The sequence below is a fragment of the Pseudomonas sp. NPDC088429 genome (assembly GCF_044753305.1).
GTDB classification, from domain to species: Bacteria; Pseudomonadota; Gammaproteobacteria; order Pseudomonadales; family Pseudomonadaceae; genus Aquipseudomonas; species Aquipseudomonas rustica.
The window spans coordinates 10878-67371 of sequence record NZ_JBIVMX010000029.1 but is presented as its reverse complement, the minus strand read 5'-3'; the positions used below and the strand labels follow the sequence as shown (position 1 = coordinate 67371).

Annotated in this window: 60 protein-coding genes and 1 tRNA gene (1 of these 61 running past the window's edge); 19 read left to right on the top strand and 42 right to left on the bottom strand. The window is 58.3% G+C overall.

From position 1 onward, the window contains the following. Positions 1-376, bottom strand: the start of a protein-coding gene (locus ACIP66_RS16265; RefSeq protein ID WP_400649145.1) for a DUF481 domain-containing protein. Its footprint begins 632 nt before the window's first position; the window shows 376 of its 1008 coding nt (coding positions 1-376); the start codon lies at positions 374-376; its stop codon lies off the left edge, out of view. 164 nt (positions 377-540) lie between these two features. Here ACIP66_RS16265 and ACIP66_RS16260 point away from each other — a divergent pair, with 164 nt between their 5' ends. From ACIP66_RS16260 to ACIP66_RS16245, 4 genes are all read left to right on the top strand, one after another. Further along, positions 541-894 carry an MGMT family protein gene (locus ACIP66_RS16260; protein ID WP_053117764.1) on the top strand — a complete coding sequence of 118 codons (354 nt, stop codon included), beginning with the start codon at positions 541-543 and terminating at the stop codon, positions 892-894. Between the two features lie 43 nt (positions 895-937). Continuing rightward, positions 938-2497 (top strand): AmpG family muropeptide MFS transporter, encoded by a 1560-nt coding sequence (locus ACIP66_RS16255; RefSeq protein ID WP_053117762.1) that lies wholly within the window; start codon positions 938-940, stop codon positions 2495-2497. 129 nt (positions 2498-2626) lie between these two features. Then, positions 2627-4342 carry a proline--tRNA ligase gene (locus ACIP66_RS16250; protein WP_053117760.1) on the top strand — a complete coding sequence of 572 codons (1716 nt, stop codon included), beginning with the start codon at positions 2627-2629 and terminating at the stop codon, positions 4340-4342. Positions 4343-4359: 17 nt separating this feature from the next. Further along, positions 4360-5313: a hypothetical protein gene (locus tag ACIP66_RS16245; protein ID WP_008083883.1), complete on the top strand. Its 954-nt coding sequence runs from the start codon at positions 4360-4362 to the stop codon at positions 5311-5313. Between the two features lie 89 nt (positions 5314-5402). On the opposite strand, the gene dinB is transcribed toward ACIP66_RS16245, so the two are convergent. Continuing rightward, positions 5403-6464: a DNA polymerase IV gene (dinB, locus tag ACIP66_RS16240; protein ID WP_053117758.1), complete on the bottom strand. Its 1062-nt coding sequence runs from the start codon at positions 6462-6464 to the stop codon at positions 5403-5405. Positions 6465-6744: 280 nt separating this feature from the next. Here dinB and ACIP66_RS16235 point away from each other — a divergent pair. The 4 genes from ACIP66_RS16235 (at position 6745) to ACIP66_RS16220 (ending at position 12064) form a co-directional block, all read left to right on the top strand. After that, a tRNA-Met gene (locus ACIP66_RS16235) sits at positions 6745-6821 on the top strand. A 278-nt stretch (positions 6822-7099) separates the two neighbouring features. Beyond that, a complete protein-coding gene (mprF, locus tag ACIP66_RS16230; RefSeq protein ID WP_053117756.1) occupies positions 7100-9739 on the top strand; it encodes a bifunctional lysylphosphatidylglycerol flippase/synthetase MprF in 2640 nt (879 codons plus the stop codon). After that, complete coding sequence (locus ACIP66_RS16225) at positions 9739-11034, top strand: virulence factor family protein (RefSeq protein ID WP_053117754.1); 1296 nt, start codon at positions 9739-9741, stop codon at positions 11032-11034. Before mprF ends, ACIP66_RS16225 begins: the two co-directional genes overlap by 1 nt. A 718-nt stretch (positions 11035-11752) precedes the next feature. Further along, a complete protein-coding gene (locus tag ACIP66_RS16220; RefSeq protein ID WP_400649142.1) occupies positions 11753-12064 on the top strand; it encodes a DUF3077 domain-containing protein in 312 nt (103 codons plus the stop codon). Between the two features lie 162 nt (positions 12065-12226). Here ACIP66_RS16220 and ACIP66_RS16215 read toward each other — a convergent pair whose 3' ends face one another. Then, the gene (locus tag ACIP66_RS16215) at positions 12227-14068 is read right to left on the bottom strand and encodes a potassium transporter Kup (RefSeq protein ID WP_400649148.1); all 1842 of its coding nucleotides are present in this window, start codon (positions 14066-14068) and stop codon (positions 12227-12229) included. A 355-nt stretch (positions 14069-14423) separates the two neighbouring features. On the opposite strand from ACIP66_RS16215, the gene rimO reads away from it, so the two are divergent. The 6 genes from rimO to tsaA all read left to right on the top strand — a co-directional run bounded on the left by rimO (position 14424) and on the right by tsaA (position 19626). Further along, positions 14424-15761 carry a 30S ribosomal protein S12 methylthiotransferase RimO gene (gene rimO, locus ACIP66_RS16210; RefSeq protein WP_008088939.1) on the top strand — a complete coding sequence of 446 codons (1338 nt, stop codon included), beginning with the start codon at positions 14424-14426 and terminating at the stop codon, positions 15759-15761. Positions 15762-15984: 223 nt separating this feature from the next. Continuing rightward, on the top strand, positions 15985-16458 hold the full coding sequence (locus ACIP66_RS16205) for a GNAT family N-acetyltransferase (RefSeq protein WP_212549566.1): 474 nt from the start codon (positions 15985-15987) through the stop codon (positions 16456-16458). Between the two features lie 156 nt (positions 16459-16614). Beyond that, complete coding sequence (locus ACIP66_RS16200; protein WP_159813160.1) at positions 16615-17325, top strand: rRNA pseudouridine synthase; 711 nt, start codon at positions 16615-16617, stop codon at positions 17323-17325. Between the two features lie 72 nt (positions 17326-17397). After that, positions 17398-17865: a DUF1456 family protein gene (locus ACIP66_RS16195; RefSeq protein ID WP_158830785.1), complete on the top strand. Its 468-nt coding sequence runs from the start codon at positions 17398-17400 to the stop codon at positions 17863-17865. A gap of 169 nt (positions 17866-18034) precedes the next feature. Beyond that, complete coding sequence (locus ACIP66_RS16190) at positions 18035-18805, top strand: SDR family oxidoreductase (protein WP_400649139.1); 771 nt, start codon at positions 18035-18037, stop codon at positions 18803-18805. A gap of 122 nt (positions 18806-18927) precedes the next feature. Next, on the top strand, positions 18928-19626 hold the full coding sequence (tsaA, locus tag ACIP66_RS16185; protein WP_178124181.1) for a tRNA (N6-threonylcarbamoyladenosine(37)-N6)-methyltransferase TrmO: 699 nt from the start codon (positions 18928-18930) through the stop codon (positions 19624-19626). A gap of 213 nt (positions 19627-19839) precedes the next feature. Here the strand turns inward: tsaA and fpr are convergent, their stop codons facing one another. Beyond that, on the bottom strand, positions 19840-20619 hold the full coding sequence (gene fpr / locus ACIP66_RS16180; protein WP_007908723.1) for a ferredoxin-NADP reductase: 780 nt from the start codon (positions 20617-20619) through the stop codon (positions 19840-19842). A 133-nt stretch (positions 20620-20752) separates the two neighbouring features. Between fpr and ACIP66_RS16175 the strand changes: the two genes are divergently transcribed. After that, positions 20753-21679 (top strand): LysR family transcriptional regulator, encoded by a 927-nt coding sequence (locus ACIP66_RS16175; RefSeq protein ID WP_053117737.1) that lies wholly within the window; start codon positions 20753-20755, stop codon positions 21677-21679. Here ACIP66_RS16175 and ACIP66_RS16170 read toward each other — a convergent pair. The 3 genes from ACIP66_RS16170 to ACIP66_RS16160 all read right to left on the bottom strand — a co-directional run bounded on the left by ACIP66_RS16170 (position 21676) and on the right by ACIP66_RS16160 (position 23733). Next, positions 21676-22038 carry a diacylglycerol kinase gene (locus ACIP66_RS16170; protein WP_400649136.1) on the bottom strand — a complete coding sequence of 121 codons (363 nt, stop codon included), beginning with the start codon at positions 22036-22038 and terminating at the stop codon, positions 21676-21678. The two genes, ACIP66_RS16175 and ACIP66_RS16170, sit on opposite strands and share 4 nt — an antisense overlap. Before the next feature lie 74 nt (positions 22039-22112). Next, entirely contained in the window at positions 22113-22763 is a 651-nt protein-coding gene (erdR, locus tag ACIP66_RS16165; protein WP_053117733.1) for a response regulator transcription factor ErdR, read from the bottom strand. 223 nt (positions 22764-22986) lie between these two features. Next, positions 22987-23733 (bottom strand): tRNA-uridine aminocarboxypropyltransferase, encoded by a 747-nt coding sequence (locus ACIP66_RS16160; RefSeq protein WP_400649134.1) that lies wholly within the window; start codon positions 23731-23733, stop codon positions 22987-22989. Positions 23734-23922: 189 nt separating this feature from the next. Here ACIP66_RS16160 and ACIP66_RS16155 point away from each other — a divergent pair, with 189 nt between their 5' ends. Next, positions 23923-24348, top strand: coding sequence for a PA3611 family quorum-sensing-regulated virulence factor (locus tag ACIP66_RS16155; protein ID WP_053117728.1), 426 nt, complete (start codon positions 23923-23925; stop codon positions 24346-24348). Here the strand turns inward: ACIP66_RS16155 and ACIP66_RS16150 are convergent, their stop codons facing one another. Beyond that, a complete protein-coding gene (locus tag ACIP66_RS16150) occupies positions 24349-24543 on the bottom strand; it encodes a hypothetical protein (protein WP_053117727.1) in 195 nt (64 codons plus the stop codon). Between the two features lie 349 nt (positions 24544-24892). On the opposite strand from ACIP66_RS16150, the gene ACIP66_RS16145 reads away from it, so the two are divergent. After that, positions 24893-26011, top strand: a complete 1119-nt coding sequence (locus ACIP66_RS16145; protein WP_400649132.1) for a TIGR00730 family Rossman fold protein — start codon at positions 24893-24895, stop codon at positions 26009-26011. A gap of 54 nt (positions 26012-26065) precedes the next feature. Here the strand turns inward: ACIP66_RS16145 and recX are convergent, their stop codons facing one another. The 34 genes from recX to ACIP66_RS15975 form a co-directional block, all read right to left on the bottom strand. Further along, the gene (gene recX / locus ACIP66_RS16140) at positions 26066-26536 is read right to left on the bottom strand and encodes a recombination regulator RecX (protein WP_282357805.1); all 471 of its coding nucleotides are present in this window, start codon (positions 26534-26536) and stop codon (positions 26066-26068) included. Positions 26537-26544: 8 nt separating this feature from the next. After that, complete coding sequence (gene recA / locus ACIP66_RS16135; protein ID WP_053117721.1) at positions 26545-27600, bottom strand: recombinase RecA; 1056 nt, start codon at positions 27598-27600, stop codon at positions 26545-26547. Between the two features lie 83 nt (positions 27601-27683). Further along, on the bottom strand, positions 27684-28184 hold the full coding sequence (locus ACIP66_RS16130) for a CinA family protein (protein ID WP_053117718.1): 501 nt from the start codon (positions 28182-28184) through the stop codon (positions 27684-27686). A 67-nt stretch (positions 28185-28251) separates the two neighbouring features. Next, a complete protein-coding gene (locus ACIP66_RS16125) occupies positions 28252-28770 on the bottom strand; it encodes a lysis system i-spanin subunit Rz (RefSeq protein WP_400649129.1) in 519 nt (172 codons plus the stop codon). Then, the gene (locus tag ACIP66_RS16120; protein ID WP_400649127.1) at positions 28749-29315 is read right to left on the bottom strand and encodes a glycoside hydrolase family 19 protein; all 567 of its coding nucleotides are present in this window, start codon (positions 29313-29315) and stop codon (positions 28749-28751) included. The genes ACIP66_RS16125 and ACIP66_RS16120 overlap by 22 nt, the downstream gene beginning before the upstream one ends. Positions 29316-29351: 36 nt before the next feature. Beyond that, positions 29352-29570 carry a hypothetical protein gene (locus tag ACIP66_RS16115; protein ID WP_400649125.1) on the bottom strand — a complete coding sequence of 73 codons (219 nt, stop codon included), beginning with the start codon at positions 29568-29570 and terminating at the stop codon, positions 29352-29354. A 12-nt stretch (positions 29571-29582) separates the two neighbouring features. Next, on the bottom strand, positions 29583-30785 hold the full coding sequence (locus ACIP66_RS16110; protein ID WP_400649124.1) for a carbohydrate-binding protein CenC: 1203 nt from the start codon (positions 30783-30785) through the stop codon (positions 29583-29585). Positions 30786-30803: 18 nt separating this feature from the next. Further along, the gene (locus ACIP66_RS16105) at positions 30804-31250 is read right to left on the bottom strand and encodes a phage tail assembly chaperone (RefSeq protein WP_400649122.1); all 447 of its coding nucleotides are present in this window, start codon (positions 31248-31250) and stop codon (positions 30804-30806) included. Continuing rightward, a complete protein-coding gene (locus tag ACIP66_RS16100) occupies positions 31251-32144 on the bottom strand; it encodes a gp53-like domain-containing protein (RefSeq protein ID WP_400649120.1) in 894 nt (297 codons plus the stop codon). 22 nt (positions 32145-32166) lie between these two features. Continuing rightward, a complete protein-coding gene (locus ACIP66_RS16095) occupies positions 32167-32733 on the bottom strand; it encodes a tail fiber assembly protein (protein WP_400649119.1) in 567 nt (188 codons plus the stop codon). A 9-nt stretch (positions 32734-32742) separates the two neighbouring features. Continuing rightward, positions 32743-33837, bottom strand: a complete 1095-nt coding sequence (locus tag ACIP66_RS16090) for a phage tail protein (RefSeq protein ID WP_400649117.1) — start codon at positions 33835-33837, stop codon at positions 32743-32745. Positions 33838-33973: 136 nt separating this feature from the next. Then, complete coding sequence (locus ACIP66_RS16085) at positions 33974-34489, bottom strand: phage tail protein (RefSeq protein ID WP_400649115.1); 516 nt, start codon at positions 34487-34489, stop codon at positions 33974-33976. Then, entirely contained in the window at positions 34486-35637 is a 1152-nt protein-coding gene (locus tag ACIP66_RS16080) for a phage tail protein (RefSeq protein WP_400649113.1), read from the bottom strand. Before ACIP66_RS16080 ends, ACIP66_RS16085 begins: the two co-directional genes overlap by 4 nt. Before the next feature lie 14 nt (positions 35638-35651). After that, the gene (locus ACIP66_RS16075; RefSeq protein ID WP_400649111.1) at positions 35652-36251 is read right to left on the bottom strand and encodes a YmfQ family protein; all 600 of its coding nucleotides are present in this window, start codon (positions 36249-36251) and stop codon (positions 35652-35654) included. Next, positions 36239-37285 carry a baseplate J/gp47 family protein gene (locus ACIP66_RS16070; RefSeq protein WP_400649109.1) on the bottom strand — a complete coding sequence of 349 codons (1047 nt, stop codon included), beginning with the start codon at positions 37283-37285 and terminating at the stop codon, positions 36239-36241. The genes ACIP66_RS16075 and ACIP66_RS16070 overlap by 13 nt, the downstream gene beginning before the upstream one ends. Beyond that, complete coding sequence (locus tag ACIP66_RS16065) at positions 37275-37673, bottom strand: phage GP46 family protein (protein WP_212545318.1); 399 nt, start codon at positions 37671-37673, stop codon at positions 37275-37277. Before ACIP66_RS16065 ends, ACIP66_RS16070 begins: the two co-directional genes overlap by 11 nt. Beyond that, the gene (locus ACIP66_RS16060) at positions 37673-38182 is read right to left on the bottom strand and encodes a phage baseplate assembly protein V (RefSeq protein ID WP_400649107.1); all 510 of its coding nucleotides are present in this window, start codon (positions 38180-38182) and stop codon (positions 37673-37675) included. The genes ACIP66_RS16065 and ACIP66_RS16060 overlap by 1 nt, the downstream gene beginning before the upstream one ends. A 107-nt stretch (positions 38183-38289) precedes the next feature. Beyond that, positions 38290-39330 (bottom strand): phage baseplate assembly protein, encoded by a 1041-nt coding sequence (locus tag ACIP66_RS16055; RefSeq protein WP_400649106.1) that lies wholly within the window; start codon positions 39328-39330, stop codon positions 38290-38292. Positions 39331-39333: 3 nt separating this feature from the next. Continuing rightward, positions 39334-40572, bottom strand: coding sequence for a DNA circularization protein (locus ACIP66_RS16050; RefSeq protein WP_400649104.1), 1239 nt, complete (start codon positions 40570-40572; stop codon positions 39334-39336). Continuing rightward, complete coding sequence (locus ACIP66_RS16045; protein ID WP_400649102.1) at positions 40559-42457, bottom strand: phage tail protein; 1899 nt, start codon at positions 42455-42457, stop codon at positions 40559-40561. The genes ACIP66_RS16050 and ACIP66_RS16045 overlap by 14 nt, the downstream gene beginning before the upstream one ends. Before the next feature lie 130 nt (positions 42458-42587). Then, the gene (locus ACIP66_RS16040) at positions 42588-42884 is read right to left on the bottom strand and encodes a phage tail assembly protein (protein WP_007908778.1); all 297 of its coding nucleotides are present in this window, start codon (positions 42882-42884) and stop codon (positions 42588-42590) included. Next, positions 42881-43228 carry a phage tail tube protein gene (locus tag ACIP66_RS16035; protein WP_053117683.1) on the bottom strand — a complete coding sequence of 116 codons (348 nt, stop codon included), beginning with the start codon at positions 43226-43228 and terminating at the stop codon, positions 42881-42883. Before ACIP66_RS16035 ends, ACIP66_RS16040 begins: the two co-directional genes overlap by 4 nt. Positions 43229-43295: 67 nt before the next feature. Beyond that, positions 43296-44792 carry a phage tail sheath subtilisin-like domain-containing protein gene (locus ACIP66_RS16030; RefSeq protein WP_400649100.1) on the bottom strand — a complete coding sequence of 499 codons (1497 nt, stop codon included), beginning with the start codon at positions 44790-44792 and terminating at the stop codon, positions 43296-43298. Beyond that, on the bottom strand, positions 44792-44971 hold the full coding sequence (locus tag ACIP66_RS16025; RefSeq protein ID WP_053117680.1) for a DUF2635 domain-containing protein: 180 nt from the start codon (positions 44969-44971) through the stop codon (positions 44792-44794). Before ACIP66_RS16025 ends, ACIP66_RS16030 begins: the two co-directional genes overlap by 1 nt. Beyond that, on the bottom strand, positions 44968-45552 hold the full coding sequence (locus ACIP66_RS16020; protein WP_400649098.1) for a hypothetical protein: 585 nt from the start codon (positions 45550-45552) through the stop codon (positions 44968-44970). Before ACIP66_RS16020 ends, ACIP66_RS16025 begins: the two co-directional genes overlap by 4 nt. A 198-nt stretch (positions 45553-45750) precedes the next feature. Continuing rightward, positions 45751-46089: a phage holin family protein gene (locus ACIP66_RS16015; RefSeq protein ID WP_053117676.1), complete on the bottom strand. Its 339-nt coding sequence runs from the start codon at positions 46087-46089 to the stop codon at positions 45751-45753. A 147-nt stretch (positions 46090-46236) separates the two neighbouring features. Beyond that, the gene (locus tag ACIP66_RS16010) at positions 46237-46785 is read right to left on the bottom strand and encodes a hypothetical protein (protein ID WP_282359061.1); all 549 of its coding nucleotides are present in this window, start codon (positions 46783-46785) and stop codon (positions 46237-46239) included. 119 nt (positions 46786-46904) lie between these two features. Next, positions 46905-48578, bottom strand: a complete 1674-nt coding sequence (locus ACIP66_RS16005) for a colicin-like pore-forming protein (protein WP_400649096.1) — start codon at positions 48576-48578, stop codon at positions 46905-46907. A 57-nt stretch (positions 48579-48635) separates the two neighbouring features. Then, positions 48636-48791: a Com family DNA-binding transcriptional regulator gene (locus ACIP66_RS16000; protein ID WP_371925983.1), complete on the bottom strand. Its 156-nt coding sequence runs from the start codon at positions 48789-48791 to the stop codon at positions 48636-48638. 579 nt (positions 48792-49370) lie between these two features. Further along, complete coding sequence (locus ACIP66_RS15995; RefSeq protein ID WP_053117672.1) at positions 49371-50108, bottom strand: XRE family transcriptional regulator; 738 nt, start codon at positions 50106-50108, stop codon at positions 49371-49373. Positions 50109-50183: 75 nt separating this feature from the next. Next, positions 50184-50366 (bottom strand): hypothetical protein, encoded by a 183-nt coding sequence (locus ACIP66_RS15990; protein WP_159813127.1) that lies wholly within the window; start codon positions 50364-50366, stop codon positions 50184-50186. A 51-nt stretch (positions 50367-50417) separates the two neighbouring features. After that, complete coding sequence (locus ACIP66_RS15985; protein WP_400649094.1) at positions 50418-50873, bottom strand: DUF1090 domain-containing protein; 456 nt, start codon at positions 50871-50873, stop codon at positions 50418-50420. Positions 50874-51437: 564 nt separating this feature from the next. Next, positions 51438-51929: a hypothetical protein gene (locus ACIP66_RS15980; protein WP_400649092.1), complete on the bottom strand. Its 492-nt coding sequence runs from the start codon at positions 51927-51929 to the stop codon at positions 51438-51440. Next, complete coding sequence (locus tag ACIP66_RS15975; RefSeq protein WP_159813119.1) at positions 51896-52624, bottom strand: DNA-binding protein; 729 nt, start codon at positions 52622-52624, stop codon at positions 51896-51898. Before ACIP66_RS15975 ends, ACIP66_RS15980 begins: the two co-directional genes overlap by 34 nt. Before the next feature lie 209 nt (positions 52625-52833). Here ACIP66_RS15975 and mutS point away from each other — a divergent pair, with 209 nt between their 5' ends. Together mutS and fdxA are read left to right on the top strand one after the other, a co-directional pair. After that, a complete protein-coding gene (gene mutS / locus ACIP66_RS15970) occupies positions 52834-55404 on the top strand; it encodes a DNA mismatch repair protein MutS (RefSeq protein WP_212549791.1) in 2571 nt (856 codons plus the stop codon). 163 nt (positions 55405-55567) lie between these two features. After that, positions 55568-55891 (top strand): ferredoxin FdxA, encoded by a 324-nt coding sequence (gene fdxA, locus ACIP66_RS15965; protein ID WP_008077096.1) that lies wholly within the window; start codon positions 55568-55570, stop codon positions 55889-55891. Positions 55892-56494 lie beyond the last annotated feature (603 nt).

The following is a 56494-nucleotide window of genomic DNA, read 5'->3' as shown; positions in this document are numbered from 1 at the left end:
TGCCCTTCCACACCAGATCCTCGACCACCGGTTTCGGCTTGAGAATCTGCTGAATGCTCGCCAGCTCGACAGTTTTTGGCGCCTCGCCGTTGGCCAGGGTGACCTTGCCGTCTTCCGCTGCCGTCAGCGACTTGGAGACCTCGCCGGTGTAGGCATCCTGTTTGACCAACAGGTGCTGATCGCTCTCAAGGGTCTTGACCTCTTTCCAATCGATCGTGACTGCTCCGGCGTACTTGGTCTGAATCAACAGTTTGCCGCCGTCGAACAGGGAAATGGTGCCGCTCAACTTGTCACCGTTCTTCAACCAGACGGTGTCGGCAAGCAGGGGCGTGGACGCACTGAAAACAGCAAGGCACAGCAAGGTTCTGGACAACATAAGCGAATCGAGGGCTCAAGTTTGCGAAAAAAGGTGGGCATTATCCGTAGGAATAAGACCCTGACAAGGACTGACCGGACTATTTCTATTGAGTTCATTTCTCAACTGCACGACGAGGGATTACGCTTAGGGCCTCGATACGATCAAGTTCAGGAACTCCGTACGTGACAGACCCGAACCCCGAAGGGGACAGCGAAGCGCAAATCCGACGCACGGCGCTCTACTCGACACTCGCCCAAGTGCCCGAAGGCAAAGTCGTCAGCTATGGTCAGTTAGCCGAACTGGCCGGGTTGGGGCGCGCCGCCCGCTGGGTCGGCCGCGTATTGAGTCAGTTGCCTGGTGATACCAAACTGCCCTGGCACCGTGTCTTGGGCGCCGGCGGTCGTATCAGTTTGCCGGTGGGCAGCCCGTCGGGCGATGAACAACGGGCGCGTTTGCGCGTGGAAGGCATCACCGTCCAGAATAATCGTGTGGATATTCAGCGCCATGGCTGGCGTCCGGTAGAGCACAGCGGTTAGAGTGCGCGCTTTGTTTTCGCAATCTTGAGGCAGACTTCAGCCCATGCCCCGTAAAACCTGGCGCGCCGCGCTAGCTGCTTATGCCAGTCCTTCGACGCTCGTGCTGTTGTTGCTCGGTTTCGCCGCCGGCCTGCCGTACATGCTGGTGTTTTCAACGCTTTCCGTCTGGCTACGCGAAGCGGGCGTAGCCCGTGAAACGATTGGCTACGCAAGCCTCATCGGCCTGGCCTATGCGTTCAAATGGGTCTGGTCACCGCTGCTCGACCAATGGCGCCTGCCGTTGCTCGGCAAGCTTGGCCGACGCCGCTCGTGGCTGGTGCTATCACAAGTCCTGGTGATCCTTGGCCTGATCGGCATGGGTTTCTGTGATCCGCAGAAGCACCTGTCCTGGTTGATCGCGATTGCCGTGGTCGTCGCCTTCGCTTCCGCTACCCAAGACATTGCGGTCGACGCCTATCGACTGGAAATCGCCGACGACAATCGTCAGGCTGCACTCGCCGCCAGCTACATGTCCGGCTACCGCGTCGCCGCCCTGCTCGCCACCGCCGGCGCATTGTTTTTCGCCGAAGGCTTCGGCTCTACCGGTTTCAACTACAAGCACTCGGCGTGGACCGGCACTTATGTGTTGTTCGGCGCGCTGATGATCCCTGCCCTGCTCACTACGCTGTTCATGCGCGAACCGCCCGTGCCACTGCGTACGCAATTGCAGGCCGGGCGCTATACATTCATGCATCAACTGATGTCGGTGTTCGTACTGATCGTCTTGCTCGTGTCGGTGCCGGCGATGTTTACCCAGCTGTACAACACCGATTTCGCCAGCGTGCTGTTCGGCAGCATGAGCCCGCTCGATCTGCTGCTCGAAGACCGCGCCTTCCTGCGCGCCATCCTCTATACGCTGCTGACCGGTCTGTGCCTGTCGACCATGGGTCGCCGTGGCCTGGCGCCGGTGCTGACGCCGGTCAACGACTTCATCCTGCGTTATCGCTGGCAGGCACTGCTGTTGCTCGGTTTGATCGCGACCTACCGGATGTCCGACACGGTCATGGGCGTAATGGCCAACGTGTTCTACATCGATCAGGGCTTCACCAAGGATCAGATCGCCAGCGTCAGCAAGATTTTCGGCCTGATCATGACCCTCGTCGGCGCCGGCATGGGCGGCTTGTTGATCGTGCGTTTCGGCATTCTGCCGATTCTGCTGATCGGCGGCGCAGCTTCGGCAGGCACCAACCTGCTGTTCCTGATGCTCGCCGACATGGGCCCGAACCTGAAGATGCTGGTGGTGACCATTTCCCTCGACAACTTCAGTTCGGGGCTGGCGACATCGGCGTTTGTCGCCTACCTGTCGAGCCTGACCAACCTGAAGTTCTCCGCGACGCAATACGCCCTGCTCAGCTCGATCATGCTCCTGCTGCCGCGCCTGATCGGCGGCTATTCCGGGGTGATGGTGGAGAAGTTCGGTTACCACAACTTCTTCCTGATCACCGCGTTGCTCGGTGTGCCGACGCTGGTGCTGATCGCTCTGCACTGGTTCCAGGAAAGTCGCCGCGAAGGCCCGACACCTACGCCCGAGCCCGTCCCGACGCCCGTCGCGGAAGAGTCGTAAGACATTTCGTCAATGGCGGGAGGAATCCCGCCGTTGAACTCCTCCACCGGCCACACGCCTGTACGTCAGCAAAAGTCGCCGGTACACTGCTCCGTCATTTCCAGTCATAGCAACCGACAACGGCCAACCATGCGCACCAGTCAATTTTTGCTCGCCACACAGAAAGAAACGCCTTCCGACGCGGTCGTGATCAGCCACCAGCTGATGCTGCGCGCCGGCATGATCCGCAAACTCGCCTCGGGCCTGTACACCTGGCTGCCGATGGGCTTGCGAGTGATGCGCAAGGTTGAAGCCATCGTTCGTGAAGAAATGAACGCTGCCGGCTCTCTGGAAGTGTTGATGCCGAGCACCCAACCGGCCGAGCTGTGGCAGGAATCGGGGCGCTGGGAAGAATACGGCCCTGAGCTGCTGCGCATCAAAGACCGCCACGGTCGTGATTTCTGCGCGGGCCCGACCCACGAAGAAGTGATCACCGATCTGATGCGCAACGAGTTGAGCAGCTACAAACAGCTGCCAATCAACCTGTACCAGATCCAGACCAAATTCCGTGACGAAATCCGTCCACGCTTCGGTTTGATGCGTGGCCGCGAATTCATCATGAAGGACTCCTACTCCTTCCACGCGGATCAGGCATCGCTGCAGATCACCTACGACCGCATGCATGAAGCCTACTGCAACATCTTCACGCGTCTGGGTCTGAAATTCCGTCCGGTGGAAGCCGACAACGGTTCGATCGGTGGCGCGGGTTCGCACGAATTCCACGTACTGGCCGAGTCCGGCGAAGACGACATCGTTTTCAGCAACGGTTCCGACTACGCAGCGAACATCGAAAAAGCCGAAGCCGTGCCGCGCGAAACCTCGCGCGCTGCTGCGACCGAAGAGTTGCGTCTGGTCGATACGCCAGACACCAAAACCATCGCGGCGCTGGTGGAGAAATTCAATCTGCCGATTGAAAAGACCATCAAGACCCTGATCGTGCGCGCCGAAGAAGAAGGCAAGCTGATCGCGCTGGTGATTCGTGGCGACCACGAACTCAACGAAATCAAGGCTGCCCAGCAAGCTGGCGTGGCCAACCCGCTGGTCATGGCCACCGATGCCGAACTGCGTGACGCCATTGGCGCCGGCGCCGGTTCGCTCGGCCCGCTGAACCTGCCGCTGCCAATCATCATCGACCGCTCGGTCGAACTGATGAGCGACTTCGGCATCGGCGCGAACATCGACGACAAGCACTACTTCGGCGTGAACTGGGAGCGCGATCTGCCGGTTCCGACCGTGGCTGACCTGCGTAACGTGGTCGCCGGCGATCCAAGCCCGGACGGCAAAGGCACGCTGGAAATCAAACGCGGCATCGAAGTCGGGCACATCTTCCAGCTGGGCAACAAGTACAGCAAAGCGATGAAGTGCGAAGTGCTGGGCGAAAACGGCAAGCCAGTCACGCTGGAAATGGGTTGCTACGGCATCGGCGTTTCCCGCGTGGTGGCGGCGGCCATCGAGCAGAACAACGACGCCAACGGCATCATCTGGAGCGACACCCTGGCGCCGTTCCAGATCGCGCTGGTACCGCTGCGTTATGAAACCGAGCAGGTGCGCGAAGCCACCGACAAGCTGTACGCCGAACTGACGGCGGCCGGCTTCGAAGTGCTGCTGGATGATCGCGACAAGAAAACCAGCCCGGGCATCAAGTTCGCGGACATGGAGCTGATCGGCATTCCTCACCGGATCGTGGTCAGCGACCGCGGCCTCGCCGAAGGTAACCTGGAATACAAGAGTCGTACCGAAGGCGAAGCGCAAGCACTGCCGGTCGCCGACGTACTGTCCTTCCTTCAGGCCCGTATCCGCCGCTGAAACCAGATAGAGACGTCATGTTCAAGCGAAACACCTTAGGCCTCGGTGGCACCGCCCTGTGCGGTGCCCTGCTGGTCAGCGGCTGTGCCAATCACATGTCACAGCGCAGCGAGCACGAAGAGCGGGTCGAGCGAAAGTTGCTCGACCACAGCCTGCAGATTGATGTCGGTGAGCCTAAGGAGCTTGAGCTGCCGCAGCGACGCGTGAAGATCAACGAACAGAAGACTTTTGAAGTCACCGAGTTCGAAGTGACACGTCGTTACGATCGCTACACGCCTTACCAGCCTTGGCGCGAGGTCTACGAGATTCCGCTGGGCGTGGTGGCGGTGGTCGGTGGTGTCGGCGCCAACGTGGTCAACGTGTTTGCCCTCGGCAATCTGCCGGACAGCGTCACCAAGGATTGGCTGAGTTACGGTTTTGCCGGGCTCAACCCGTTCATGAACGTGCAGTCCAACGGCCGTGCACAGCAGAACCTGGCCGGTATCGATGAAGTCCAGCGCGACAAGCGCACGGAGTATTCGAGCCTGCCGTGGAGCGAGCGGCCGGTGCAGGTCAAGGCTGGCAAACAGACCTTCGACATGACCACCGACCGCAACGGCGTGCTGCGTGTGAACCTGCTCGACAGTCCATTCGCTGAGCATGACCTCAATTACGTCGGCAAACTGCAGATCAGTGTCGAGGACGCCAAGGATGACGTGCATTCCGACTCGTCCCTGGCGATCAGCAGCCACTTGCGTGGCAAGTTGCTCGAAGCGCACGGCTTGATTTACGACGACCTGGAAGACGACGAAGTGAGCCAGTGGGTACACCGGGTCAAACGTCTGTCGGAACTGGGTCTGGAAGAAGAAGCCAGCGAACTGGAACAAAGCCTGATCGAACTGACGCGTAACGATCCTGAGTTGCAGACTGAGTTTCTCAAGTCGCTGACCAAGGATGCGGGGCGGTTGGTGGCTGATCCCGGCCCGAATTAACGCCTCATAAAAGATCGCAGCCTTCGGCAGCTCCTACATTGGAACGCGTTCTCCTGTAGGAGCTGCCGAAGGCTGCGATCTTTTGACTTTTACCGCTCAAACAACTCCATCTGCTCAAACCCACCGCGCAAATCCTCCAGCCTCACCCCAACCCCCAACAACCGCACCGGTTTCCCGCCGCGATTGAACGCCTGCGTCAGCATCAACTGATAACTGCCCAAATCCCGCCCTGCCCCGGCCTGCTCCAGCGTGGTCTGGGTAAAGTCATGAAACTTCACTTTGACGAACGGCTTGCCCGGTCGATAACTGCTGTCGATCCGTGCCATGCGGGTTTTCAGGGTTTCCAGCAGCTCAGGCAACTTGTCGAGGCAACTGCGCAGATCCGGCAGATCAACGTCGTAGGTATTTTCCACGCTGATTGACTGGCGCCGACTGTCGTTGTGCACCAGACGATCATCAATCCCACGCGCCAGGCTCCACATTCGCTCGCCGAAACTGCCGAATTCGCGCACCAGCGCCAACTTGTCCCACTCGCGCAATTGCGAGCAGTCGACGATGCCGAGCCTGCCCAGCTTGTCGGCGGTGACCTTGCCGACGCCGTGCAGCTTGCTCACCGGCAAACCGCTGACGAAGTCCTCGACCTGATCCGGGGTGATCACGAACAAACCATTGGGTTTTTTCCAGTCGCTGGCGATCTTTGCCAGAAACTTGTTCGGCGCCACACCGGCAGACACGGTGATATGCAGTTGATTGGAGACGCGTCGACGGATGTCTTGAGCAATACGCGTGGCGCTGCCGCCGAAATGCGCACTGTCCGAGACATCCAGATAAGCCTCATCCAGCGACAGCGGTTCGATCAGGTCGGTGTAATCGCTGAAAATCACATGGATTTCTTTCGAGGCTTCGCGATAGGCGTCCATACGCGGCTTGACGATGGTCAGATCCGGGCACAGCTTCAAGGCATGCCCCGACGACATCGCCGAACGTACGCCATAGGCCCGCGCCTCGTAGTTGCAGGTGGCGATGACACCGCGCCGATCCGCCGAACCGCCCACCGCCAAAGGCTTGCCGGCGAGGTTCGGGTCATCACGCATCTCGATGGCGGCGTAGAAACAGTCACAGTCGACGTGGATGATTTTTCGCTGAGTCATGACAGAAAAGGAAACATGGCGAGCCGGATCGGCAGTATCTCACTGACACCTGTATATAGCACCAGTGGTAAGAATGTTCTTTTCCAGGCGTAGGAAAAGGCCTATGAATTTATTTTCTCAATCGGAAGACGCCCTTCGATAGAGCTGAAACCCTTGTCCCACCTGCCCTGCACGCCTTTTCAGGCACTGCAAAAAGCGCTAACCGATTGAACCTCAACAGATTTTATCCAGATTGCGGGTTGACACCCCCGCGTTCCTCTGTAGAATGCCGACACACAGACGCGGGATGGAGCAGTCTGGTAGCTCGTCGGGCTCATAACCCGAAGGTCGTCGGTTCAAATCCGGCTCCCGCAACCAAACATCAAAAAAGGCTACTCGAAAGAGTGGCCTTTTTTGTATCTGTTGAAAAAGTCCTTTCGCAACAATGATCTGTCACCGTGCAGTGAACGCTTGGGATCTTCAGACTCGCCGACTTGCGACTATGCTTGTGTCGCAGGCACGACGTCTGCAATCCAGGAACTGCCCTCGCCGATACCCGGTGAGAGGCGTAGTATTTTGTGATTATTTTTTTCTACAGGGATTGGTAACTTGGCTGGATACCTCCATCCTGTCGCGCACAATCCAAGAGGTGATTGATGCGCGCCAACTCGTCTGATCCACAAGACACCGTCACAGCGGAACATCCGATCAAGCCAGAGCGTTTGCGCTTGCTGGATCGTTTGAGCAAATATCGCCAACCGATTGGTCTGGCGGTGACGTTGCTGCTGTTCGCCATTGCGCTGATTGCCTGTCGCCATCTATTGGCCGAGCTTGATCTCGACGCTCTGCACGACTCGATTCTCGAGGTACCGAAACCCGCCCTGCTCGGCGCTTTCGGTGCGACGGTGGTCGGCTTCATTATTCTGCTGGGCTATGAATGGTCGGCCAGCCGCTATGCCGGCGTGACCTTGCCGCCGCGTACTCTGGCGATGGGCGGGTTCACCGCGTTTGCGATTGGCAACGCCATTGGCCTGTCGCTGCTGTCCGGCGGCTCGGTTCGCTATCGTTTATATGCACGGCATGGTCTGGGGGCGGCGGAAGTCGCGCACATGACCCTGTTCGCCAGCCTGTCGCTGGGTTGCGCGCTGCCGCCACTGGCTGCGCTGGCGACGCTGAGTGACCTGCCCGCTGCCTCTGCGGCACTCGGCCTGTCCGAAGGTTTGCTGGGCACAGTTGCCGCTGTCGTGCTGTTGCTTGGCGCGGTGCTGGCGATCGGCATCTATCGTCGGCGTCTGCCAGAGCAGCCGTTGCGCGATAACTTGCTGGTTCGGGTCGGTCGCCGCACCTTGCGTCTGCCGGGTCGACGTCTGACTTTCCTGCAACTGATTATCACCGCACTCGACGTCGCTGCCGCCGCGACCGTGCTGTATCTGCTGCTGCCCGAAGCGCCGCCGTTTGGCGCGTTCCTGCTGGTGTATCTGCTCGCCCTTGCCGCTGGCGTGCTCAGCCATGTGCCGGGCGGCGTTGGCGTGTTCGAAGCGATTCTGCTGGCAGCGTTTGCCGACAAACTCGGCGCCGCACCACTGGCCGCAGCCCTGCTGCTGTATCGCCTGATCTACGTGGTGCTGCCGTTGCTGGTGGCTTGCGTAGTGCTGCTGATCAACGAAGGTCAGCGCCTGTTCCAATCGCAAACGATGCGCGCTGCCTCGGGTCTGGCCGCGCCGATCCTTGCAGTGCTGGTGTTCTTATCGGGTGTGGTGCTGCTGTTTTCTGGCGCCACTCCTGAAATCGATACACGCCTGGAGCACATTGGTTTTCTGATTCCACATCGTCTGGTCGACGCTTCGCACTTCGGCGCCAGCCTGATTGGCGTGTTGTGTCTGATGCTCGCCCAAGGTCTGCGCCGTCGCCTGTCGGCAGCATGGATGCTGACCACCATTCTGTTGCTGGTCGGCGCCCTGCTCTCGCTGCTTAAAGGCTTCGACTGGGAAGAAGCCACACTGATGACCCTCACCGCCGCGTTGCTGGGGGTTTTCCGTCGCTCGTTCTATCGCCCGAGTCGCCTGACCGAACTGCCCTTCTCGCCGCTGTATCTGGTCGCCAGCCTGTGCGTTCTCGGTGCATCGACCTGGCTGCTGCTGTTCGCCTATCAGGATGTGCCTTACAGCCATCAGTTGTGGTGGCAGTTCACCCTCGACGCTGATGCCCCTCGCGGACTGCGTTCGCTGCTTGGCGCTGCGGTATTGTTGCTGGTGATCGCTCTGACCTGGCTGCTGCGAACTGCGCGCCCGGTGATTCACTTGCCGACGCCGGATGAGCTGGAGCGCGCCTCGAAGATTTTGATGGCCTCTTCGCAACCCGACGGCGGCCTCGCGCTGACCGGTGACAAGGCGTTGTTGTTCCACCCCAACGACGAGGCGTTTCTGATGTACGCCCGTCGTGGCCGCAGCCTGGTGGCGCTGTACGACCCGATCGGCCCCGGCCAGCAACGCGCAGAAATGATTTGGCAGTTCCGCGACCTCTGCGACATTTACCATGCGCGCCCGGTGTTCTATCAGGTACGCGCGGAGAACCTGCCGTACTACATGGACATCGGCCTGACCGCGATCAAGCTTGGCGAAGAAGCCCGCGTCGATCTGCATCGCTTTGACCTGGAAGCCAAGGGCAAAGAGATGAAGGATCTGCGTTACACCTGGAACCGAGGCACCCGCGACGGTCTGTCGCTGGAGATCCACGAGCCGGGCCAGGCGCCGATGGATGAGCTGAAAGTGATTTCCGATGCCTGGCTGACCGGCAAGAACGTGCGCGAGAAAGGTTTCTCCCTCGGCCGTTTCAGCGACGAATACCTGAAGCATTTCCGCATCGCGGTGATTCGCTTCGAAGGCCGCCCGGTGGCGTTCGCCAACCTGCTTGAGACATTCAGCCATGATCTGGCCAGTCTCGACCTGATGCGCGCGCACCCGGATGCGCCGAAGTTGACCATGGAATTCATGATGGTCGGCCTGATTCAACATTATAAGAGTCACGGATACGCGCGTTTCAGCCTGGGCATGGTGCCGTTGTCGGGGTTGCAACCCCGCCGTGGTGCACCGCTGACCCAGCGTCTGGGCTCGATGGTATTCCGCCGTGGTGAGCAGCTGTACAACTTCCAAGGCTTGCGCCGCTTCAAAGACAAGTTCCAGCCTGACTGGGAACCCCGTTATATGGCCGTGCCCGCCGGACTCGATCCGTTGGTGGCGCTGGCCGACACTGCTGCCCTGATCGCGGGCGGCTTGACTGGATTGGTGAAACGCTGATGATTCAACGCTCCCTGAAGTACATCCTGGCCGCACTGATTGTGCTGGCCGTGATTGCCGGCGGCGGTTACTGGTACCTCAAACGCCCTGCACCGGAACCGACGCTCGAACCCATTACGGCAGCCGACGGCACCGTGTTGACCCGCATCATCCCCGGCACCAAGCCCAAGGCGCAGGTGCTGGTGGCGGTCAATAGCGACCAGAAGCTGACCGACAATCAACTGACCACCCTGAGCCGCAGTGCCTCGGCGCAGATCGTTCAGGTGATTCTGCCCAAGGACTGCCTGCAACAAAGCCGCGCCCTGCAAACCGGCCTGCGCGAGCTGAACGGCCCGGCCACTCTGGTCAGCGGCATCGGCCCTGGCGCGGTGCTGGCCTGGCGCTGGCTGGCGGAACAGAAAGATGACAAGGCCCAGGCCATTTCCGTCGACCTGGCACTGGAAAAAGGTGGCTGCACCCACCTGCTGCCGAAATCCGCTGCCCACGGCCACTGGCTGGCAGCGTGGAACGACAACCCGGACGACGCCAGCGCAGGCTTCGTGCGCGATCAACCGAACGCCGAAACCAGCATCAGCGATTACGACATCAACCTGCCGCAAGTGCTGAACAACGAACTGCGCAAAATCCTCGTCGGCGGCGACAAGGCTAACGGTGGCCTGGCGATTCCGGTGGTTGAAGTGCCGGCCGGTCAGGCCAAAGACACTGTCACCCTGTTCCTCTCCGGTGACGGCGGCTGGCGCGACCTCGACCGCGATGTGGCCGGTGAAATGGCCAAGATCGGCTACCCGGTGGTCGGCATCGACACCCTGCGCTACTACTGGCAGCACAAGAGCCCGGAGCAAAGCGCACTGGATCTGAGCGAACTGATGCAGCACTACCGGCAAAAATGGGGCACCAAGCGCTTCATCCTCACCGGTTACTCGTTCGGCGCCGACGTTCTACCGGCGATCTATAACCGCCTGCCGGACACCGAGCAGCAACGCGTAGACGCCATCATCCTGCTCGCCTTCGCCCGCACCGGCAGCTTCGAAATCGAAGTCGAAGGCTGGCTGGGCAACGCCGGCAAAGAAGCCGCCACCGGCCCGGAAATGGCCAAGTTGCCACCGGCCAAGGTGATCTGCATCTATGGCGAAGAAGAGGCGGATGAAAGTGGCTGCACCGACAAGACTGCAGTGGGCGAGGCAGTGAAACTGCCCGGCGGCCACCACTTCGACGAGAACTACCCGGCGCTGGCCAAGCGCTTGGTGGACTTGATCGAGAAGCGTCAGAGCAAGGACTCGGTCGCCGAAGAGTGATCTGAGCCACGCCCACAAAAGCCCCCGCAACTTCGCAGTTGCGGGGGCTTTTTACATTCCAGCCGCCGCCACAATCCCTGTGGGAGCGAGCTTGCTCGCGAAAGCGGCGGGTCAGTCAACAGATACGCCGACTGACACTAAGCCTTCGCGAGCAAGCTCGCTCCCACATGGGAATTGCGCTGGATTCAGCAGTTTTGTGCCAAGGCTCGCAAATCTCTTGACTCTTCAGGAGGCTAAAAACGCCAAGCGTCCACATTCCATAAAACGTGGACACCTGCTTGATTGGCATTATCGAATCGTCAACTCCACACTCAAATCTTCCGCCGAACCAATACCCGCAAAACCGCCAGCAACGTTTAGTTTCGTTTACTTCTGGTCTCGCAATATCAGATGACGCCCACTGACCTTGTAGGCAAACTCCGAAACTCTTGTTGGGGCGCTGTACCGCTCTATTGCGCTGTTTTTCGAAGGGATACTCTCCGGACGTCGCTGATCCATTCAGCGATCGGGCTTGGTAACCCGGTGGAATAAGGCGCAACAGCGCACCCGACACGACTCAGGCGTTATCCCGCCCGAGCCCCTGTGTTATGGCAGCTGTGCGTGGGACGCTTTCGGGCGTGCCGGTTTCCTTGATTCCCCGGTTTACCAACCTGCGCACAGCTGCCACCCATTCGCTTGGTATCGGATGCGGCAGCTCTCGAAATCAAGGGAACTGAACATGAACAATCCATCTGATCTTAAAACCATCGGCTTCACCCCTTTCCTCCACAACTCGGATCAGGCGTTCTTCAACGTCCGCTCCGGCATCCCGATCATTGATGCTTTGTCCCAATCCTCAGACCTGCTGTCCCTTGCCAAATCCTTCGCAGAAGACGCTGCCTTCATCAGAGACACCGACCGTTATGCCTGGGCTGCGCATTATCTTACGGTGATGGGCAAAGCCTTGATTGATGACGTGATCCAAGCGCTGATCCCGCGACCTGCGCGTACGAAGACCGAGTCTGAAGCAGAGATACCTGAAGGCTTGTAGAGGTTTGAAGATCAAAAGATCGCAGCCTTCGGCAGCTCCTACATGGAATGCGAAACCTGTAGGAGCTGCCGAAGGCTGCGATCTTTTGATCTGAAGTTGCCGCCCACAAAAAAGCCCCCGCCAGCCACAAGGCCGACGGGGGCTTTTCGGATGGGGCCAAACTTACATTTCGACCTGCGTCCCCAACTCAATCACCCGGTTCAGCGGCAGATTGAAGAACCGCAAGTTCCCATTGGCATTCTTCAACATGAACGCAAACAGCGCCTCACGCCAACGCGCCATGCCTTCCAGCTTCGAGGCAATCACCGTTTCGCGGCTGAGGAAGTAGGTGGTGCGCATCGGGCTGAAGTCCAGATCATCCAGATGACACAGCTTCAGCGCTTGCGGCACGTCAGGCTCATCGGTGAAGCCGAAGTGCAGGATCACCCGGAAGAAGCCCTCCCCGTGCGCTTCAACCTCGAAACGTCGCGATGGCGGTACGCGCGGGATGTCTTCGTAGACCACCGTCAGCAACACCACCTGCTCATGCAACACCTGGTTGTGCAGCAGGTTGTGCAACAACGCATGCGGCACGGCGTCGGAGCGCGCGGTGAGGAACACCGCGGTGCCCTGCACACGATGCGGTGGTTGTACGCGGATGCTGCTGATGAAGATCGGCAGCGGCAGCGCGCCTTCGTCGAGGCGATCGACCAGCAGTTGCTTGCCGCGTTTCCAGGTGGTCATCAGCACGAACAGCGCGATACCGGCGATCACCGGGAATGCACCGCCCTGCACGATCTTCGGCACGTTGGCGGCGAAGTACAGACCGTCCACCAGCAGGAAACCGATCAACACCGGCACGGCAAGGATTGGTGGCCATTTCCACAGCAGCAGCATCACCGCCGACACCAGAATGGTGGTCATCAGCATGGTGCCCGTCACCGCCACGCCGTAGGCCGAGGCCAGTGCGCCAGACGATTCGAAGCCGAGTACCAACAACACCACGCCAACCATCAACGCCCAGTTCACCGCGCCAATATAAATCTGGCCCTGCTCGGCGCTGGAGGTGTGCTGGATGTACATGCGCGGAATGTAGCCGAGCTGAATCGCCTGACGGGTCAGGGAGAACGCGCCGGAAATCACCGCTTGCGAGGCGATTACCGTGGCCATGGTCGACAGACCGACCAGCGGAATCAACGCCCAGCTCGGCGCCAGCAGGTAGAACGGGTTACGCGCCGCTTCCGGGTTGTCCAGCAGCAAAGCGCCCTGACCGAAGTAGTTGAGCACCAGCGCCGGCAACACCAGAATGAACCACGCGCGGGCAATCGGTTTGCGACCGAAGTGACCCATGTCGGCGTATAGCGCTTCGGCACCGGTCAGCGCCAGCACCACAGCGCCGAGGATCGCCACGCCCATGCCCGGATGAACGACGAAGAAATTCACCGCCCACATCGGGTTCATCGCATGCAGCACTTCTGGGGTGTGGCTGATGCCATACACACCAAGCGCGCCGAGGACGAGGAACCATGTGACCATGATCGGCCCGAACAGAATGCCGATCCGCGCGGTACCGTGGCGCTGGATCAGGAACAACCCGACCAGAACGACCAGCGACAGCGGCACCACCCAATGATCAATGCCATCGAATGCCAGCCCCAGACCTTCAATCGCCGAGAGTACGGAAATCGCCGGGGTAATCATGCTGTCGCCATAAAACAGCGCAGCGCCGATCAGTCCGCAAACCACCAATAATGAACGCAGCTTTTTGCGATGCCCGGCCGCTCGCCGAGCCAGTGCGGTGAGCGCCATGATGCCGCCCTCGCCCTGGTTGTCGGCGCGCAGCACGAACATCATGTATTTGATCGAAACCACCCAGATCAGCGACCAGAAGATCAACGACAGAATGCCCAGCACGCCGTCGTGATTGACGGGCACACCGTAGCCGCCGGAAAACACTTCTTTGAGGGTGTACAACGGGCTCGTGCCGATGTCGCCGTAAACCACCCCGACCGCCGCGACCAGCATACTCAGCGGCTTGGTTGCCGAACCCTCGGCGCCTGCCGCATGACTACTTGCCTGACCCATCCAACACTCCTGACTTACCGGAACCGGCTTCTTTTCAATGAAGCACTATGCTTTGTCGTGCAGCATGATGCGCTGATTTACCTGTTGTTACAGACGATTTGTTGACTGTAAAAAATTGGTAAAGCCCAACGGCGCGAAGCATAGCGCAGCACTCGTCGTATTTCCCGGCATAAAGCTGGTCAAGTGCGCTTCTCGCCGCTAGAATTGCGCACTTTTTGATCAGAGGCGCACCCTAAGCGCCCATCCGTCGGCTTCCGCACTGCGCAAGCGGCGTCACAAAATACCGAGGTTAGACATGTCCACCACTCCTGCGCCGGCCAATCCAAAGGTTGGCTTTGTATCTCTGGGTTGCCCGAAAGCACTGGTCGACTCCGAGCGCATCCTGACCCAGCTGCGCATGGAAGGTTATGACGTGGTGTCCACCTATCAGGACGCCGACGTTGTAGTCGTCAACACCTGCGGTTTCATCGATTCGGCCAAGGCTGAGTCGCTGGAAGTGATCGGCGAAGCGATCAAGGAAAACGGCAAGGTGATCGTCACCGGCTGCATGGGCGTGGAAGAAGGCAACATCCGCAACGTGCACCCGAGCGTGCTGGCCGTGACCGGCCCGCAGCAGTACGAGCAAGTGGTCAACGCCGTGCACGAAGTCGTGCCGCCGCGTAAAGACCACAACCCGCTGATCGACCTGGTGCCGCCGCAAGGCATCAAGTTGACCCCGCGTCACTATGCTTACCTGAAGATTTCCGAAGGCTGCAACCACAGCTGCTCGTTCTGCATCATCCCGTCGATGCGCGGCAAACTGGTCAGCCGTCCGGTCGGCGATGTGCTCGACGAAGCTCAACGTCTGGTCAAATCCGGCGTTAAAGAGTTGCTGGTTATTTCGCAAGACACCAGCGCTTACGGCGTTGACGTGAAATACCGCACCGGATTCTGGAACGGCGCGCCGGTGAAAACCCGCATGACCGAACTCTGTGAAGCGCTGAGCACTTTGGGTGTCTGGGTACGTCTGCACTACGTTTACCCGTACCCGCACGTTGACGAGCTGATCCCGCTGATGGCCGCCGGCAAGATCCTGCCGTACCTGGACATCCCGTTCCAGCACGCCAGCCCGAAAGTGTTGAAGTCGATGAAACGCCCGGCGTTCGAAGACAAGACCCTGGCGCGGATCAAGAACTGGCGCGAAATCTGCCCGGATCTGATCATCCGTTCGACCTTCATCGTCGGCTTCCCGGGCGAAACCGAAGAAGACTTCCAGTACCTGCTGAACTGGTTGACCGAAGCGCAGCTCGACCGCGTCGGCTGCTTCCAGTACTCGCCGGTAGAAGGCGCTCCGGCCAACGATCTGGATCTGGAGATCGTTCCGGACGAGGTCAAGCAGGATCGTTGGGATCGCTTTATGGCCCACCAGCAAGCGATCAGCTCGGCACGTCTGCAAATGCGCATCGGCCGTGAGATTGAAGTGCTGGTGGACGAAGTCGACGAGCAAGGCGCAGTTGGCCGCTGCTTCTTCGATGCCCCGGAAATCGATGGCAACGTGTTTATTGATAACGGCAGCAACCTGAAGCCGGGCGACAAGGTCTGGTGCAAAGTCACCGACGCTGACGAATACGATCTGTGGGCCGAACAGATCTAACACCGCATACCCTGTAGGAGCTGCCGAAGGCTGCGATCTTTTGATCTTGATCTCGATAAACAAGATCAAAAGATCGCAGCCTCGTTTCACTCGTCAGCTCCTACAGGGATTCGGGATAGCGCTGAATTCAAAAGCCCCGCTCTTTTTCCAAGATGCGGGGCTTTTTTACGGCTATCGTTTATCGGGGGACGGACTCCCTTGAACGAACAAGAGGCCAACAGGCATGCGTCACCACTCGGTTATCCACACGCCGAAACTCAGCGATTATCAGGAACTGACCCGGGTCTGGGAGGCCTCGGTTCGCGCCACCCATGATTTTCTGCCGGACAGCTATATCGAGCTACTGCGTAATTTGGTGCTGACCCGCTATCTGGATGCGGTGATGCTCATCTGCACCAAGGACGCCGACCAGCGCATCACCGGGTTTGCCGGTGTCGCGGCGGGCAAGATTGAGATGCTGTTCATTGATCCCGATTTTCGCGGCCAAGGTTTGGGCAAGAAGCTGCTCAACTACGCGATGCAGCATTTGAACGCCGATGAGCTGGACGTCAACGAACAGAACCCGCAGGCACTGGGGTTTTACTTCAAGCAGGGTTTTGAGGTGATCGGCCGCTCGGAGGTGGATGGCATGGGCCAGCCGTATCCCTTGCTGCATATGCGTTTGCGGCAAAATCAGCAACGCTCCAGCCACGCCTGACCCACAACCGTACCCCTGTAGGAGCTGCCGAAGGCTGCGATCTTTGCTTTTTAAAGATCAAAAGATCGCAGCCTTCGGCAGCTCCTACAAATGGAACCGGGCTTAACCGGCGCCACACAGGTACAATGCCCACCCCTTTTTTGTTACGGCCCTGTCATGACTGACCCGATTCGCCTCTCCAAACGCCTCATCGAACTGGTCGGTTGCTCCCGCCGGGAGGCCGAGCTGTTCATCGAGGGCGGCTGGGTCACCGTGGACGGCGAAGTCATCGACGAACCGCAGTTCAAGGTCGGCGACCAGAAGGTCGAGCTCGACAAGGACGCCCAGGCCACCGCGCCGGAGCCGGTGACTATCCTGCTCAACGCGCCGGCCGGCATGGACGTCGAAAGCGCCATGCAATCGCTGAGCATCGACACCCTCAGCGAAGAACACCGCTATGGCAAACGCCCGTTGCGCGGGCACTTCCTGCGCCTGACCGCCAGCGCCGACCTGCAAGCCAAGGCTAGCGGGCTGCTGGTGTTCACCCAGGACTGGAAAATCCTGCGCAAGCTCACCGCCGACGCCGCGAAGATCGAGCAGGAATACGTGGTCGAAGTCGAAGGTGACATGGTCGCCCACGGCCTCAACCGTTTGCAGCACGGCCTGACGCACAAGGGCAAAGAGCTGCCGCCGGTCAAGGCCAGCTGGCAGAACGAAAACCGCCTGCGCTTCGCCATGAAAAACCCGCAGCCGGGGATCATCGCCCAGTTCTGCGAAGCGGTGGGCCTGAAGGTCATCGGCATCCGCCGCATCCGCATCGGCGGCGTCTCGATCGGCAAAGTCCCGGTCGGCCAATGGCGCTACCTGTCCGGCAAAGAGAAGTTCTAAGACTTCCACTGCCGCCACACATTCCGGCAGCGCGCCCGCGTGCTGCCCACAACGCTTATCAGGATTACTCACATGATTCATAACGACGTATTGCGCAGCGTGCGCTACATGCTCGACATCAGTGACAAGAAAGTTGTCGAAATCATCAAGCTCGGCGGCATGGATGTAGAGCTCGCTGACGTGCTGACCTGGCTCGACAAGAAAGAAGAAGACGAAGAAGGTTTCGTACGCTGCCCGGACGAAGTCATCGCGCACTTCCTCGACGGTCTGGTGATCTTCAAGCGTGGCAAGGATGAAAGCCGTCCGCCGCAGCCGATCGAAGTGCCGGTGACCAACAACATCATCCTGAAAAAACTGCGCGTAGCCTTCGAATTGAAAGAAGACGACATGCACGCGATCCTCAAGGCTGCCGAGTTTCCGGTGTCCAAGCCTGAGCTGAGCGCACTGTTCCGCAAGGTCGGCCACACCAACTACCGCCCGTGCGGCGACCAGTTGCTGCGCAACTTCCTCAAAGGGCTCACGCTGCGCGTGAGAGCGTAAACAGCAGCTACAAGCTACAAGCTGCAAGTTGCCACACCGCGTTAACTTGTAGCTTGCAGCTTGCCACTCGAAGCTGGCCGCATGGCCCCCCATTCCTTTCGAAAATAGTGGCTCCGCTTCTCGCGGCTGACGACTAGGGTGTATTGATCCCTAGCACTCAGGACTCGCCATGCACCCGTATTTCTCCCTGCAAGGCCGCACCGCTCTGGTGACCGGCGGCACCCGTGGTATCGGCAAAATGATCGCCAAAGCCTTCGTCGAGGCTGGCGCGCGTGTCTATGTCTGCTCGCGCGACGCCGAAGCCTGTCATCAAACCGCGGGAGAACTCAGCGCTTTGGGTACTTGCTACGGCATGGCAGCGAATCTGGCGACTGAGGAAGGCGTGCAGGAACTGGCCGCGCGTCTGGGCGAGCAAATCACCCATCTGGATATTCTGGTGAACAACGCCGGCACCACGTGGGGCGCGCCGCTGGAGAGTTACCCGGTCAAGGGCTGGGAGAAGGTCATGCAGCTCAACGTGACGTCGGTGTTCACCTGCATCCAGCAGTTTCTGCCGTTGTTGCGCAAGGCAGGCTCAGCGGCGAATCCGGCGCGGATTATCAATATTGGTTCGGTGGCGGGGATTTCTTCTTTTGGTGAACAGGCGTATGCCTACGGGCCGAGTAAGGCTGCCCTGCACCAATTGTCGCGAATTCTGGCGCGGGAGCTGGTGAGCCAGCACATCAATGTCAACGTGATCGCACCGGGAAGGTTTCCGAGCAAGATGACTCAGCATATTGGCAATGATGAAAAGGCGCTGGCGGAGGACACAGCGGTGATCCCGATGAAGCGTTGGGGGCGTGAGGAAGAGATGGCGGCGTTGGCGATCAGTCTGGCGAGTACCGCCGGGGCCTATATGACCGGGAATATTATTCCGTTGGATGGTGGGTTTAGCCTTTAAAAGATCGCAGCCTTCGGCAGCTCCTACATGGGATCGACGCGCCCTTGTAGGAGCTGCCGAAGGCTGCGATCTTTTGATCTTTAGTGCATCATTCCCACCCTGCCCCGCTTCGAATGCAAACCATGACTTACAGCGTCTCCCCCATCGGCTTCGTGCGCTCCTGCTTCAAGGAGAAATTCGCCATCCCGCGCCAGCCGCAACTGGCTCCCGCCGCCCGTGGCGTGCTGGAACTGGTGGCGCCGTTCGATCAGGGTGACGCCGTGCAAGGCCTGGAACAGGTCAGTCACGTCTGGTTGCTGTTCCTGTTCCACCAAGCACTCGAAGAAAAACCACGCCTGAAAGTCCGCCCACCCCGCCTGGGTGGCAACAAGTCCATGGGCGTGTTCGCCACCCGCGCGACTCACCGCCCCAACGGCATCGGTCAGTCTGTGGTGAAACTGGACAAGGTCGAAGCCAATCGCCTGTTCATCTCAGGCATCGATTTGCTCGACGGCACGCCGGTTCTCGACGTCAAACCCTACGTGCCCTATGCCGATATCATCCCCGAAGCCTCCAACAGCATCGCCAGTGCAGCACCGCAGCTGATTGACGTGCAGTGGACGGACTCAGCACTGAAACAAGCGCACACACACGCTCAGCGCCTTGATGAGCCGTTGGTTGCGTTGATTGAACAGTGTCTGGCCCAGGATCCGCGTCCGGCATATCAGACCCCGGTGCCAGAGCGTGAATACGGCGCGCAGTTCTGGGATCTGGACGTACGCTGGCATTACCCGACGCCTGAGCAGATTCGCGTGCTCGAAGTTATTCCTGCCGAGGCTTGATACCTCTGGTTAATGTAGGAGCTGCCGAAGGCTGCGATCTTTTGATCTTGATCCATTAAAAACAAGATCAAAAGATCGCAGCCTTCGGCAGCTCCTACAGGGGAATGTTCGGGCATAAAAAAGCCCCCATTGCCTTTGCAGGCAATGGGGGCTGATCGTTCCCACGCTCTGCGTGGGAATGCATCCGTTGACGCTCTGCGTCACCTGAACAGCTTACTTCTCGACGAACGCACGCTCGATCAGGTAATCACCCGGCTCGCGCATCCGCGCCGAGATCTTCAGGCCGAAGCTGTCGAGCACTTCACTGGTCTCGTCGAGCATGCTCGGGCTGCCGCAGATCATTGCACGGTCGTCCTGCGGGTTGATCGGTGGCAGGCCGATGTCGCTGAACAGCTTGCCGCTGCGCATCAGGTCGGTCAGACGGCCCTGATTCTCGAACGGCTCGCGGGTCACGGTCGGGTAGTAGATCAGCTTGTCACGCAGCGCTTCGCCGAAGAACTCGTTCTGCGGCAGGTGCTCGGTGATGAATTCGCGGTAGGCGACTTCGTTGACGTAGCGTACGCCGTGAACCAGGATCACTTTTTCAAAGCGCTCGTAGGTTTCCGGATCCTGAATCACGCTCATGAACGGCGCCAGACCAGTGCCGGTGCTCAGCAGGTACAGGTGCTTGCCCGGGTTCAGGTCATCGAGAACCAGGGTGCCGGTAGGCTTTTTCGAGATGATGATCTCGTCGCCTTCCTTCAAATGCTGCAGCTGCGAGGTCAGCGGGCCGTCCTGCACCTTGATGCTGAAGAACTCCAGATGCTCTTCCCAGTTCGGGCTGGCGATCGAGTAAGCGCGCATAAGCGGGCGGCCGTTAGGCTGTTGCAGGCCGATCATCACGAACTGACCGTTCTCGAAGCGCAGGCCCGGATCGCGGGTGCACTTGAAGCTGAACAGAGTGTCGTTCCAGTGATGAACACTGAGGACACGCTCGTGGTTCATGTTGCTCATGTACGTTTGACTCCTGGAGATTGGGTCTGCGCTGGCTTTTGAAGGCGACGGTGCGCAATTGCATCGCATTCTAATAGCGACGACAATATCTGTTAACTGGATTATTAAGATAAGGGTTATCGGTTATATCGATATGCGATTTACTCTCCGTCAACTGCAAGTCTTCGTCGCCGTCGCCCAGCAGGAAAGCGTATCCCGTGCTGCGGGTCTGCTCAACCTCTCGCAATCGGCCGCCAGCACTTCGATCACCGAGCTTGAGCGCCAATCCAGCTGCCAGCTGTTCGACCGCGCCGGCAAACGCCTGAGCCTCAACGCCCTCGGCAAACAGCTGTTGCCGCAGGCGGTGGCCCTGCTCGATCAGGCCAAGGAAATCGAAGACCTGCTCAACGGCAAATCCGGTTTCGGCTCGCTGTCGGTGGGCGCCACGCTGACCATCGGCAATTACCTGGCGACCCTGTTGATCGGCAGTTTCATGCAGCGCCACCCGGAAAGTCAGGTGAAGCTGCACGTGCAGAACACTGCCAATATCGTGCAACAAGTTGCCCACTACGAAATTGATCTGGGTCTAATCGAAGGCGATTGCAGCCACCCGGACATCGAAGTGCAGAGTTGGGTTGAGGATGAGCTGGTGGTGTTTTGCGCGCCGCAGCATCCCTTGGCCAAACGCGGCACCGCAACCATGGAAGAGCTGACGCACGAGGCGTGGATTCTGCGCGAACAGGGCTCCGGCACGCGGCTGACCTTCGATCAGGCCATGCGTCATCATCGCAGCGCGCTGAATATCCGTCTGGAGCTGGAACACACCGAAGCGATCAAACGCGCGGTGGAATCGGGGCTGGGGATTGGCTGCATCTCGCGACTGGCGCTGCGTGATGCGTTCCGACGCGGCAGTCTGGTGCCGGTGGAAACGCCGGATCTGGATCTGGCGCGGCAGTTCTACTTCATCTGGCACAAACAGAAATACCAGACCTCGGCGATGCGCGAGTTTCTCGAACTGTGCCGCGCTTTCACCGCCGGGGTTCAGCGCAGCGACGAGATCGTCTTGCCAACGATCGCTTAAATCAGAATCACCGCCCACACCAGACCGATCATGCTCAGCGCGACGAATTGCGCGGCGCTGCCCATGTCCTTGGCGTTCTTCGACAGTGGGTGCAGTTCCAGCGAGATGCGGTCGATGGCCGCTTCGACCGCCGAATTCAGCAGCTCGACGATCAGCGCCAGCAGGCACACCGCGATCAACAGCGCCTGTTCAACACGGCTGACATTCAGAAAGAACGTCACCGGAATCAGGATCACGTTGAGCAACACCAGTTGGCGGAACGCCGCTTCACCGGTGAAAGCTGCGCGCAGACCGTCCAGTGAATAACCGGAGGCATTAAGGATGCGTTTCAGGCCGGTCTGGCCCTTGAAAGGTGACATAACGTTGAGACCAACCAAAAAGGAGTGAGAAAGCTAGATCAACAAAAGTCAAAAAAGCGTGAAGGCGCCAGGCTTTATTGACTCGGAATTGACTCAAGTTGTTGCAGAAGCAACGCAGCCTGCGTGCGGGTGCGCACATTCAGCTTGCGGAAGATCGCCGTGACGTGGGCCTTGATGGTCGCTTCCGACACACTCAATTCGTAAGCAATCTGCTTGTTCAACAGGCCTTCGCAGACCATGGTCAGCACGCGGAACTGCTGCGGCGTCAGGCTCGCGAGGCCATCGCTGGCGGCTTTGGCTTCGTCGGACACGGCAACTGCTTCGAACGCTTGCGGCGGCCAGAACACATCGCCATCAAGCACTTTGCGCACGGCTTGCTGAATCACGCTGAGGTCGCTGGATTTGGGAATAAAGCCACTGGCGCCGAATTCACGCGATTTGACCACCACCGAGGCTTCTTCCTGAGCCGACACCATCACCACCGGAATCTGCGGATATTGCCCGCGCAGCATGACCAACCCGGAAAAGCCGAAAGCGCCGGGCATGTTCAGATCCAGCAGCACCAGATCCCAGTCAGATTTTTCGGTCAGGCGCGCTTCCAGTTCGGCGATGCTCGCCACCTCCACCAGTCGCACATCGGGGCCAAGACCCAGCGTCACCGCTTGATGCAGGGCGCTACGAAACAGGGGGTGATCATCGGCAATCAGGATGTCGTATGTGGCCATTTTTCAAATGATCCTGTTTTTGATGGCAGACCCGATGCAGTCAGGTCTGGCCAAAGCAACTCAAGATGCCGCTTGCAAGCGGTATCCACAGGGGCACGTTCAACGCCAATAACCAGCAAAGACGGCGTTTCAAACCTTGGCCGCACCCTAATCGGCGCCAAGCATGCCCAGCGAAGACTGGGTGGTCAAGCAGCAAGGCCGCCGGTAGCTACAGTATGGGCCACTATTGCGCCAACTCCGGCTGCGGCTTTCGTATATAGGGCAACAACTCGGCGTGCGCGGGGGTGGATTCATTCATGTCGAGCTGTTGCTTGGCGCCGAGGTAATGCTGGCTGAACACATCGAAATACGCGTCCAGCGCCGAGGCGGCATCCGCGTCGCCGGCCAGCTCCAGGCACAGCGCCGCGACTTCGGCGGTGCACAGATGCTCGCTGCGGGTGGAACGGCGCAGGCGATAGCGCGAGAGTTTGTCGGGCAGCAGGCTCAGGATCGGCAAGCGATCGAAATACGGGCTCTTGCGGAAAATTTTCCGCGCTTCCGTCCACGTCGCATCCAGCAGAATAAACAGCGGGCGCTTGCTGCTATCGGGCGCGACGGTGTTGGTCACCCGCGACGGCTCGACGTATTCGCCTGGGAACACCAGATACGGCTGCCATTGCGGGTCGTTGAGCAGTGCCAGCATCTGCGGATCGGGCTCGGTGCGCGACCAGATGAACGCATGGTTATCGCGCACGACATCCGCAATCAGCCAACCGGTGTTGCTCGGTTTGAACACTTCCTTGCCGGTCATGATCAGGCACACGCCTGAACGCGTGTCGACGCTTGGTCGCCACGCACACAGGCAATGGCTGATGATCACCCGGCAATCGCGGCAACGCTCGGAGCGAAAGCCGCGGGCCTGAATCGGCTTGATGCCTTCATCTTCGCGCTGGTCGCGCAAACGGGCGACGGCATTGGGGGGATGGTTCATCGCGGGCAACGCCGGCAGACAGGGAAACTCGACACGAACAGCACTCGGCAGGGCAATAAAGGCCGGCAGTTTACCAGAGCAACGGGGACAAGCCTGTACCCTCCCGACCGGCTCCCCTATAATTCGGCGCCACTGAACGCACAGCCCCGAGGCTGGTCGAACCACCAGTCACCGAATCAGGAGAGTTTCATGCTGCGCCTTATCGTTCCCACCGCTGCCATTCTGCTGGCGTCGTCCTTCACCGCTCAGGCTGCATCCTTGAGTGAGCAGAATCTGAACCGCGAGCTGCGCAACGTCGCCGCCCAGAGCAGCGTCGGCACGCCACGCGCCATCAGTGAAGACATTCTTGATCAGGGTTTCACCGTTGAAGGCACCACGCTGATCAACCACCTGAGCGTGCAGGCCAGTCATGCGCAGAAAATGCGTGCTGATCCCAAGGCTGTGTACTTTCAACTGGGCGCTTCGGTGTGCAACAACCCGGCCTTTCGCAAGCTGATGGCCAAAGGCGCGGTCATGCGCTACGACTTCACCGAAGTGAAAACCAACAAAGCGATCGGCTCCGCCAGCTATCAGGATTCGGATTGCCCGAAAACTGCCCCGGCGAAGAAGAAGTAATCATCGCGAATTGGCGCGCCGCTGTTCATCCTCGGCGCGCAATTCGGCCAGCAAGGCCTGAAGATACTGCGACGGATGCTCGCCACCCGCCAAACGCCGGCAGCATTCCTCTTCGAGACTGACCTGATGGGTCTCGGCAGATGCTTTCAACATTCGATACAACTGTGCATCGATCTCCAGAACCACTCTGGTCATGTCCCGCCTCCTGGCTACCCGCAAATCCTTCAAAAACGTGCACCTTGCGTACGGTTATTGCCGCAACGCTGTCGTACGGCGCCTGTAAGTTAGTTAATCAGAGGGTTTAGCGCGCGTTGCACGTTCAGACGAGCGGTGTGCCGATCCCTGAATATCAACAAGCGGTTGCCAGCCAGAACATTGCGGCGCAATGATCGAGTCAGCGCAATTGCACGCAAGGGTCTAAATTCAAAGTATTCCCGATCATCTGTTAACGGCAGAAATGGAACTGCCGATCGTGTGTGTTTTTGCAGCGCGGCCCTGACGCCGCTCGTCAGGGCCACCCGCTCTGTGCAGAAGGAGACGTTGAATGCCTTACCAACCGAATGACCTGTTGAGTCGTCATTTTCAGGAAAGCGGCCCCGACCTCATCAGCCAGGTCGAAGCACAACTCAGCCGTGTTTCCCCCAACAGCCCGAACCTTCCCATTTACCGCGACATGATCCTGACCGTGCTGCGCATGGCTCAGGAAGACCACAACCGCTGGAACGCCAAGATCACCCTGCAAGCCCTGCGCGAACTGGAGCAAGCGTTTCGCGTGCTGGAGCAATTCAAGGGCCGACGTAAAGTCACTGTGTTCGGCTCGGCACGCACACCGGTCGAACATCCGCTGTATGCGCTGGCCCGAGAACTCGGCGCGCAATTGGCACGCTCCGACATGATGGTCATCACTGGTGCCGGTGGCGGCATCATGGCCGCTGCGCACGAAGGTGCCGGTCTCGATCACAGCCTCGGCTTCAATATCACCCTGCCCTTCGAACAGCATGCGAACCCGACCGTCGACGGCACCGGCAATTTGTTGCCGTTCCACTTCTTCTTCACCCGCAAACTGTTCTTCGTCAAAGAGGCCGATGCGCTGGTGCTGTGTCCGGGCGGGTTCGGTACGCTGGATGAGGCACTGGAAGTGCTGACGTTGATTCAGACCGGAAAAAGTCCGCTGGTGCCGGTGGTGTTGCTGGATGTGCCGGGCGGCACGTTCTGGCAGGGCGCGATGGATTTCATTCGCCAGCAACTGGAGGAAAATCACTACATCCTGCCGACCGACATGAAACTGATGCGTCTGGTGTACACGGTCGAAGAGGCGGTGGAGCAGATCAACCAGTTCTACAGCAACTTCCACTCCAGCCGCTGGCTCAAGCGACAGTTTGTAATTCGCATGAATCACAAGCTCAGCGATCAGGCGCTAGAACATATGCAGGTCGCGTTTGCCGATCTGTGCCTCAGCGACCAATTCTATCAACACGCTTACAGCGGCGAGGAACATGATGACGCGCAATACAGCCATCTGGCGCGACTGGCTTTCGCCTTCAATGCGCGTAATCAAGGGCGCTTGAGAGAGTTAATCGACTACATCAATCTGCCGGAAAACTGGGCGCAGTCCAAACCGCAAGCAGCGCAACGTACGCGTGAGCCGTCAAAGGCAATTTAAAGGCAAAAAAAACGGCCCGCTATTTCCATAGCGGGCCGTTTTTATTGAGGCGTCTTAATCGTCAATCCCTCGACCGCTGAACAAGCGGTTGATCATCTCCATCGAGAAGCCCCGATACGCAAGGAACCGGCCTTGCTTGGCCCGTTCTTTCGCATCAATCGGCAAATGCCCGGAGAATTTGCGACGCCACGTTTCCTGAAGTTGCTCCTGCCAACTGATACCGCTTTCGCGCAGGGCGAGTTCGATATCGGCGCGTTGCAAACCGCGCTGGCTCAGTTCTTCACGAATCCGCAACGGGCCATAGCCAGAACGGGCGCGGTAGGAAACAAAGCTTTCAAGGTAACGGGCTTCGGAAAGCAGCCCCTCTTCCGTCAAACGGTCGAGGGCTGTTTCGATCATCTCCGCCTCAGCGCCGCGCTGACGCAGTTTGCGCGTCAGCTCGACTCGACCGTGCTCGCGACGTGCAAGCAGATCCATGGCGGTTCGCCGCACCGCGACGAGGGTTTCGAGTACGACGGTGCTCATCGTTGCTATCAGATATCAGCGTCGGCCAGGTCGTCTTCGGTCTCTTTGACTGCAGAGGCCTTGGAATCGATCACCGCTGGGGTCAGCAGCTTGTCACGCAGTTGCTTCTCAAGCTTTTTCGCGACTTCCGGGTTGTCCGCCAGGAACTTGGCCGAGTTAGCCTTGCCCTGACCGATCTTGGTGCCTTCGTACGCGTACCAGGCGCCAGACTTCTCGACGAAACCGTGCAGCACGCCCAGGTCGATCATCTCGCCGTTGAGGTAGATGCCCTTGCCGTAAAGAATCTGGAACTCGGCCTGACGGAACGGCGAAGCCACCTTGTTCTTCACAACCTTGACGCGGGTTTCGCTACCGACCACTTCGTCGCCTTCTTTCACCGCGCCGGTACGGCGGATGTCGAGACGAACCGACGCGTAGAACTTCAGCGCGTTACCACCGGTGGTGGTTTCCGGGCTACCGAACATCACGCCGATCTTCATACGGATCTGGTTGATGAAGATCACCAGGCAGTTGGCGTTCTTGATGTTACCGGTGATTTTACGCAGCGCCTGGGACATCAGACGGGCTTGCAGGCCCACGTGCATGTCACCCATTTCGCCTTCGATTTCAGCCTTCGGTACCAGGGCTGCCACGGAGTCGACGATGATCACGTCAACGGCGTTGGAGCGCACCAGCATGTCGGTGATTTCCAGTGCCTGTTCACCGGTGTCCGGCTGCGAAACCAGCAGGTCGTCGACGTTGACGCCCAGTTTGCCGGCGTACTCAGGGTCGAGGGCGTGTTCGGCGTCGACGAATGCGCAGGTCGCGCCGGCTTTTTGCGCCTGGGCGATCACGGACAGAGTCAGTGTGGTTTTACCGGAGGATTCAGGACCGTAGATTTCAACGATACGGCCTTTTGGCAGACCGCCAATGCCGAGCGCGATGTCGAGACCCAGAGAGCCAGTGGAGATAGCCGGGATCGCCTGACGGTCCTGATCGCCCATACGCATTACGGCACCCTTGCCGAATTGACGTTCGATCTGACCGAGGGCCGCAGCCAAGGCTTTCTTCTTGTTGTCGTCCATTAATGTCCTCACGTAATCAATAAGGCCTGACGGCCAACACCTGTATAAGTAGCCAGTATTATTCCACAGCGTTCGCGGATCGCCTACCCCTGATTTTCGATTTCTCGTGCCGCTAGTCGCAGGAGCCCCTCTAGCGCGGCCTTCACCGTTTGTCGGCGGACTTCATCGCGGTTACCGGGGAAGTGTTGAACCTCACTGGTCACCGTCTCGCCAACGCCCCATGCCAGCCACACGGTGCCGACCGGTTTGTTTGGTGAACCACCGTCCGGCCCCGCCACACCGCTGACCGCCACGGCAAATCGCGCCAGACTTTTATCCTGCGCGCCACGCACCATCGCCTCGACCACCTCGGCACTGACCGCGCCCACCGTCTCGAACAACCCGGTCGGCACATTCAGTTGCTGGGTTTTCTGCCGGTTGGAGTACGTCACGTAACCCGCTTCAAACCAGGCCGAGCTGCCGGGAATCCGCGTGATCGCCTCGGCGATGCCGCCACCGGTACACGACTCCGCAGTGGTGACATGGGCATTGAGCACTTGCAGGCGTCGGCCCAGTTCAGCAGCCAATTGGGTGATCTCTTTCACGGCGCACTCCGGATCGTGTGGAATGCCTCCACCGTACACGAGCCGGTTGCGCTTTCAAGACACAGAGTCATTCAAAATGTTCGGGCGCGAGCGCTCTGACATAGGCCTGACACGCCTGCAAGGCAATCAGTCCGCGGTCGCCGGTGTCGGTGATGGCGATAATTCGTTGAGCATGCGCCGGGTCAAGTCGGGCGCGTACGGCTGCATGATCCACGCCGCCGGGGCTGGCGGTGGCTGGCAGTTTGCAGCCTTGGGCAACATCGCCGGCGTCGAGGAGGACTGACAGGCGCACATCAGCAGTGGCAAGGCGATCGCGCAGGCGATCCTGATCACGTTGGGCATCGCTCAGTGCTCGATAGTGGGTTTGTTCAATGGTCGCGAGCCGTTGCTCGAGCGCCAGGCGTTTATCCTGCTCGGCCTGTTGCGCCGAGGCGGCGGCGAGATTCTGTTGATTCAACGTTTCGGTGTTTAAACGCGATTGCTCGGCGAGTTGGCGGCCGTAGCGCCAGTCCTGAAACTGCCAGGCCGCCACAAAAGCGCCGACGGCCAATAAGAGTAAGCCAATCACTCGCCAGGGGATTGGCATAGCACCGCCCTCGCCCGCGCCCAGATTTCCAGGCGATCCTGCAAGCCGTTCAACCCGCCGTTTATTCGCCGGGTGATGGTGTTGAACTGGTCGCGATCAGCCAGTTCGTTGAGGCCGTTCTGCTCCCAGAACCAAGCGGCGGATTCAGCCGCCCATTGCGGTTGTTCCAGCAGCTCTGGCAGCGACAGCAGACGCTCATCGCCAAACAGACCGAGGCTGCACTGGCGATAGTTGCTGCGCCCGGTGATCTGGATGAGCCCGCGCCCGCGGTATTTTTGCCCGTCGCCGTCAGCTTCGGGCGTGTTGCCCAAGCGCAAGGCCAGGGTGCCGGTGTCGTATTTGCTCAGGTATTGGTTGTTGCCCAGTTCGCGTACGTACTGCAATTGCCCGGATTCGTGACCGACTTGCGCAAGAAACGCGGCGATGCGTTTGGGTGTGTCGATGCGCCGGCGAGCCATTGCGGTGTTGAGTGCAGAAACAAAAACGCCCGCTTGGGTGCGGGCGTTGGGCATGATGTTAGTTAAGTTGTTTTCGGTTATTTGCATAATGCTTGATCCTCCCTGGATATCCTTTGACTGATATCACGACTGACGGGAAATACCCGCCAGCCATTTTTTTGCCAGAGTTTTCAGAGTGCTCCCCGGCACCGCGTCCTCGACTGTTTCGCCGACTGGCAGCACCTCGCCGCCCGATAACAGCCATTGCTGATACGCGAGCCAATCACGGTTGTCGGGATCTTGCGGAATAAACGCGGAATCCTCCATGCGCAACACACCGCTTGCGGTCAGTTGATAAGTCATGAGTTTCAACCCCTATATTTCAGCGTCTGCTGTCCATTCCAGTTGCAAGGTCTGGCCTGGCGCACTGTTAACGGGTGTGACTGTTGCAAACGAGATACTGCGATCCGTAACACCTTGCAGTGTGGTGCCGGTGCAAGCCTTCATCATCGTCTGATTCCAGACCTGATTGCTGGTGTCAGCCGGGCAATAAGTAGTGACGGTCGGCTGAACTCTTTTCTGCACCAGAAAGCCGATCGTCATACCGTATTGGCCAGTGTTGCCCGCCGGAACTTGGGTGAACGTCGAAATACACGTGTTGGTTCCGTTATTCGCTTTGACGGGAAGTCCGCTCGCAAAAGACTTTTCGAAATAACGCTGACAAAGCATCAACTCGTCAACGACAGATCGCTGCTCAAAGGGAGTGGAAACCGGGCCCTCCTCCAGTTGAATCAAGGTCAGATCGACTGTTTGCATAACGTTCAACGGTAAATCAAACGACAGCGTCAGGCAGTCGTTGACCCCCTTCATTTTTCCGGCGATGGCAGGTACCTGGAACGTCGCGGTGTATCGGGTCCACGCCGTATTCAGCTGAAAAACATCCACCACCTTCACAACCGCTTCTGAACCTCCGGTACCAAACTGTTGAGCGACAGCCACTTTCAATGGCCGCGCCGCATCCGATCGGGCCCAGAACGTCAGGGTCGCGGTTTTGCCGGCAAGGGTTCTGACCGATTCAATGTTCTGAGAAATCCTGTGAGTGGTAGCGCCCACCCCCGCTGTGATTTGCTGCCAGCGAAGGAAACAAACGGGCTCGCCAGGCACTTCCGCTTGTCCAAGGGAGAAACTCTGACGGGTGATACTGACGCCCGCGTTGCCGTTCCAGTCGCAGCGAAAACGATCAGCGACATAACCGCCGGTATTCGGCGCCTGATTAGCCGCTCCACGCTGCCAGATTTCGAACCCGCCATTGATCAGCAGATTCCTGCGATACACCTGCACCGGAAACTGTTGCAGCGGATCCGGTTTCGACAACTCTTTGATTGCCAGCGCCAGTTGATTGGTCTGCTCCTCATCGGGAGTCAATCCGGCAGCCTTGATGGCGTTGAGAATCTCTTGAGTAACGCTGTTACCCCAACTGGCCGGAATTAGTGAACCGGGTGTACCTGCGATGGCATCTTCATCTACAAACTTACCGTTCTCCAGGCCTGAACCGGGAACGTTTTTTGGATAATCCATTTCAACATCCTTGCTGACTTAAAGCGCAGTCGCCAACCAGCGCGGCGCGACTGGTCGATGCTCGCTAAAGGGAAAGAAAGAGCCCTGCGGCCAGTCGCGTAGTGCACGCCGGTAGGTTTGCAGTTCGGTGTATTGATCGGTGGTTAGCGTGGTACCGCCACCGTCTTCGAGTTCATCACGATCGCGCGCTACCAGACCGTCAGTGGCAGCCAGTTGTGCAGTGCGCCAGTGACGTTCAGTTTCGGCTGCCTGATCCGTCGAAGGTGTTGGTGGATCAACCAGTATCGGATAACCGTTAGCTGAACTGACACCAACCGTCTTCGGCGTCACTGCCATATGCTGTAGCAGCGAGATCCAGTACGCCTGTGGGATTTCAATCACGTCTTCAGGAATGTCGGCCGAGTTGATACCCGGTACATAAACACCTAGTGTGCTGGCGCTGAACAAAACATTGTAGGCGTTCATTTAATAACCCTTTGCGAAGTAATTAATACGCCAGCCTGGCGATACGCCGTTAACTGCATCTCGCATTTTCAAGCGAATACTTTGTTTTTGCTCTGTTCCTCCCAAGACGATAACCATCGCTCCGCCAGTGCCGACGTGAGTAGCCACGCATGAGGAATATGCGTTGGGAAACGAAATCGGAAAGGTCACAAGAGCCTCACCGTTGGCATCCGTCATAACCGTTCCCCACTGATCGATATTGCCGCTGGCGTGTTTCTGATACCCGGGGTTACCGTTCAAACCGGATAGAAGCGCGGCGTACTTCAGACTCGCCGTCCCATGAACAGCCCAAATACCGCTCTCATTAACAATGGTCGCACTCTCGCCACTGTTCATGATGATCGAAGTCAGATATGCACCTTGCGGGGTTATTTGCGCAGTGCCCGTGCATGCAATGGTGACGACCGCGTTACTCCGGCAATGCAACGAAAATGTCCCACCATTGGGCACAGTCTTGATATCGGGCAGGCTCACCGTATAAGGCGAGTTTCCACCTATACCAATCGTCCATCCCACATCCGCAACGGTCAGTTGTGTCGCGGCAGTGACGCTGCGTGCCCCGGCGTAGTTGCCCAACGAACGCTGCACAAACTCGGTTGTAGCCACCGAACGACTGACGTCAAATGGTGCCCGGGTCTGATACAGCTGCGCACTTCGAAGTGCAGTTAACAATTGCGTGTTTGAAGTTTCGCTGGGCGTCATTCCGGCGGCCTGTACAACCCCGAGAATTTCCTGGGTCACACCATTGCCCCAACTCGCCGGAATCAAGGATCCGGGAGATCCGGTAAGCGGATCCTCATCGACAAATTTGCCATTGACCAAGCCAGCACTGGGAACGCTGATTGGATAATCCATTGCATTTCTCCTTTGCGATGTTTCAGGTGTTCGCGATCGTGCCTGGCACGATTGGCCAAGTGATTTGCGCAGGGAAACCTGGCTGTTTCTCGATGCGGTTCAACTCCACGCTGTAAAGCTTCCATTCGAGCAATTGCAACTGCTCTTCATGGCTGGCATCACCGATATCCTCGGCGTATTGCAGCGGAGCAATTCGCAGAACGGCCTCACGAAGCAGTGCATCGCGCGCTTGCAAAGTTTGCTGTCTGGCATCGGCCAATTGCGCCTGCTCATCCAGTTGCCAGGCGTTGTCACGCCAGACATGGAAGTCACCGGGCCAAGGTTGCGTGGTGAAGGTCTCAGGCAACTCGCCCAACTCGTTCCAGAGTTGCTGAGCACCACCGTCCTTTCGGTAAACCCGACCCCGACGGTCGATGACTTCCCGCGGCACACCATTGACCAGCGCCCAGGTGCGGCCGGTTTCCGGTTCAGGCAATTCAAAGGTCAGTTGCACGGCGTTGGCAGGAAGCTGAACGCCGATTCCGGGCGTGACGAAAAACTCGACAGGCCCGGACAATGCGCCCGAGCCGTCAAACAGATAATTGAACATGGGGAAGCCTCAGATAAGCTTGATTCGACCGGGATAGGCGATGTTGCGCGGGCGGGATTTGAAGGTGTAAAGCACAGTGCTGGCCGTATCTCGCTGATAATTGGTGCCGACCGGATAAACAGGACCACCATTGAGTAATCCTGAAACGAATTCGGCTTCTTCGCGCGTTTCAGCACCAAATCCGGTCAAGCTATCCGACCAGTAGGCACCCACAGCACCTCCGCCATTTGCACCTTGGGCGTAGGAATGAATCGAGCCTGATTGAGAGGTACCTGTTTGGCGACCTATGTCCACGCCCCGGCCTTCGTCCAGCACTCGCAAAAACTCACCCCTCCCCTCTGGCCCACGAAAGGTTGCTGCGCCATCGCCCGACGTCCACTTACCTTCGTTGCCAACGCGAGCAGCCTCGGTGCCGAGCATCCCCGATTGCTGCGCGTGATCCCAAAGCCACGGCCATTCGACACGCTTCATGACGGCGCCATTGAGCGCACCGTAACCACCGGGGCTCAGCAAGACTGTCGTCTCGAAAAACGGTCGCCCCAACGGCGTGTTATCGAAGCGCCCAACCGGCCACCAACTCCCCGCGCCATCGCTGCGCAAATGCCACCAGTCACCACCACCCATCAACACTAAAAATGGATAGCCACTGGCCGAAAGGTGCGTGTGAAAACGAATCCGGTCGCTGCCGGATGCTTGAACGACGAGCCGACTGCCGCTGTTGTCCACACGACGAACTATCACATCGCGCACACCCAGTGGACCGTCGGCCGCTGGCAACACAACCGTCACAGGCGCAGGACTGGCATCAATCAACACAAGACCGAGTTCCTGCTCGGTCAACGTCTTCGAGGCGGCGAGCCGGGTGATCACCGATCGCATCGGACTGGCATTGCCGACAATCGACTGAATAGCCTTGAGTAGTTGCCGGGTATCCGTCTCGGACGCAGTCATCCCGGCCGCATTGATCACATTCAGAATTTCTTGAGTAACGCTGTTACCCCACGCCGCCGGGATCAATGAACCCGGTTTGCCTGCCTCCGGGTCTTCATCGGCGAAACGGCCGTTGACCAGCCCGACACTGGGGACAGTTATTGGATAATCCATAGGTTGTCTTTTCCTCTGTCATAACAAATGAACCGCACCGACGATCAAGGCGCTGCCTTAGTGCCCACGGCTTTTTTCTGAAAATAAAAAGCCCACGGTGAAGTGGGCTTGGGGTGTTCAAGAAGGAAGGTATTGATTAGCCGGAGAGACCACCGAGCAGTTCGCGGATGGCGAGCAATGCCTCATCAGCGGCACCCCGCGCCAAGTCCATTTTGCCCTTGGCAGCCTGCGCACGAATTTGCGCTTTGGCCTTGAGGCGCAAGGTGCGCAGCGTCAGCAAATGATCCGTCAACTGATCGGCCTTGCTGAGGATTTGATCGGCGGCCTGTTTGGCCGTTCGACCTTTGACGACCCACGCAGCAACGGAAACCGGCACTTCTTTTTTCGGGTAACCCGCGTCTAGATAAGCCTGAGCGTCTGCGGCGGCCTGGGCGTACTCCATGGCTTTGAGGGGATCGCCGGCCAGTACGGGTCGGGCGCGGTCGGCGGCGGTGTCGACTTTGGTGCAAAGGCGCTCCGACTCCTTTTGCTCCAGCGCAGCCATTAACAAAGGATCCTGTATCCATTGCTGACCGTCCCACGTGTGATCAGGCGACGGTTGTGGCGAACGCAGTTCGTTACCAAATTGATGAAGTTCCTGGATAACCCTCATCGGATCAACTCCCACACGAAATGAACGTTGACGGCATTGACGAAGTTCAAGGCGATACCGGTGGTGTAATCCGCGATCGGGTGACCTTTTATTCCGATACCGTGTAGCAATTCGTCCTTATCGGCACTGCTGGAACCAAGCTGGTGCTGAGCCTGAAAGGTCTGCCACAGCGAGCGAAATTGCGAATGATCGAAACTGGCCGTCAACGACGACACGGTGACATCACCTATCTGATTGTTGGTGAAAATCACGCTTGACGATTTGTCCGCCCACCCCGCCGGATTTCCACCAATCGCTTGAATTCCGGGACTCAGGAAGGTGAAGCTGGCTCCCACCCAATCTCCTTGGGCAAACGCTGCGTTAGTCACTAAAGTAGTCGAAGGCGTCGGGTTGCTGGCAATAAGCCGCGCAGAACGCGCATGCGCATCCAGTGGCAGATAAATCACCCCGGTGCCATTAACTGTCTGGCTCCAAGTGAGGCGCGAGCGGTTATAGATTGCTAGTACTGACGGCAGGGTTCCCACGGCGCCAGTGAGTATCCAGGCCACGCACATGTCCAGGCTGGTGGACGCAAAACCGCCGCCACCAACCGCTTCGGCGGTTCCTTTGAGTGAGGCAGGTGCAACGTCAGTCGGCAGACCACGCTGTACATAGAAAAACAATGCGCCGGCGACCACCTGAGCTCGCAAAAAATACGCGGTATTGGGTAACAGATCAGCGCTGACCCAGGCTGCGGTGGTGAACGTGCGCGAACGGGCCAACTGACCTGCGATCACTTCCTGAGCCAGGCTGACGGGCACTCCGGGGGGCACAGAAACTTTGCCTCCACTGGTGGCAGCAGCGCTGGCCACAACATTCAACCGGCCCTCGGTATTCGCCACGGTAGGCAGCGGCAACGACACAATCGGCAAAGCCGAATCCAGACTCCAGCCTTTGGCCGAAACGCTCTGAATCGCCTTCAACAATTGATCGTATTTCTTCTCGTCAGGCGTCAAACCACCAGCCTCGATCACGCTGATGATTTCCTGCGTGACACCGTTACCCCAGGCCGCCGGAATCAACGATCCCGGCGTGCCCAACAGCGGATTTTCATCGACAAATTTCCCATCCACCAAACCTGCGCTGGCGACACTCCTCGGATAATCCATCCCGTCATTCCTCCCTAGTCATAATTGATATGCACCGTGGTATGCGCCGGCGCGCTGCGATGAATCAAACACTCCAGCGCCGAGCCCGGATTGACGCCGAAACGCTCACCCCAGTAACTCGCGCCAAAACGCCGACCGAGCAGCAAGCGCCCGCCGGTGTTAAGCGTCCACATGAATTGCGCCTCCCACGTGCCCCAGCGCGCTAAACCAAAACGCGCACGGCCCATGCGGGGCGCCTCGTGTTCGGTGATGGTGGCGTTGGGGTAGCCCTGGCTTTTGGCGATTTCCAGGTAGTAACCGACGGCCTGACTGCCAACCGCGAGCAAGCGGCGGCGAACAGCGAGGCGGCGGTCGTCGAACAACGGTTCGGCACCGAGGCAGGGGTCGGGCAGGTTCATCACCTGCTCCCAGTCCGGCACCAGTTCGCTGACGCCGGCCGGGTCCATCTCGTTGAGCAGGTCGGCGGCGCGAGCATCGAGACGCGCCAGTTCGACCGCGACGCTTTGCAGGACTTCATCAAGTTCCGGCACGCGCTCCGGATCCCACGCCGGGCCGCTGGGCAGCAGCGCACGAAGCTGCGCCTGATATTGCGCGGCGGTTCTTATGCCCCCCATACGCAACCTCCGAAAGTGAGCAGCTCGCTTTTACCAGCACCGACATCGGTGGCCGGTGCAGTCAGTACGTGATCGAACTCGCCACCGGCGCTGCTGATCGCTTCGCGGATGTGGCTGATCAGCAACGACACGCCGAGATCGGCCTCACGGTTATGCAAGTCGCGCAACTGCGCTTCGATGGCCGCACGAACGGCAGTGGTGTCCGGGTTGACGCTTTTGAATCGATAAACCACCGGCACCTGAACCGGGCTTTGCACATGCACTTCGGCGGTAACCGGGCGCAGCGGCTCGATGTAATCCTGAACCTCGGCCAATTGCTCATCGTTAGGCACGGGTTGCGGATCTTCGTCGCGCATGATGAATACCGTCACCGTGCCCGGCCCGAGCAAACCGCCACGACACCACGCCCGCGTCACGCCAGGCACCTCCAGTGCCCAGGTTTCATAATCGCTAGCCGAGCCACCGTGGGGGATTACGCGATAGGAACGGATCACTCGCGAACGCAGCGACTCCAGACTCTCCCGCGCGACACCACCGCTGAGTCCCGGCGCCAGCACTACAAAACTGCTGCTGACGATACCGGCAACCGGCTGCACCGGCGTCAACACGAGGCCCGCGTCAGCATTACCGAGGCTGCCGGCGTCAAGCGCGGCAATGGTGGTGCTGTTGACACCGTTGGCCGTGACCCGCGCAGTGGTGACTTTGTAAGTACGGCCATCGTTGGTTTGCAGCAACGTATCGACGTCCAGAATCGCACCGGCCGTAGCGCTGAAGCTGACACTGCCCGTGGCCACCTGCGCGGGTTTGCGCGGCTGGTTCAGACGCAACGCGGCGATGCGTTCCAGCGTCGATTCATCGGCTTTGTCGGGGAGGATCTGCTCGGCAATCCAGTCGAGATAACCGTACAGACCAAACGCGGCGCCGCCGAGGGTGCGGGCCAGCACTTGCGCATCGGACTGGCGCAGCGAATCGCCGGCCAGGTCGCTTTGGGTGCGCTTGATCAGCACCGGCAGCGAAGGGGTTTCAAACGGCATAGATCACCTGCCAACTGTTATCGGGGTTAATGTCCAGACGTTCGCCGTCGGCCAGGGTCAGCACCGTGCGCAGATTCAGACGCTGGGCATCGAGGCGTTCGCTGAGGATGTCGATGGCGCTGCAGTGGCCGTCGTCGATCAGCCATTGCAAGGCTTCGCGGGCATAGAACTCGGCGTCCATCTGGGTTTGTCGGGTCAGCTTGACCCGGCGCAACAGCCACAGCCGCGAGCCGATGCGATCGTCAGCAACGGTGGGAAAGCTGTCGCCCCACCAGCCGAAACGTTCTTCATCGTCGAGTGCGTCGTCATCGGCAGCGCGACGCCAGGTGAACAGGCTGATAAGCACGGCGCGGGTCAGTGCGGCGTGGAGGTTCTGGCTGATAAACATCACTGGCCTCCTGCCGGCGCGCCGGTCTGGCCGCTGCCGGCTTGTACGCCGACGTGCACGTGTTTGATCTGGCTGATACCGCCAGCGAGCTGGTCACCGGTGGAGACGATTTTTCCGCTCTGATTGATCACCGGCGTGTCGAAGTTCACCGCGCTGCTGGCGCGGATGTTCAGCGTGGCGGTTTCGATGTCGATGATCCGTCCGCGCTTAAAGTGGATCTTGTCGCCTTCGTCGGTGTAGATCGCCACTTCGCCGGCGGCCAGCGCTTGCAGACGATAGCGGCGGTCGGCGATGACTAAAGCGATGGCGTGGGAACGGTCGCCGCCGATGAAGGTGACGACGCCTTCGGCACCGGCCAGTGGATGGCTGGTGAAGCCGTAGGGTTCGAAGTGTTCGAGGTCGTCGTTGACTTCACCGGCGGTGAGGCGCATTTGCAGCGATTGCAGCTTGGCGGCCGAATTGGCGAGCACGACAGTGCCGCGCGCCAGCAGGCGTGTCATCAGGCTCATGTTGAATTCCTATGAGGCCCTAAAAGATCGCAGCCTTCGGCAGCTCCTACATTGGCTCGGTGTGCATTTGTAGGAGCTGCCGAAGGCTGCGATCTTTTAAGGAACAGTCAGGTTTTGGAGGGAATGGGATTGGCGTCGAAGGTATGCGGCGGGGCCACTTGCAGCGTGGTCACCGAGCCCTGCGCCGACAATGAATACGTCACTTTTGAAATGAGCATGTCGCCGTCAAAACCAAGCACCGGATCTTTCACCCGCACCAGCGTGTTGTGACGCCACAAATCGCCGTTGGCCTGACGCCAGCCCTGCACCTGATACGTGGTGGTTTGCGCGCGGCCCAGGCGGGTGGCGCTTTCCCATTGGGCACGCTGCTGCGCCAACTCAAAGGTCAGTTGCGTGCCCTCGTTGATCACCGTGGTGCGCCGACGTTTGAAGGTCAGGTCAGCCGCCGTCGATTCAACTTCGCTGACCGCCGCCCCGCTCTGGATGTCCGAGCCTTTTTGCTGACCGATCACCCGGTATTCGGAGAACACCTGGCTCTGATCCATCGCCGCATTGGCCGACAAAATATTCTTGCCCAGTTCCAGCGCATCACTGGCACGACCGCCGCTGCCGGGCTTGGCCAGCACCAGCCGGCCCTGCTCGTCATCGGTGGAAAAAACCCGCAACAACGAGAGCAAACGGTCGATCGACTGGAACACCGTTTCACCCGGCACGATCGTGTGTTTGGCCAGCCGCGACGTCTCGGGAATTTCGTTGACCACCTTCAGCGAATACTCACTCGCCAACGCCTCGACGATGCTCAGCAGCGGTTGATCCTGCCATTGATTCGGCCGGTTGGCGGCTGCGCAATCGACCAGATCCTGCGTCCTGGAACTGCCTTCGATGCTCAGGCTGATCTGGCGTCCGTCATAGCTGATCGGTGCTTTGAATACATAACCGGTGAGCACCAGATCCTTGCCGATTTTCACTTCGCAGGGGTCACCGGGTTTGATCCGCTGATCCACAGTTTGTCCCGGCCACTGCCAAGTGATATCCAGTTTGAAGCTGCGAAACTGACGCTCCAGATCGGCGCTGATTTCGACGCTTTTCCAGCCGCCGTACTCCATGTCATTAACCGTCAGCGTGACGCGATTATCCATCTCGCTCATGGCTTACTCCCGGGAAACTTTCACGTCGTTGGGCGGCAGATACAACGGATGAACAGTACCGTTGCGTTGAATCACTTCAGTGACGCGAGTGGCATCGGCAAACTGTTTGTAGGCCACCACCAGCGCGGGCAAACTTTCCTGAAACGACTTGCTGACCTGCCGCACACCGGACGATGCCACCGCTTTGAGGTGATTGATCAACGCCTCTTTCACATCGTTGATCGCCTGAAAATGTGCGACCCCCGCTTTGTCCAGCATCGGATCAATCGCCGCGCTCACCGCTTCGCGCAGGGCCTGCATGTCATCACTGACGGGCACTTCCTGACGGGTCACCGGCGTGGTCGCCTGTTGCCCCACCGACGGTGTCGATTGCAGCTTCACCGGCGTGGTCGCCACCGGCATCGACGCCACCCATTGCGCGACTTTGACCAGCAGCGTGTCCTGCACCAGATCGGCCATGGCTTGCGCCGCCGCGTTGGTGTCCTTGCCGGTGGTGATCTTCGGCGCATCGGCTTTACGGATCGCTTCGAGTTGTTGGGAGACGTCGGCAATCACGCCACGGTAGCCCTCCTTCGCGAACGCTTTCAGCTCCTTGATATCGCCGAGCAAGCCTTTGAATTCCGCTGCCACTTCCTTGGGCAATTCCTTGACCGCTTTCACCAGTTCAGTGATCTGCTTGTACTGCGCGATCAGCGGTTTCAGCTGCTCTTTGATCACCTCGTAAACCCCGGTGAGGCTGTTGCGCAGATTGGCGATGCCGATCCGCGCAGCCTTGATCAGCGTCATCGCCTGTTCGAAACGCGCCACCGCAGAACCGAGCAGCGAGTCGGCTTTCACCAACAAGACTTTCTGCGTGCTGACGGTCGCCGTCGGGAACGGCAGCGGCTGATCGGGATAGAACTTCAGCGTGAACGTGACCATGCCGCCGTCCTGGCGGGTGTGGGTCATGTCGCATTCGCCGACCTTGACTTGCAGGCGTCCGAGCCACGGATGCACCAACTCGCCACTGCCCGCCTCCAACGCCTTGAGCAACTTGTCTCGTTGCTCCAGGCAATCGACGCCGATGATGAACGCGGTGATGTCGTGGGTCTTGGCTTGTTGGCCGAGGTCTTCGAAAAACGGCAGGTCGCGTTGCGGGTATTCGTGCAACTGCCCCTTGCGACCGACCGGGGTTTTCGCCTGATCGATCCAGAAACCGACACCGCGAAAGGATGCCGGCAATAAACGGTCACGCCAGTTCATTGGAACCTCCTGCCGACAGCGAGCGATAACCGATGCGCGACGACAGCGCCAGGCCCGGTTGATTGGTTTGTGGTTGATCGGTGCGCAGCCCCGGCGGCGCGTTGACGAAGCTGACGGTCAGGCCACCTTCGAGTTGCGTGCGGTTGTTGATTGCGCTTTGTTGGATCAGGGCGCTGGAGGATTGTGGCAACGAACCCGCCGACAACGCGCCGTCCGCCGAAGCTTGCGGGCTTGCACCAAAGAACGCCGGCGCCAGCTCACCCTTGCCTTCGGCATTGGTCTGGCGTTGCGCTTCAGTCAGGGTCTCAACCTTGCCAGTGACCTTGGCGATCAACCCGGCGAAGCCACCGTCAAACAGCTCCTTGATCGGTGCGATGACGGTTTGCAGCTTTTGCCACAACTCGCCGAACCACTCGGTGATCGGCCCCCAGCTCTCGATGATCTGATCCAGCGGTTTCCATTCGAACAGCGTGTGCAGAAAATCCACGACGGGCGCGGACACCGCCAGCACCACGCCCCACAGCGCCGAAAAGACTTCACCGATCGGTTGCCAGAATTGCGCAATCTGCTCCAGCGGCGACCAGTCGAACAGGTCTGTGAAAAAGCCTTTGACCTGTTGCACCGACGTTTGCAAAGCGGCCCAAATCGGTTGAAAAAACCCGACGACACCCCCCCATGCGCTGCTGATCATATCCATTGGAAAGAAGTCGAACAGCGTCTGGAAAGCTTCACGGGTTTTCTGCACGGCGGACTGCAGCGCTGTCCACGTCGGTTCGAAGTACGTGACGACACCACCCCATGCACTGTTGATCATCTGCATCGGCGAGAAGTCGAACGCATCCGCCAGGAAATCCTTGGTGGACTGCGCCATTTTTCGCAGCCCGGTGAACATCGGTTCGAAGTACGTCACCACTCCGCCCCAGGCACTGCGGATCATCTGCATCGGCGAGAAATCGAAGAGGTTTCTCAGGAACGACATCACCGGCACACTCAAGGCCTTGAGCAATTCCCAGATTGCCGAAAACAGGCCAGTCAGCGGCCCCCAGTTGTCCAGGATCATGCCGTACGGCGTCCATGAAAAAACACTCTTGAAGAAGTCGATCAACGGACTAGTCACCGCTTTGACCCTGTCCCAGATCCCCGAGAAGAATCCCGTGACCGGTTGCCAAAGCGCTGCCAGCGTATCGAGCGGTCGCCAGTCAAGCACCGAGCGCAAGATCGCCATTGCACTGGCTCCGGCATTTTTCACGCTTTCCCACATGCCCTTGAAGAACCCGCTGATCGGCGTCCAGTTGGCGACAATCAATCCGGCCGCCACGGCAATGCCCATGGCGATCAGCATGATCGGGTTAGTCTTGAGCACCATGCTCATGACATCGAACACCTGTGTGGCACCGGTGACAGCGGTTTGCATCGCCGAGAAGGCGATGGCCCCCGCGGCCAGCCCTTCGACCAGTTTCGGATTGTCGGCGAGCAGGCTGCCGAACTGCGTCATCATCGGCTCAAGCCCGATCACCACGGCACCGACTGCCGGCACCAATGCAGCGTCGATGGCAGCCGAGACCTTTTCCATCGACGCACTGAACACGTTCATGTTCTGTGCAGCGGCTTTCGGTGCGGCGGGCAGGTCGACGGTTTTTGCCGTCGCGCTGACTTCAGTCAATTTGCCCTGAAATGCCGCTGCCGATTTGATTCCGTCCACGAACGGCGTGATCACGCTGCCGCCCTTGAACAGGCCACTGATGTCGAGTTTGCCGAGGCCGGTCTGTTCGAGGTTTTTCTTGAAGCTGTCGACTTTCTCGCGAAGCGCACCGAGCTTGGGCGACAGCTCATCGATGCCAGTGATCAGCACCGATGTTTTGGGTTTGCTTTCTGTGTCTGCCATCACTGCACCTGCTGCATCGCATTGATCCGTTGCGCGTGCTCCAGCGATTCGCGGAGCACATCCAGTGGCCTGGCCATCATCTGTTCGGGGTCAACCTTCCAGAACCAGGCCAGGTCATAGGCGACGGCGATCAGGTCGGTGATGGCGCCGACGCCGCACTCATGAAAAAACTCGCAACGGCCCAGCTCAGCGCGTTGAGGTCGGCCAGATCCAGCTGGTTGACCGACGACGGCGGAATGCCGGCGCACACGGCGATGTATTTGGCCGCCACGTCCATGTCGAGGCTGACTTCTTCGCTCTTGTCGATCTTGTACGGCAGCGCCTTGATCGCTCGCACTTCCTGCACCGTCGGGCGGCGCAGAACGAGTTCGGTCAGGGGCTCGCCGTGAGCTTCGATCGCGACTTGAAGCTTCACGGCGCCGCTCATTGCCAGGTTCCTTTGATGCCTTCGAATTTCAGTTCGATAGCGGCGTCATCGCCTTTGGAGACTGGCTCTTCAACCAGATACGCACCGGCCAGCACGTAGACTTTGCCGTTGCTGAATTCGCAGGTGACGGTCATGTCGACGCCTTCGATCAGTTGCTTGAGCGGGAAGTCCGGGGTGTGCAGCGCGGTCACTTTGAACGACGCTGCCACGTCGGTTTCCTTGTAAAAACCCGGCACGATGGTTTCGCGTTTGGTGGACATCAGCGGGGCTTCGCAGCCGCCGTTGATCGTCAGTTGTGCGCCGTCGACTTTGACGTAGCAGGTGCCTGCAATCAGTTGACCCATGGTGTTACTCCCTTGAATAAAAAAGCCCACGCGAGGTGGGCTGAATGCTTGCCGTCAAACGCGCGGATCAAGCCGCGTCGTCGTACTGCAGACGGAATTGGTTGAGCAGTGCGAACACGCGCAGACCGTTGATGTAATCCGGCGGGAACAACACGTTCACGCGGCTAGGATCCTGCACGTCGCGCTCGACGATCAGGTGCTCGGCGAACAGCTCGGCGTTCTCCACGTGGCCTTCCAGTTCGAGTTTGGCGTACTGCGCAATCAGCTCTCCGCGAATGGTGCTCGGCGTGACGATCGGCTGGCCGGCGCCGAAACGGGTGCCGTCGGAAGCCAGTTTGTGCCGACCGTACTTGCTGGTGATCACGCTTTGCAAACGACGGACGATGAACGCCGATTGGTGCATGGTTTCGCTGTCCAGATAGGAGTTGTCGGCCTGGCCGTAAGCGTTTTTCTGGTAGGTAGTGATCGAACGCTGGATGCGCACGTAGCCGCCTTCGTAGTACGCGGTGGCGATGCCGTAGTTGAGCAGCGACTGACGCTCGGTCAGGGTGAAGCGCTCGCTCGCCGGTGCCGGATCAACGCCCGGCAGGCTGCCGCTTTGCGTAGGACGGCTGGCGTCGGCGGAGATGAATACGGCGGTGCGTGCAGCCAATGCAGCGGCTTGTACCCAGAACGGTTGCGGAACGCCCGGCTCCAGCGCCTGAATGGTCATGTGCTGGTCGTTGCGCGCCTGGCCGGCGGCAACCAGAGTGCCAACGGTGCCGCGCTTGGCGCTGTAGACGTGACCGAACAATTGCTTGGCCCACGACCAGCGACCGGTGCTGTCATCCATGACCGCTTGCCAGGTGTTGAGGGTCGACAGATCCGACCACGGCAAGGCGATGAATTCGAACGGCTCATCACCCAGTGCGGCGATGGCTTCGACCTGATCCGGCACACCGGCGCCGCCGGTCATGGCGGTGATTGCGGAGGTCAGACCGGCCGGAGTTTCTTCGCCGTTGCTCTTGCCCAGACGATTGAATTGCAGGCTGATGTCGTTGCCGCTGTCGCCCGTCCATTTGGCGTTCAGGGTGACCACACCTTCGGCAGCGGCAGCGCTCACCGGCAGGTCGGCGGTGGCGTTGATTTTCTGCGCCAGCGCGGTCGCGGCCTGAGCGGCGGTAGCACCGTTGACCACGGTGGCTTGCACTCGCACACCGCCGACATACAGATTCAGCACGCCAGCCTGAGTGGCGGCGCCGGTCAGGGTCAGCACGCCTTTGGCGACCGCGCCTTCAGCGTTGTGCAGCGGCAGGCACCAGATCTCGCCGATCGGGTCAGCCTTGCGGAAGGTCTCGTACATCGCGGCGAGCATCGAGCCCTGACCGCCGATGCTTTTGGCCAGCGCAACGCTGGAGACCAACACCAGTTTGCCGACCTCGGTCGGCGCAATGTTGTCGTTGACCTGAGCGACGATCAAACGACGCAGAGTCGAGCTCGCGCTATTGGCGGCCGAGTTGTCCATTTCGGCATAGAACAGCGGTACACGAATGTCCGCGGGGATGTTACTGAATCCGATCGCCATTATTTGGCTCCCTTTTGTTTAGCGGTTGCGGTTTTGAGGGTGATATCGCCGTCGGCCAGACGTCGGCGCCACCAGGCGCTGTCCAGCACTTCACGGCCTTCCAGCGGCAGCAGATCGCCCGCCTCCGGGTCAGGTACGACGCGGCCGGCGGCCGGCAGTACGGTGATGCGATTGCTCATGGGGTTACGTCTCCAGAGAAAGTCATTTCCACGCGCCCATCGGGGCCCGGGCGTTTCAGATTGGGGTCGGCCGGGTCGATCGCATCGACCCGCACGGTGGCCCCGGTAAAGGACGACAAACCGTCCAGTTCGCGTTCGTGCCAACTCTCCGCAGGCTGACTCGGCAGATTGCGGCCGAGCTGGAACTCGGCAAAAAAACGCAGCCGGTAAAACGCCCGGCTGCTGTTGATCGACAGCAATTCACCGCCGTCGTAGACGATGGCGCTGTAGTCGGTATCGGGCTTGAAACCCACCAGCGCACGCCACAGTTCGGCGCGCAGGTCGTGCAACAGATCCAGCGCTTTTGTGGGGTCGCTGGCGTCGAGCGCCAGAACGATTTCAAAGCGGTCGCGGATCGGTTGGGTGGTGAGGTTTTGTGCGGTGCTGTTGCTGGCCAGATCGGCGAGCGGCAGCACGTGGGCCGAAGGTGTCGGCAGAGCGGAATTGCCCTGCAACAACGCCAGATCGACCCCCACCGAAATGTGATCGGCCAGGCTGGGGCATTGCGCACGCAATTGCGTGAGGATCGAAGTGATCTTCATGGGGGTATTCCAAATTATGAAACTGACCACAGGTCACTGTAGGAGTGAGCCTGCTCGCGATTGCGGTGGATCAGTTAGATGAAGTTCGACTGTGGCACCGCTATCGCGAGCAGGCTCACTCCTACAAGGGATTTGCGGCGTTTTCAGGTCAGTCTTAAGCAGCGACTTCAGGACTGAGGCGCTGTAGAAAATGCAGAATTACTGCGGATCGCGCGGCGGAATTTCGCAGACGCCAATCCGCTTGGCCGCCCAGCGTTCATAAAGTCCGATCGCCACATCGGCCCCGGCCATCGCAGTCAGGCAACCAAAAGCGCCAGCCGCCCAGATCGACATGCCAGCGGCATACAGCAGCATGATCGCCGAGACACCGCAGATCATGCAGGCGCCGGAGCGCAGGGCCAGGCGGCGCATCAGCGACCAGCCACGGGCGCCCTCTTTGTCAGCGCGCCACATTTCGCCGGACACCCCGCCCACCACGGCAAGGAGGATGACCAGCCAGATCGGCATGTCTGCCAATGCTTGTTGCTCGTTTGTCATGTCACGCATCCTTGAGGATTTGATGAGTGAAAAGTGTTTGATTTCAGAGAGCGCTGGACTGGATAGAGCACGCGCAAAAAAGCTCGTCAGTTAATTTACTTCGAGCTTTTCTAATCTACGAGTTAAGGACATTCGGTTGTCAGCGCCTCATTGCAGAGGCGGGGAATTCTTTTTGCTCAATCGATGACCTATAACGACAGGTAAATGCCGAAAGAGCAAATACGTGGACAGCACCATCACATTCAGTAAAAACATAACACCGCATGAGAACAGAATGTAGGCGATCGGATTGCGACCAAATAAAGACAGGGGCGCGCGAGCATGAGCCAGATCAGTTTCGCGCATATAAAGCATCCAAAAAACCAAAATCATCAGAAGCACCCAACCTGCCAACAAAGACATCATCTTGAAAAGAGAGCTCTCCTCATACTCGGCATCCTCGAACAATGAGTTCTTCACAACCAGACAAGTAAACAAAACAGAAAAAAATGGAGACAACCATCCTATATAATTAACCACAGTACTGGACAGGGTATAAAATCTTGAAGAAATAAAACCAGCCCCTGTCAGCCAATAGCCGTCGACTATTGACCGGGGCAGTGAAAACATTCCGCTGCGTGCATCGTCAGAAATAAAGAACGCAAAAACAAACAAAGGCGCCCAGGACAGCAAGAGCAAGACCACCGGAATTTTCATTTTAATGAAGCGTTTACCTGAAACCCTCACGGCTCCCCCTTGTTATTGACCAGTGCCCTCGGCGCGAAAACACCGAGGGCAAATTCCGGTCTAACAGACTTCGCTAGTCCGGCATAATGCTATTTAAAAAAATAGCCATTGATTTCATCAACTTTCGCCGCGTCAATGTACGCAGAGATTAATGCCATCAGCACTGCAACTGCTGGAATGGAAACGATAGCAGGGATACCGAAGAGCGCCAAAACCACGGCCAACAATGCTCCCGCTGCAGACGCGGCAGCAGTGCCGACCGCCATCGATTCGATTTCGAGACCCAACGGTTTCCAGTCACCGGTCTCATAACCAGAAACTGCTTTCTGTCGAATAGCTTCTCCCTGAACAATCTTCCCAACCACGCCGAAGGCTTTACCCAGTCGCGTCAAATTGGCTGCAAAAGTGGCTTTATCCAGTGCCTTCAGAGCATCGGCGACGGCTTTGGAATCCTGGCCACTGAGCTTTGCCCGCGGATTGCTGCGAACCGTTTCAAATGTCGCCATGGCGTCGTTGTAGCTGCGGATTTTCTTCCCGGAAATATTGCTCTGAAGATCACGGGCAACCTTACTCATACGCTCGCCGTATTTAGTCAGAATCTCCTCATTGGTGTCTGCCAGAAAGCTCAGACCATCCTTCAAAGACTCTGCCTCCAGATAGGCTTGCGCGGTATTAAGCGCAGGCAGTCTGCCCTCCAGGCTGTTTATTTCCCGCGTGATGACGTCGGCACGATACGCCGTACTGATCAATGAAAGTTCGTGCTCGAAAGCAGCATCGGAAGGCAATTTTCCGTCCCTTGCCCGTTCGAGGAAACCCTTCAGATCGCTATTTTTGAAATCCACGCCGGGATACTGCGACAGCGCGAAATTCAAAGCCTTCAAGGAATCGTACTTACGCTGCGACAGCACATTGACGACAGCCAATGCACGGCTGACCCACTCACCAGCCGTTTGCTGCGGGAGAGGTCCTATCCTTGCGTTTTCGGCATCAAGTTCGGACTGCACTTTGGGTTCGACAGCCGCGACATCAGCGTTGTATTGATTGACGATGGGATTGCGTCGCGCAGTCAGCTTTTCGCCCCAGGCACGAATCTCTGCCCACATGGTGGCTTCTTTTACGGCAGCCTGGTTCTCCGTCAGTTGCAAAGCATCAAGAAAACGAAGAACAGACGTGTATTGGGTGTTCAACGCCGTGACCGTATCGGCATGCAACTTTGCTGAATAGGCTGCACGATAGGAACGCTCCCATGCCTTCAAAGAGTCGGCATACTGAATCTTGCCTTTTTCAAAATTATTAAACGCCTTGAGTGCGATTTCATTTTGCGTTTTTGGTAACGGGTCACTGCCGAAGAAACTATTCGCCGTAGCGGCATCCGCCTGATAGGCCGCTGCCTTACGTGTGACAAGTGTCTGGCGGACGGACATCTCGCGTTTTACCGCTTCGACGGGAGGTAGACTATTAGTTCCAAATTCCAGTCGCGTCGCCGCCAGTTGAGCTTCAATGGATGCTGCCAACGCCTGCGAGTCCGCGGCATACTGATCTTGCACTGGCTTCAGAATCGCATTGGTAAATGCAACCGTATAGGAGATGGAGGTGTTGAGCCGTCCCATCACCGTGCTCATTTGATGCGAAGTAAATACCGGCATACCGACATAATTACCAGGAATGAAGTTGTAACCACCGCCATTGCCCCAGTCTCGAACAGGGTCATATTTGTTATCAGGGTATACAAAACTTGTATCAAGCAGAATTGGACCAGCCATGACAATCTCCGAATATCTTGTGCAAACATGCACTTGATGAAGTCGAGCATGTATTACTCAACTTCCGCTCTCTGGCGCTGTTCGAGACTCATCGGTCTTCATGTTATTCAAGGTTCCACAGCGTGGACACTTGATTTGTATTTCGCTATACCGTCCCGCCCGGGCCAGAAGCTTGTTGCACTTTCCACATCTGCATTCCGTTAGCATGTGCAAGTCCCTTTGTTTGTGCATGGTGTCATGCCAATCGCACCTGCTACCTGCGACCCGCCATCTCTCATGCTGTCCCATAGATGGAATTTCAACAGTCCGACCGGCTTGCGAGAGATAGGCATTCCAAAAAGCCCGGCAGTCACCCGCCAGGCTTTTCAGTAATGCGCTCCTTCGCCTCCCTTCAATTCCCGTAACCAAGAAGGAAGCTGACTTTTCGGCGCTACTGGCGCGGTACGAGTCCATTCAGATTGTTTTTCCGACCGCGGTCCCTGCCCGCCGGATAACTGCTTCTGGTGCTTTACGCTGCACACCCGGGTCAGTTGCCAACCCTCTGAACCGTTGAGGCCGGTTCATCGCTGCCTGTTCTTGTCGAACTAAAGAGCTTGTCTTGCCAGCCGCTTTGTCGAGCGGCTTGGTGACAAGAATATGCATGGATGCATATACAGTCAATGCATAAATGCATTTATTTATGCACAAAAAATGCACGAGCGCATGAAAAGCCGCGTGGTTAAAGGTCTTGGTGGCTTTTTCAAGGCGAAAAAAAACCCGCCGAGGGGCGGGTTTTATCTGACGGTGATCTGCTTATCGGGCGTACATGCCCCACCAGAAGACGTGACCAATGATGACGATCTGCTCTTCCTGGATTTCCTGGAAGCTGTAGTCCTCGTCCGGATGTTCGTCGCGATTGAAGCTGCGCAAACGGATGCCGGTGGGCAGGCGATAGAGTTGCTTCACCCGCAATTGACCGTTGTGGTTGATTGCATAAAGGTCGCCATCGATGATGTCGCCGATGCCGCATTTGCCGGCGTTGACACCGACGGTGGCGCCGTCTCGCAGCACCGGCAACATACTGTTGCCGCGCACGGTCACGCATTTGGCCTGGTCGAATTGCACACCGTTATGGCGCAAGCTGCGCTTGCCGAAGCGCAGACTAGAGCGCTCGCTCTCTTCCACGATGAATCTTCCTGATCCAGCCGCCAATTCAACCTCGCGAAGAAACGGTACCGACACCTCGTCATCATCGACCGGTGTGTCGTCGTCCCACAGGCTTATGTCCTTGAGTTCCGCGTGCACATCATTGTTGCGCGCGCCAGCGCTCGCCGGCGGCGCATCCGCGCGCCCGCGCAACAAGTCGGTGCTCACGGCGAAGTACTCGGCGATCTTCGAGATATGTTTATCCGAGGGATCGACGATCTTCCCGCTGAGAATTCGCGAGAGAGTGGATTGCGGCACGCCGGTGCGACGGTGAAGCTCCGTGGGGGAGATCCCGTGCTGATCAAGCAGTGCTCTTAAGACGGTTGCTACATTGCGTTTTTGCATAACGCGCATAGTGCTTGAAGTTTTATCTCAAGACAAATGCCGAATTGCATAAAAGGCGCATAAAAAACGCATAAATCAATATTTGACGCGTCGAGCCGCCGCGTTGGCGCGTTTGATCCGATCATTGCGCGCCTTTTTGTCGTAATCGTCTTTGGCGCCCATGATGCCACCGGCGGCGTGTACCCAATCGGTGGCGGTGCAGCCGGTGAGCAAAATGGCTGAGGTAAAGATTGAAGCGAAGATCACTGCGGTTTTCATTTGAAGGTTTCCTGAGGGCATTGCCACATACATCGTTCACAACGGCGGCTGTTATTCATCCACAAGCCGCTGCAATTTTTCCTCGGCGCGTTCGAGCCTGGCTTCATGCTTCTTGATGACTTTCACATCGCCGTACTGACGCGCTGCTTTCAGATGGTTTTGTCGGCGCCGCACTTCGGCTTCGGCCTTGCGAATCGCTCTTGAATGATCATCCTCGGCAGAAGGCTCTCGGCAATAACGCTCGACATTGGCCAGCGCCTGCTCAAGTCCGGCCTGGCGATAAACGTTATCCGCCGCTTCTGCACGGTCTATTTGGCGAATAAGTTCAGCGCGGCGCTCGGCGCAACTTTGTCGCGAGTCGGCGAATGAGTTTTCAATGATAAATACGCCGCTGACTGCGAGGGACAGACTGCAGAAAAGACTCAGTTTCATGAGGCATACCCCAAGTAACTTCTCTCGCCATAATGCCCACGGAGATAACTGACGCGAGACCAGGCATCGCGACAATTCAAGTTTCTTTGTATCGCAGTTAATGCTGCCATGACCATGTCGCGACAACGTTCCTTGCACATCGGAAAGTGTTCAACCATCCACGCCATCGGCACATAAACATGATCAAAACAGAGCAATACCGGCGTACGATCAGATAACGTGGAAATGCTCACGTCTTTTTCTTTTCCACCGATCGCCGCGGCAACAAATACAGTGCCTTGTCTATTTATCGCAATTGATCGTTTCCAGACTGGAGCCTGAACGCCATATGCACTGCGCACGCAAAACCAGAGCATGTATAAAACCCCTCAACACTCTAAACATCGTCACATTCTTCAAGGCAATAAAAACAGCCGAACTGCGCGGACTCTCCGGTGCCGTCGCAGAGGCTGTTGGCTTGAATCGCTTCCTTTGTAGGAGCTGCCGAAGGCTGCGATCTGTTGATCCTGATCTTCTCAAAGCAAGATCAAAAGATCGCAGCCTTCGGCAGCTCCTACGGGGAATGACATTAACAATGCGGGGCTGTCGTGGCCTTACTGGCGTCTTACTCAGTCTTACTTAGTCGCGCCGGGGGCTGAGTCAGCGAGGGACGTGGCAGACACCATTGATCAGGTTGTTGATGTTGTAGTAGTACTCGGCATCGGAGAAATAATTGAAGGTGACCATGCCGCCTTGAAAGCCTCGCTCCATAAACGGCAGTTCATCTCCAGCGGTATCGGCATCGAACTTCACAACAGAACGGGTTTTGAACAGAAACCTTGAAGTATCCAGATGCGTCAGGGCAATGTCGAACTTTCGATCATATGTGAAGACTTTCCCCTCTGGCGTTTTCACTACGTAATACACATAGAGAGCGCCTTCCTTTGGATCAATCGTCATATCACCGACACCATGCCAGCGGACTTTGTGATCATGGGTATGAACGAAGTCAATAGAAGCAAAACACGGTGCACGTGGAATATCACGATTGATCAAGTAGAAATACCTGACCACCAGTCCACCGAAAACCAACACAGAGGCGATTGCCATCAATGCGATTATTTTTTTCCAACGAGCTGATAATTCACGCATATGGCCTCCCCTTTACTTTCAGGCTTGACGCACTTGATCAATAACTGGGAGAGCGGCTTTCTTACATAATAATTAATGTCGGATAACACAATGGGCGGTTCAAACTCGCCGAGTGCTTTTACAATCTCGTCCTTGGACATCTTTTCACTTTCTTCCACATACAACTGCGCATCACCGTCTTGCCAGATGAGTTTCCACTCTTCCAGGTCGGCTGGTTTTTTAAACATCAGGTAGGCGTAAAACAAAGGAAGCGCGATAGCCGGTACAACCAATGCAGGCAGCAGAAAACGCCAGTAGCGGCGCCGCGGCTTCGTCACCGAGATGACCGCCGGCGCTGCCGGTACGGACTCAGGCACCTCTGCGCTGATCAAACGGATCTCACACAACAGCACCACGCCCCGGCGCGGCAACGTCTTGAGGCTGTCACGCGGCAAACCGACATCAGCAAAATGCGTGCGCAGCATGTGCAGCGTCTTGTAATAACTGCTGTCGGAAATCACCAGCCCGCGCTCACCCCAGACCCGCGAAATCAGCTGCTCCTTGTCCGTCACCCCGGCAATCAGCGCCAGCAACAGATCACTCTCATTACTGCCCAGAATGACCGACTGCTGCGCCCGAGTGAGGGTCATTTTTTCTGCATCGTAGTAACAATCGCTCGATGACGATCCCGAGCCGATGCCTTCAGACTGTTCCACGCCGCTTCCTCAACTGACCTTCAACCCACCAACTCCAATGATTCGATAGCTTTTCGGCACTATAGGACACAATGCCAACCCGAGCGGCGGCGCGTTGCTGCATCCACCTCAAAAAAACTTCATACTCCGCCCACTGAATCAACTCAGGGGCCTGCACCTCTGCCCCGACACATTTTCTCGGTATAGCTAAACCTCTGATGAATAAAGCAATTTCAGATCTGTCCTCCCACACTCCGATGATGCAGCAATACTGGCGGCTGAAGAATCAGCACCCGGATCAGCTGATGTTCTACCGCATGGGCGACTTCTACGAGATCTTCTACGAAGACGCGAAGAAGGCTGCCAAGTTGCTCGACATCACCCTGACCGCGCGCGGGCAGTCGGCGGGGCAGGCGATTCCGATGTGTGGGATTCCTTACCACGCGGCGGAAGGTTATCTGGCGAAACTGGTCAAGCTCGGCGAATCCGTGGTGATTTGCGAGCAGGTCGGCGACCCGGCGACCAGCAAGGGTCCGGTTGATCGTCAGGTCGTGCGGATTCTCACGCCGGGTACGGTCAGCGACGAGGCGCTGCTCGATGAGCGCCGTGACAACCTGATCGCCGCGCTGTTGGGAGACGAGCGTCTGTTTGGTCTGGCCGTGCTGGATATCACCAGCGGCAACTTCAGCGTGCTGGAAATCAAGGGCTGGGAAAACCTGCTGGCGGAACTGGAGCGCGTCAACCCGGTTGAGTTGTTGATCCCGGATGACTGGCCACGCGACCTGCCAGCGGAAAAACGCCGTGGCGTCAGCCGTCGTGCGCCGTGGGATTTTGAGCGCGATTCGGCGCTGAAAAGTCTCTGCCAACAGTTTTCCACTCAGGATCTGAAAGGCTTCGGTTGCGAGAACCTGACGCTGGCCATCGGCGCTGCCGGTTGCCTGCTGGCCTACGCCAAAGAAACCCAGCGCACCGCCCTGCCCCATTTACGCAGCCTGCGTCACGAACGTCTCGATGACACCGTGGTGCTCGACGGCGCGAGCCGTCGCAACCTCGAACTCGACACTAATCTGGCCGGTGGCCGCGACAACACTTTGCAATCGGTGGTCGATCGTTGCCAGACCGCAATGGGCAGCCGTCTGCTGACGCGTTGGTTGAACCGTCCCTTGCGCGACCTGACCGTGTTGCTGGCGCGCCAGACCTCGATCACTTGCCTGCTCGATCGCTACCGTTTCGAAAAGCTGCAACCGCAGCTCAAGGAAATCGGCGACATCGAGCGGATTCTCGCGCGAATCGGCCTGCGCAATGCCCGTCCTCGTGACCTCGCCCGCCTGCGCGACGCCCTCGGCGCCCTGCCTGAGCTGCAAGTGGCGATGACCGATCTGGAAGCGCCGCACCTGCAAGGTCTGGCGACCACCACCAGCACTTACCCGGAACTGGCGGCGCTGCTGGCTAAAGCCATCATCGACAACCCGCCGGCGGTGATCCGTGACGGCGGCGTGTTGAAAACCGGTTACGACAGCGAACTCGACGAGCTGCAATCGCTGAGCGAAAACGCCGGCCAGTTCCTTATCGATCTCGAAGCCCGCGAGAAGGCCCGTACCGGCCTGAGCCACCTGAAAGTCGGCTACAACCGCATTCACGGCTACTTCATCGAATTGCCGAGCAAGCAGGCCGAGTCGGCGCCAGCGGATTACATTCGCCGGCAAACCCTGAAAGGCGCCGAGCGTTTCATCACGCCTGAGCTGAAAGAGTTTGAAGACAAGGCGCTGTCGGCCAAGAGCCGCGCCCTCGCCCGCGAGAAAATGCTCTACGAAGCGTTGCTGGAAGACTTGATCAGCCAGTTGCCACCGTTGCAGGACACCGCTGCGGCGCTGGCCGAGCTGGACGTGCTGAGCAACCTCGCCGAGCGTGCGCTGAACCTCGATCTGAACTGCCCGCGTTTCGTCAGCGAGCCGTGCATGCGCATTACTCAGGGTCGTCACCCGGTGGTCGAGCAAGTGCTGACTACGCCGTTCGTGGCCAACGACCTGAGCCTGGATGACAACACGCGCATGCTGGTGATCACCGGCCCGAACATGGGCGGTAAATCCACTTACATGCGCCAAACCGCTTTGATCGTGCTGTTGGCGCACATCGGCAGCTTCGTGCCGGCAGCCAGCTGCGAACTGTCGCTGGTCGACCGCATCTTCACGCGGATCGGTTCCAGCGATGACCTCGCCGGTGGCCGTTCGACCTTCATGGTCGAGATGAGCGAAACCGCCAACATTCTGCACAACGCCACCGAACGCAGTCTGGTGCTGATGGACGAAGTCGGTCGCGGCACCAGCACCTTCGACGGTCTGTCGCTGGCATGGGCGGCGGCTGAGCGTCTGGCGCATCTACGCGCGTACACGCTGTTCGCCACTCACTACTTTGAACTGACCGTGCTGCCGGAAGCCGAGCCGTTGGTGGCGAACGTTCACCTCAACGCGACCGAGCACAACGAACGCATCGTCTTCCTGCACCACGTGCTGCCGGGGCCTGCCAGCCAGAGCTACGGCCTGGCGGTGGCGCAACTGGCCGGTGTGCCAAGCGAAGTGATCGTGCGGGCTCGCGAGCACCTGAGCCGACTGGAAGAAACCGCGTTGCCCCATGAAGCGCCGAAACCGGCGGCCAAGGGCAAACCGGCGACGCCACAGCAAAGCGATATGTTTGCCAGCCTGCCGCACCCGGTTCTCGATGAGCTGGCTAAACTGGATCTGGACGACCTGACACCACGCCGTGCGCTCGAAATGCTCTATGCCCTGAAGAACCGGATATAAGCACTGAAGAAGCGGATATAACGCAAACGGCTTCAAGCTGTTAGAATCTCGCGCGGTTTGGGATGCTGCTGGCTAATAGCCTGGCCAGCAGGTATCGCTCCCGAACCTGGCGACCCCAACCGTGAAGGGGCAACGCTGCCGCCGCCTGAGGAGAAAATTAGAAATGACCTTCGTCGTCACCGACAACTGCATCAAGTGCAAGTACACCGACTGCGTAGAAGTCTGTCCGGTGGACTGCTTTTACGAAGGCCCGAACTTCCTGGTGATTCACCCGGATGAGTGCATCGACTGCGCCCTGTGCGAACCAGAATGCCCGGCCGTGGCCATTTTCTCCGAGGACGAAGTTCCGGAAGAGATGCAGGAGTTCATCCAGCTCAACGTTGATCTGGCTGAAATCTGGCCAAACATCACCGAGAAGAAAGAATCGCTGCCGGATGCCGAAGAGTGGGATGGCGTCAAAGGCAAGATCAAAGACCTCGAACGCTGATCTGTCACGCGCTCGAATAAAAGGCCCCTTGCGGGCCTTTTTGTTTGTCTGCGATTTACTTTTCTGCGGGCAAAAAAAGGGGCGGTTTGACCCGCCCACATTTTTTCCCTAATCCCTGTATTCCTTTTCATCGTCCTGATGAATCGCATCCTGCGATGTCCATTCCCTTCTTCCTTGAAGGGCGTGTCTGTCCGTCGACACAACCTGAATACTAGAGGGTTCTGCGGCGGGGGCAATCGGCCTTCCGTGCTGAAATCGTTTTTCATAACCGCTTCATATTTCAAAATAAGCTTACCAGTCAGTAGGTTACCGATCGCGAACTGACTGAATGGGCGTCTGCCGAAGTGTAAAAATAACGAACACCTACGAAAGAGTAAGCCAAGGCTTACAGCAGCAAACTACAAATCCGCCCCCTGTAGGAGCTGCCGAAGGCTGCGATCTTTTGACCTTGATTTTAAAAAGCAGAATCAAAAGATCGCAGCCTTCGGCAGCTCCTACAAAAGCAACAGCAACAGCAACAGCAACAGCAACAGCAACAGCAACAGCAACAGCAACAGCAACAGCAACAGCAACAGCAACAGCAACAGCAACAGCAACAGCAAC

Coding starts and splice junctions, on each gene's coding strand:
- ACIP66_RS16255 (WP_053117762.1), top strand. CDS start 938: ATGCCCCGTAAAACCTGGCGCGCCGCGCTAGCTGCTTATGCCAGTCCT.
- ACIP66_RS16250 (WP_053117760.1), top strand. CDS start 2,627: ATGCGCACCAGTCAATTTTTGCTCGCCACACAGAAAGAAACGCCTTCC.
- ACIP66_RS16245 (WP_008083883.1), top strand. CDS start 4,360: ATGTTCAAGCGAAACACCTTAGGCCTCGGTGGCACCGCCCTGTGCGGT.
- dinB (WP_053117758.1), bottom strand. CDS start 6,464: ATGACTCAGCGAAAAATCATCCACGTCGACTGTGACTGTTTCTACGCC.
- mprF (WP_053117756.1), top strand. CDS start 7,100: ATGCGCGCCAACTCGTCTGATCCACAAGACACCGTCACAGCGGAACAT.
- ACIP66_RS16225 (WP_053117754.1), top strand. CDS start 9,739: ATGATTCAACGCTCCCTGAAGTACATCCTGGCCGCACTGATTGTGCTG.
- ACIP66_RS16220 (WP_400649142.1), top strand. CDS start 11,753: ATGAACAATCCATCTGATCTTAAAACCATCGGCTTCACCCCTTTCCTC.
- ACIP66_RS16215 (WP_400649148.1), bottom strand. CDS start 14,068: ATGCTGGTCGCGGCGGTCGGGGTGGTTTACGGCGACATCGGCACGAGC.
- rimO (WP_008088939.1), top strand. CDS start 14,424: ATGTCCACCACTCCTGCGCCGGCCAATCCAAAGGTTGGCTTTGTATCT.
- ACIP66_RS16205 (WP_212549566.1), top strand. CDS start 15,985: ATGCGTCACCACTCGGTTATCCACACGCCGAAACTCAGCGATTATCAG.
- ACIP66_RS16200 (WP_159813160.1), top strand. CDS start 16,615: ATGACTGACCCGATTCGCCTCTCCAAACGCCTCATCGAACTGGTCGGT.
- ACIP66_RS16195 (WP_158830785.1), top strand. CDS start 17,398: ATGATTCATAACGACGTATTGCGCAGCGTGCGCTACATGCTCGACATC.
- ACIP66_RS16190 (WP_400649139.1), top strand. CDS start 18,035: ATGCACCCGTATTTCTCCCTGCAAGGCCGCACCGCTCTGGTGACCGGC.
- tsaA (WP_178124181.1), top strand. CDS start 18,928: ATGACTTACAGCGTCTCCCCCATCGGCTTCGTGCGCTCCTGCTTCAAG.
- fpr (WP_007908723.1), bottom strand. CDS start 20,619: ATGAGCAACATGAACCACGAGCGTGTCCTCAGTGTTCATCACTGGAAC.
- ACIP66_RS16175 (WP_053117737.1), top strand. CDS start 20,753: ATGCGATTTACTCTCCGTCAACTGCAAGTCTTCGTCGCCGTCGCCCAG.
- ACIP66_RS16170 (WP_400649136.1), bottom strand. CDS start 22,038: ATGTCACCTTTCAAGGGCCAGACCGGCCTGAAACGCATCCTTAATGCC.
- erdR (WP_053117733.1), bottom strand. CDS start 22,763: ATGGCCACATACGACATCCTGATTGCCGATGATCACCCCCTGTTTCGT.
- ACIP66_RS16160 (WP_400649134.1), bottom strand. CDS start 23,733: ATGAACCATCCCCCCAATGCCGTCGCCCGTTTGCGCGACCAGCGCGAA.
- ACIP66_RS16155 (WP_053117728.1), top strand. CDS start 23,923: ATGCTGCGCCTTATCGTTCCCACCGCTGCCATTCTGCTGGCGTCGTCC.
- ACIP66_RS16150 (WP_053117727.1), bottom strand. CDS start 24,543: ATGACCAGAGTGGTTCTGGAGATCGATGCACAGTTGTATCGAATGTTG.
- ACIP66_RS16145 (WP_400649132.1), top strand. CDS start 24,893: ATGCCTTACCAACCGAATGACCTGTTGAGTCGTCATTTTCAGGAAAGC.
- recX (WP_282357805.1), bottom strand. CDS start 26,536: ATGAGCACCGTCGTACTCGAAACCCTCGTCGCGGTGCGGCGAACCGCC.
- recA (WP_053117721.1), bottom strand. CDS start 27,600: ATGGACGACAACAAGAAGAAAGCCTTGGCTGCGGCCCTCGGTCAGATC.
- ACIP66_RS16125 (WP_400649129.1), bottom strand. CDS start 28,770: ATGCCAATCCCCTGGCGAGTGATTGGCTTACTCTTATTGGCCGTCGGC.
- ACIP66_RS16120 (WP_400649127.1), bottom strand. CDS start 29,315: ATGCAAATAACCGAAAACAACTTAACTAACATCATGCCCAACGCCCGC.
- ACIP66_RS16115 (WP_400649125.1), bottom strand. CDS start 29,570: ATGACTTATCAACTGACCGCAAGCGGTGTGTTGCGCATGGAGGATTCC.
- ACIP66_RS16110 (WP_400649124.1), bottom strand. CDS start 30,785: ATGGATTATCCAAAAAACGTTCCCGGTTCAGGCCTGGAGAACGGTAAG.
- ACIP66_RS16105 (WP_400649122.1), bottom strand. CDS start 31,250: ATGAACGCCTACAATGTTTTGTTCAGCGCCAGCACACTAGGTGTTTAT.
- ACIP66_RS16100 (WP_400649120.1), bottom strand. CDS start 32,144: ATGGATTATCCAATCAGCGTTCCCAGTGCTGGCTTGGTCAATGGCAAA.
- ACIP66_RS16095 (WP_400649119.1), bottom strand. CDS start 32,733: ATGTTCAATTATCTGTTTGACGGCTCGGGCGCATTGTCCGGGCCTGTC.
- ACIP66_RS16090 (WP_400649117.1), bottom strand. CDS start 33,837: ATGGATTATCCAATAACTGTCCCCAGTGTCGGGCTGGTCAACGGCCGT.
- ACIP66_RS16085 (WP_400649115.1), bottom strand. CDS start 34,489: ATGAGGGTTATCCAGGAACTTCATCAATTTGGTAACGAACTGCGTTCG.
- ACIP66_RS16080 (WP_400649113.1), bottom strand. CDS start 35,637: ATGGATTATCCGAGGAGTGTCGCCAGCGCAGGTTTGGTGGATGGGAAA.
- ACIP66_RS16075 (WP_400649111.1), bottom strand. CDS start 36,251: ATGGGGGGCATAAGAACCGCCGCGCAATATCAGGCGCAGCTTCGTGCG.
- ACIP66_RS16070 (WP_400649109.1), bottom strand. CDS start 37,285: ATGCCGTTTGAAACCCCTTCGCTGCCGGTGCTGATCAAGCGCACCCAA.
- ACIP66_RS16065 (WP_212545318.1), bottom strand. CDS start 37,673: ATGTTTATCAGCCAGAACCTCCACGCCGCACTGACCCGCGCCGTGCTT.
- ACIP66_RS16060 (WP_400649107.1), bottom strand. CDS start 38,182: ATGAGCCTGATGACACGCCTGCTGGCGCGCGGCACTGTCGTGCTCGCC.
- ACIP66_RS16055 (WP_400649106.1), bottom strand. CDS start 39,330: ATGAGCGAGATGGATAATCGCGTCACGCTGACGGTTAATGACATGGAG.
- ACIP66_RS16050 (WP_400649104.1), bottom strand. CDS start 40,572: ATGAACTGGCGTGACCGTTTATTGCCGGCATCCTTTCGCGGTGTCGGT.
- ACIP66_RS16045 (WP_400649102.1), bottom strand. CDS start 42,457: ATGGCAGACACAGAAAGCAAACCCAAAACATCGGTGCTGATCACTGGC.
- ACIP66_RS16040 (WP_007908778.1), bottom strand. CDS start 42,884: ATGAGCGGCGCCGTGAAGCTTCAAGTCGCGATCGAAGCTCACGGCGAG.
- ACIP66_RS16035 (WP_053117683.1), bottom strand. CDS start 43,228: ATGGGTCAACTGATTGCAGGCACCTGCTACGTCAAAGTCGACGGCGCA.
- ACIP66_RS16030 (WP_400649100.1), bottom strand. CDS start 44,792: ATGGCGATCGGATTCAGTAACATCCCCGCGGACATTCGTGTACCGCTG.
- ACIP66_RS16025 (WP_053117680.1), bottom strand. CDS start 44,971: ATGAGCAATCGCATCACCGTACTGCCGGCCGCCGGCCGCGTCGTACCT.
- ACIP66_RS16020 (WP_400649098.1), bottom strand. CDS start 45,552: ATGAAGATCACTTCGATCCTCACGCAATTGCGTGCGCAATGCCCCAGC.
- ACIP66_RS16015 (WP_053117676.1), bottom strand. CDS start 46,089: ATGACAAACGAGCAACAAGCATTGGCAGACATGCCGATCTGGCTGGTC.
- ACIP66_RS16010 (WP_282359061.1), bottom strand. CDS start 46,785: ATGAAAATTCCGGTGGTCTTGCTCTTGCTGTCCTGGGCGCCTTTGTTT.
- ACIP66_RS16005 (WP_400649096.1), bottom strand. CDS start 48,578: ATGGCTGGTCCAATTCTGCTTGATACAAGTTTTGTATACCCTGATAAC.
- ACIP66_RS15995 (WP_053117672.1), bottom strand. CDS start 50,108: ATGCAAAAACGCAATGTAGCAACCGTCTTAAGAGCACTGCTTGATCAG.
- ACIP66_RS15990 (WP_159813127.1), bottom strand. CDS start 50,366: ATGAAAACCGCAGTGATCTTCGCTTCAATCTTTACCTCAGCCATTTTG.
- ACIP66_RS15980 (WP_400649092.1), bottom strand. CDS start 51,929: ATGCGTGAATTATCAGCTCGTTGGAAAAAAATAATCGCATTGATGGCA.
- fdxA (WP_008077096.1), top strand. CDS start 55,568: ATGACCTTCGTCGTCACCGACAACTGCATCAAGTGCAAGTACACCGAC.